A 57,671-nucleotide genomic window follows, 5' to 3' on the forward strand; every position below is an offset into this window, starting at 1 on the left:
GCACGAGGTGCCGAGGGCGGCGAGGCGCGGATGTCCGGCCCGGGAGACGAAGTCCAGGACGGTGTCGCTGTCGGTGAAGTGGCCGACCTGGGGCCGGTCGGTGGAGGCCAGGCCGCGGATGACGGGCGCGAGCGCGGCCGCCTGGGCCCGCCGGTCCGGCTCGGGCAGCGGTTCGTATCCGGGGATCGGGGCACCGAACGGCTCGGGCCGTCCGCGGGTGGCCAGGAAGTCGGCGGCCGTACCGATGATCTCCAGTGAGCGGGCTTCGCACTCCTCGCTGGTGGCCCCCCAGGCGGTGATGCCGTGCCCGCCGAGGATCACGCCGATCGCCTGCGGGTTGTCGCGGGCGATGGCGGCGATGTCGAGCCCGAGCTGGAACCCGGGGCGGCGCCACGGCACCCACACGACCCGGTCGCCGAAGATCTCCTTGGTCAGTTCCGGCCCGTCGGCGGCGGTCGCGATCGCGATGCCGGAGTCCGGGTGCAGGTGGTCGACGTGCGCCGCGTCGACGAGGCCGTGCATCGCCGTGTCGATCGACGGCGCCGCCCCGCCCCGGCCGTGCAGGCAGTAGTCGAACGCGGCGACCATCTCGTCCTCGCGCTCGATGCCGGGGTAGCCGCCGACCAGCGCGCGCAGCCGGTCCAGCCGCAGGACCGCCAGGCCGGCCGGCGTGAGCGTGCCGAGGTCGCCGCCGGACCCCTTCACCCACAGCAGGTCGACCGGCTCGCCGGTCACCGGGTCGGCGGCCCGCCCCTTCGCGGAGGTGTTGCCGCCGGCGTAGTTGGTGTTGCGCGGGTCGGCGCCGAGCCGGTTCGACCGCGTGACCAGATCATCCACTGTAGACATTCTCAGGCCCCCCAGCCCGCCTGCTCGCCGCCGACCCGTTCGGCCCTGACCTTCTCGAGGTAGCCCGACCGCCGGTAGGCCCCGACCGGGTCGGGGTCCAGGCCCATCTCGGTGCGCAGGTCGCGCAGGAGCGGACGTACGTCGGTGTTGTAGGCGTCCATCAGTACGGCGTTGGCCCCGAGCACGTCACCGGAACGCTGCGCGGCGGCCAGTGCCTCGACGTCGACCAGGAGCGCCTTCGCCGTCGCCTCCTGCACGTTGAGCACCGAGCGGATGACCGCCTCGACCTTGGGCTCGATGTTGTGGCACTGGTCGAGCATGAAGGCGATGCCGTACGTCGGCCGCAACGCGTCCGCCCCCACGATCTCGTGCATGACGCGGAACAGTTCGAAGGGGTTGGCGGCGCCGACCATCAGGTCGTCGTCGGCGTAGAACCGTGAGTTGAAGTCGAATCCGCCCAGCCGCCCGGCCCGCAGGAGGAACGCCACGATGAACTCGACGTTGGTGCCCGGCGCGTGGTGGCCGGTGTCGATGACCACCTGGGCCCGCTCGCCGAGTTCGACGCAGTGCGCGTAGGCCGTGCCCCAGTCCGGCACGTCGGTCATGTAGAAGGCCGGCTCGAACAGCTTGTACTCCAGCAGCAGCCGCTGGTCGCCGGTGAGCCGCCCGTACGCCTCGCGCAGCGCCGCCGTGAGCCGGTCCTGCCGCTGCCGGATGCTGTCCTGCCCCGGATAGTTCGTGCCGTCGGAGAACCACAGCTTGAGGTCGCGCGACCCGGTCGCGTCCATGATGTCGACGCACTCGAGCAGGTGGCCGATCGCCTTGCGGCGTACCGCGGGGTCGGGGTTGGTGACCGAGCCCAGCCGGTAGTCGTCGTCCTGGAAGACGTTGGCGTTGATGGTGCCGAGTCCGACCCCCTGCTCCTTGGCGTACGCCGCCAGGACCGCGTAGTCGTCGACCCTGTCCCAGGGGATGTGCAGCGCCACGGTCGGCGCCACGCCGGTGAAGCGGTGCACCGTCGCGGCGTCGGCGATCTTCTCGTACGGGTCGCGGGGCACGCCCTCCTGTCGGAAGACCTTGAACCGGGTTCCGGAGTTGCCGTAGGCCCAGGACGGTGTCTCGATCCGTTGTTCGCGTAGGGCGGCCAGGACCCGGGTACGCGTGGTGGGGGCGATGTCGGTCATGGTCGGCCTTCCAGTTGGTCTTCGAGGTGGAACACCTCGTCGAGGACGAGGAACCCGCGGTCCGGTCGTCCGTCCGGCAGGTCGACGAAGAACGGCGCCATCTCGGCCTGCCAGCGCCCGTTGACGTCGGTGCGCTCCATCGCCGCGACCGCCTCGTCGAGGTTCCCGGTCACGAAATAGCCGACGAGCAGCCCGTCGTCGCGCAGGAACAACGAATAGTCGTGCCAGCCCGCCGCCTTGAGTGCCGCCAGCATCTCCGGCCACACGGCGGCGTGACGGTCCCGGTACTCCGCCAGCCGGTCGGCTCTCACCTGCAGGGTGAAGCAGATCCTGCCCATGCCGCACCTTTCGCAAGTCGTGAAACGTTTCATGGAGCATCAAGAGGATATGGGGCCGCCCATGCGGGGTCAAGGACTCTGAAAACCGCCGCCGTGGTGTTACGTTGAGGAGTCGTACGCTGACGGTCCGACGTTGATATGTCACATGCGTCTATTGACTGTCGCCGCGGGGGCATCCGTGCGCGCACTGCGCGTATAGTTAACTGCCCTTCTGCTGGTACGTTTCATCCATCGGGTGCTCATGTCGGCCTCGGGGCTGTACATGCCGGGATCATGTCGATAGTTGAGGGGAAGATGGCGTCCGCCAACATCAAGCAGGTCGCGCAGCACGCCGGCGTGTCACTCGGCACCGTGAGCAACGTGCTCAACCGGCCCGACCTGGTCTCGCCGGCAACCCGCCAGCGGGTGCTCGACTCCATCGCGACGCTCGGCTACGTGCGCAACGACTCCGCCAGGCAGTTGCGGGCCGGCCGTAGCCGCACCGTCGCCATCGTCGTCCTGGACGTCTCCAACCCCTTCTTCACCGACGTTGTGCGGGGTGCCGAGGCGGTCGTGGAGGAGGCCGGCGGGATGCTGGTGGTCTGCAACAGCGGCGAGGACGCCGACCGTGAGACCCGCCACCTCGACATGCTCGAGGAGCAACGCGTCCAGGGGCTGCTCATCACCCCCGTCTCCGACGGTCGCCACCCCCGCCTCGACGCGTTCGTCGCCCACGGCATCCCCGTCGTGCTCGTCGACCGCGGATCCGGCCATCCGAGCCGGTGTTCGGTGGCGGTCGACGACATCACCGGCGGGCGGCTGGCCGCCGACCACCTCGCCGACCACGGCCACAGGCGCATCCTCTACGTGGGCGGCCCGATGACGATCCGCCAGGTCGCCGACCGGCACGCCGGTGCCGCGGCCGCGCTCACCGAACGCGCCGACGGCGTACGCTTCGACGTCCACGAGACGCCGACCCTCTCGGTCGCGGCCGGACGCCAGGCCGCCGACGATCTCGTCGCGCTACCCGCGAGCCGGCGACCGACGGCGGTCTTCTGCGCCAACGACCTGCTGGCGCTCGGCGTCCTGCAGGGGCTGACCGCGCACGGTCTGCGGGTGCCCCACGACATCGCGCTGGTGGGCTACGACGACATCGAGTTCGCCGCCGCCGCCGCGGTCCCGCTGAGTTCCGTACGCCAGCCTCGCGAACAACTCGGCCGTACCGCGGCCCAACTGCTTCTCGAAGAGTCCGGTGGCAGCGCGAAGCACAGCCACCGGCACGTCGTGTTCCAGCCGGAGCTGGTGATCCGGGCCTCCAGCGCCCGCGAGCGGAAACGTGCCCGGAGCTGACGGTGGCGGTGGAACGTCGACCCTGAGCCGGTTGGTGGGGCGGTCGCCGCTGACCGGTGTGGGCAAGATCCTTCAGCTTCCCGCCTGAGCGGAACCCGCGCCTTCCGACGTTTCGACGAGGGACAACGCCTGCCGCCCGGGCCCGGCCGGGGAGTCGGCGCAAATGGCGTACCGGCCGAACGGACTGCATCGCGATGTCAATGTTATGTTAGCGTTATCAAGCGTGGGTGGAAGGAGTGCGGTGGCGGAGGCGCCCGTACGGATGGCCGGGCCGCATGGCCCGGGCGAGGTCCGCGGGTACGCCGACCACAGCGGTGTGGTCGATCGGCCGGTTTCCGTCCGGGCGGCGATCCCCGCGCGGCCGTCGCCCGGCACGGCTGCCGCGACGACGGCCGGCGCGAGGTGAGCCCGAAGCCCGTTCCCCTGCCGCGCGCGTACCCGGAAGTGTTCTCCGGCGGCGGGGCGACCTCGGCGCGTCCGTGTACCGCGCCGTCGGTGGAGCCCGTCGGATATGGTCCCATTGGTCTGATGATTGTGTGGTTGGCGGGCCGCCTGACCTGGGCGGCAGGCCCGCCGGCCGGGGCGGGCGAGGCGATGGTGGCGGTGTGGAACGGGTACCCGGCCCCGGTCCACCCGCGGCGGGGGGAAGCATGGCCGACGTGAGCGTGGCGAAGAGTCGACGGATGCCGGTCATGGGGGATGTCGCTCGGCTGGCCGGCGTGTCGCACATGACCGTCTCCCGCGTCCTCAACGAGCCCGAGTCGGTCCGTCCGGAGACCCGCGAGCGGGTCCTGCTGGCCATCGAGCAGCTCGGCTACCGACGCAACAGCGCCGCGCGGAGCCTGGTCACCCGGCGTTCGCAGACCCTCGGCGTGGTCTGCTTCGACACCACCCTGTACGGGCCGGCGTCGATGTTCAACGGCATCGTGCACGCCACCGAGGAGGCGGGCTACGCGGTCAGCGTGGCGAGCCTGCGTCGCCCCACCGCCGACGCCGCCACGCAGGCCGTCCAGCGCCTCGTGCACCAGTCGGTGGAGGGGCTGGTCCTGATCGCGCCGCAGGCCGCCGAGGCGATGGCGTTCGTCCGGGCACTGCCGACCAACATTCCGGTGGTCGCCGTGGAGAACGCGCTGCCGAACGTCACGAGTGTCTCGGTCGACCAGGTGCTGGGCGCCCGGATGGTCACCGAGCACCTCCTGTCGCTGGGGCACGAGACCGTGCACCACGTGCGCGGGCCGCTGGACTGGAGCGAGGCGAACGGGCGGGTCGAGGGCTGGGCGGCCGCGCTGGAGGAGCACGGCCGGATGGTGCCGCGCGAACTCGTCGGCGACTGGAGCGCCAGGTCCGGCTACGCGGCGGGGCAGAAGCTGGTCCGGGACCCCCGCGCCACCGCGGTGTTCGCCGCCAACGACTCGATGGCGCTGGGTGTGATGCGGGCGTTGCTCGACGCCGGCGCCCGGGTGCCCGAGGACGTCAGCGTGGTGGGTTTCGACGACATCCCCGAGGCGGCGTTCGTGACGCCGCCGCTGACCACCGTGAGCCAGCCGTTCCGCGAGGTCGGGCAGCGCAGCATCGAGATCCTTCTGGACGAGATGGAGGGGGGAGAGGCGGGAGCGACCTCCGTCATCCCCCCGGAACTGGTGGTTCGCGACAGCACGTCGCACCGCCGGTCGTAGGGCGTTCGGCGGGGCCGCGTACGTGGGGGCGCCCACGGCGGCCCCGTGCGCAACCTATTGGAAACAATCTCTTCGCCACATCTTGACGGTAGTGAAGTTAACGCTAACATCGTCCGTGACTCCAATCACCACCGCGCTGAACCCCCATCGGAACACGCGTAACTGGTAGGGAGAACGCTTTCGATGTGGCTCCGCACTGTTATCGCTCACCGATTCCGGGCCCGGGATCGGCGTCGATACGGCCCGCCGTCCGGCGGGGTCATGGCGCTTCGCGCCGCCGGTCCCGCGGTGGTCACGACAACCGGAACGTCCCCGGCTCGCCGGACCGCACGGCGGCTTCCTTTCGCACGATGAACCCCAGGAGAGGCATCATGAGAAGAACCTTGGGCAGACGCACCGCCCTGCGTTCGCTGGCGGGAGCCCTCGTCGCCGCGCTGGCGATCAGCGTCGGGGCGTGCACCGGCGACGACTCGAGCGGGCCGAGCGTCGCCGAGGCCGGCCCCAACGGCATCGACGACGGCAGCGAACTCACCCTGTGGACCCGCGCCCCGCTGGAGAAGCAGGCGAAGCTCCTCGTCGACGCCTACAACGCCAGCCACCAGAACAAGGTCAAGCTGACCGTCGTCCCCAACGACGACTACGTCGCCAAGGTCGGCGCCGCGGCCGGCTCGGACAGCCTCCCGGACCTCTTCGCCGCCGACATCGTCTACGTGCCGAACTGGGTCAACCAGGGACTGTTCCAGGACCTCAGCGCCAACGTCGGCGGCCTCGGCTTCAAGGACTCCATCAACAAGGGACACCTCGCCGCCGGCACCCTCGACGGCAAGGAGCACGTGCTCCCCTTCGTCCTGGACCTGTCGATGCTGTTCTGGAACAAGCAACTCTTCCGCGACGCCGGCCTCGACCCGGAGAAGGCCCCGGCCAACCTCACCGAGTACGCCGCCGCCGCCAAGGCCGTGCAGGCACTGAAAAGGGAGGGCGTCTACGGCACGGCCGCCGGCCTGAACTGCGGCGGGTGCCTCGTCTTCACCTGGTTCCCCGCCATCTGGGCCGACGGCGGTGAGGTACTCAGCGACGACGGCACCGAGGCCAAGCTCGCCGACGACACCGCCCAGAAGGTCTACAGCACCTGGCAGGACCTGTGGAAGTCCGGCGCCGTGCTGCCCGCCTCGGCGGGCGAGACCGGTCCGACCTGGACCGCCGCGTTCACCGAGGGCAACGTCGGCCTGATGCTCTACCCGGCGACGCTGCTGTCCTCGACGCCGTTCGACGTCGGTGTCGCCGGCATCCCCGGCCCCAGCGGCGGCGCCTCCACCTTCGTCGGCGGCGACGGCATCGGCGTCTCCAAGGACTCCAAGAAGGCGGCCCAGGCCTGGAACTTCCTGAGCTGGATGATGTCCGAGGAGGCCCAGGTCGAGGTGCTGGCGAAGAACAAGGACGTGGTGTCGCGCTCCGACCTCGCCAACAACAAGTACGCCGCCGAGGACCCGCGGCTGGTCACCATCAACGAGGTGGCCGGCAAGGGCGACACCCCCGTCGCGCTGAACTTCCAGCAGGCGTTCAACGCCCCGAACAGCCCGTGGCTGACCCTCGTACGCAACCAGGTGCTCAACGGCAGCGGCAACCTCCAGCAGGACAACGGCGAGATCACCGCCGTGCTCAAACAGTAGGTGCGCGTCGCGGGCGCTGGCCGGCCGGCCAGCGCCCACGGCCGACCCGACCCGCGACCCGCCACCGACCTGCCGGCCGACCAACGAGAGGTTCCGATGAAAGTCGACGCGCCGTCCCACCCGCCCGTGGCGGCGCCGCGGGGGCGAGCGCGTCCCCGCGGCCGCCGGGCCCTGCTCGGCTGGCTCTACGCGACACCGACCACGCTGTTCGTGGTGGCGCTGTTCGTCGTCCCGCTGCTGCTCGTGGTCAGGATGTCGCTGTCGAGGTGGCCGCTGCTCACCGGCGACCAGGGCATCAACGCCCCCGACAACTTCGTGAAGGCGATCAACCACCGCTTCTTCACCGACTCGGTGGTGTTCACCGTCAAATACACGGTGCTCGCGACCGTACTGCTCCTGGCGCTCGGTCTGGGGCTGGCCCTGCTCGTGCAGGAGTCGAGCCGATGGAACAACCTGCTCCGGGCGTCGTTCCTGATCCCCAGCGCCCTGGGCCTGGCCTCGGCGTCCCTGCTGTTCTACGTCCTCTACTCGCCGTACGCGAGTCCGCTGGCGCCGGTGATGGACAGCCTGGGCATCACCTTCCTCGGCTCACCCAACGCCGCCCTGTTCTCGACGATCTTCCTCATCGTGTGGCGCTACGCCGGCTTCTACATGGTGCTCATGCTCGTCGGCCTGCAGGGCATCCCGGCCGAGGTGTACGAGGCCGCCCGCTCCGACGGCGCCACCCGGTGGCAGATCTTCCGCAAGATCACCCTGCCGCTGCTGCGCCCGACGCTCGCCCTGACCACCGTGCTCTGCGTGACCGGCTCCCTGCTCGCCTTCGAGCAGTTCTACATCCTCACCAAGGGCGGCCCGGACAACAGCACGATCACCGTCGTCCAGCTCATCTACATGGTGGCCTTCCAGGGGCAGAACGACCTCGGGGTGGCGGCGGCGCTGTCGGTCATCGTGCTCCTGGCCCTGATCCTCATCAACGCGCTGCAGATGCGCGCCTTCCGGTCCGAGGAGAGCTGAGCCGATGGCCGTGGTTTCCGATTCCACCTCGACGACCACCGCCGGCGGGCCACCGCCGGCCCCGGCGCCGGCCGGTCGGCCCCGGCGGGCCGGGTCGTCCGGTGTCACCATCGCCGGAATCGCCTTCCGGACCCCGTACTGGGTGCTGACCGGCGCGGTCGGACTGATCTTCCTGGCCCCGCTGCTGTGGACGGCGGTCGCCTCGGTCTCGCCGCAGGCCGGCACGAACCAGGTCGACGGCTGGGGCTTCGGCAACTACGTCACCCTGGCCAACTACCAGGCCGGCGTCTGGCGCTACCTGGCGAACTCGACCTTCGTCTCGCTGCTCACCGTCGCCCTCACGCTGCTGATCTCCCTGCTCGGCGGCTACGCGTTCGCGCGGTTCCGCTTTCCCGGCCGCAACATCCTCTTCCTGCTCACCCTCGCGATCCTCATGGTCCCGTACGCGACCCTGCTGATCCCGCTCTACGTGCTGCTCAACGAGGTCGGACTGGAGAACTCGCTGGTCGGCGTGGCGCTCGTGCTCACCATGTTCCAGCTGCCGTTCTCCACCTTCCTGATGCGGATCTCCTTCGAGGCGGTGCCCCGCGAACTCGACGAGGCGGCGCTGGTCGACGGCTGCTCCTCGTTCAGCGCCCTGTGGCGGGTGCTGCTGCCGGCGGTGAAGCCGGGCCTGATCACCGTCGGGCTGTTCGCCTTCCTCGCCGCCTGGAACGACTTCATGGCGCCGCTGATCCTCATCAACGACACCGAACGCATGACCCTGCCGCTCGCCGTGTCCAACCTGCGCGGCCAGGTCCAGGGCGTCGTCGACTACGGGGCGACCGAGGCGGGCGTCGTCGTCCTCGCCCTGCCGTGCATCGTCCTGTTCCTGCTGCTCCAACGACACTATGTGCGCGGCTTCATGTCCGGCGCCCTGAAGGGATGACGATGACCGGCACCGCACCCACGGCCGCGCCCGTCCTGCCGAACCGTGGCCGGTTCCGGCCGCTCGGGCTGGCGGAAGTCCGGATCACCGGCGGCTTCTGGGCCGAGCGTCAGTCGGTCAACGCCACCGCGACCCTGGGGCACATCGAGCACTGGCTCGAGCGGGAGGGCTGGATCCGCAACTTCGACCTGGCCGCGCGCGGCGATCTCGGCCACGGCCGCCGGGGACGCGAGTTCTCCGACTCGGAGGTCTACAAGTTCCTCGAGGCGATGGCCTGGGAGATCGGCCGTGGCGGCGACGCGGGTCTCGAGTCGAGGTTCCGCGCCGTGGTGCGGCGGGTGGCGGCGGCGCAGGAGCCCGACGGTTACCTGAACACCAAGTTCGGCCGCCGCGGGCAGGAACCGCGCTGGTCCGACCTGGAATGGGGCCACGAGCTGTACTGCGTCGGTCATCTTCTGCAGGCCGCGGTCGCCCGGGCCCGGACCCGGCCGGGCGCCGACGACGGGCTGCTCGAGGTGGCCCGCCGGGCCGCCGACAACGTGTGCGAGACGTTCGGGCCGGCCGGCATCGACGGCCTGTGCGGACATCCCGAGATCGAGACCGCGCTGGTCGAGTTCGCCCGCACCACCGGCGACGACCGCTACCTCGCCCAGGCCGCTCTCTTCGTCGACCGCCGGGGCCACGGCCGGCTCAGCGACATCGAGTTCGGCCGGGAGTACTTCCAGGACGAGATCCCGGTCCGGCGGGCGACCGTTCTACGTGGACATGCCGTACGGGCGAACTACCTCGCCGCCGGCGCCGTCGACATCGCCGTCGAGCTGAAGGACGCCGCCCTGCTGGACGCCGTACGCGACCAGTGGCGCAGCACCGTGGCCCGGCGCACGTACGTGACCGGCGGGCAGGGCTCCCGGCACCAGGACGAGGCGTTCGGCGGTGACTGGGTGCTGCCGCCCGACCGGGCCTACTCCGAGACCTGCGCCGGCATCGGCTCGGTGATGTTCGCGTGGCGGCTGCTGCTCGCCGACGGTGATCCCCGCTACGCCGACCTGATCGAGCGGACCCTGTTCAACGTGGTGTCGACGTCGCCGTCGGCGGACGGCCGGAGCTTCTTCTACACCAACACCCTGCACCGCCGGGAACTCGGCACGGAGCCCGACGCCGACCGGCCCAGCCTGCGGGCGGCGGCGTCGCTGCGGGCGCCGTGGTTCGAGGTCTCCTGCTGCCCGACCAACGTCGCGCGCACCCTGGCCAGTCTGACGTCGTACGTCGCGACGGCCGACGACGAGGGGCTGCAGCTCCACCAGTACGTGCCCGGCACCGTCGCGTACCGCCTCGCCGACGGGCGGGAGCCGCGGGTGACGGTGGCGACCGGCTATCCCCACGACGGGCGGATCCGGGTGCGGATCGACAGCGACGACGACCGCCCCTGGGCGCTGTCGATGCGGGTGCCGGGGTGGGCGGTGCGGGGCGCGACGGTGACCGTGGACGGGCGGACCCGGCCGGTCGGCCCGGGGGTGGTCACCGAGCGACGGGTGTGGCGGCGCGGCGAAGAGGTCGTCCTGTCCCTGCCGGTGGCGCCCCGGTTCACCTACCCGGACGCCCGCGTCGACGCGGTCCGGGGCTGTGTCGCGGTGGAGCAGGGGCCGCTGGTGCTTGCCCTGGAGTCGGTGGACGTCGCGGGCGTCGACACGGTCGACGACCTGTACGTCGACACCGGTCACCCGCCCCGCCTGGTCGACGGTCGGGTGACCGTGCGCTGCCGGCCCGTCCACCAACGCGACCTGGACTGGCCCTACCACGCCGACCCCGCGCCGGCGCCGGCGGACGCGGAACCCGACGAGGTGCCGCTGGTCGAATACCACGCCTGGGCCAACCGTGGCCCCTCGACGATGCGGGTCTGGCTGCCGACCGCCGGGTGACCGCCGGTGGCCCCTGGTGCGGTCCGGGCCACCGCCGAATGTTAGCGCTAACGCGCCTCCCGTCATCCACACATCACATGCCGCTCGGACCACCGCCAAGGTGCGGCGCTGGTGGCACCGCAAACGCCCGCCGCACCGGTACAGGAAGGAAGAACATGAGCCGTAGACGCGTGAGAAGGGTGCCCCTGTGGGTCGCCCTGGCCGCGCTGGTCGTGGGAGGAGGGGTCGGCGTGTCGTCTCCGGCGCACGCCGCCAGCCCGATCCTCCCCGGCAACGAGGGTGATGTCGGTGTCTACACCAACGGACAGAACCACGTCATGGAGATCGGCGATCCCACCTACAGCAACGCCGGGGACGTCGCCAACCAGCTGCGGCCCGGTGTGCCGTTCACCGCGGCCAACATGCACCAGTCGATCTTCGAGAAGGATCTCGCCGCCGGCGGCACCGACTACTACCTCGACCGCGTTCTCGGCGTCCACGGAACCCTCGGGTCGGCGGTGCTGATGACCCGGGGCCGCACCCTCTACATGCGCGGCGCGAGCAACAACAACTTCACCACGATGGGCTTCGCCGGCAGTGCCTACGTCGGCGGCCCGAACAACCTCGGCAACCTCTACACCGTCACGGTGCCCGGCCAGACCGTCGCCGAGGTCAACGCCAACCGGTTCAACGCGCCGAGCCACGCCAGGAGCCGGTACACGATCGGCGGCACCGGCGTCACCGCCGACCTGACCAAGTTCATCACCTACGACAACGTCGCGGTCACCGCCATCGACTTCACCAACCCCGGCGGCGCCCCGGCCACCTTCACCGTCCGGGCCGCCTCGCCGCTGGCGACCCAGGCCGGCGCGGGTCCGGCCGAGCTGACCGGCACCCGCACCATCACCAGCGGCTCCAACAACGGCACCATCGACACCCCGTGGGACACGATCCGGGTCGACCTGACCGGTGCCGGGTTCACCCGTACCGGCGCCAACCTCGACCGCGAGGTCACCGTGCCCGCCGGTGGCACGGTGTCGCTGGCGGTCGTCGGCGCCGTCTCCTCGGCGACGCTGCCGCAGACGGTCGAGAGCTACCGGCAGTACGCCGAGATGGCCCCGGGGCAGGCTGTCCGCACCGGCATCACCGAGTTCAACCGCCGCTGGGCGCAGGACGTGCCGTACATCGACGTCCCCGACCCCGCGCTGGAGAAGGCGATCGTCTACCGCTGGTGGGGCGAGCGGTACAACTCGCTGGACGCGAACGCGTCCGGCCACGTCTACCAGTATCCGACGACGATCGAGGGGGTGAACCTCTACCAGAACGCCGTCGCGCTGACCCAGCCGATGCACCTGCAGGACACCAAGTGGCTGCGCACGCCCTACCTGCCGTACGGGCAGATCCTGAACATCGGCGAGTTGTCCGGCTCCTCGGCGTTCCTCGATAGCCCGGGGCACACCAGCTGGAACAACCACTACTCGCAGTACCTCGGCACCGCCGGGCTGGAGGCGTACAACGTGCACGGCGGCGGGCCGGACATCGCCCGCAAGTTCGCGCACTACTTCGAGGGTGACGGCGTCGGCCAGCTCGAGCACTACGACGGCAACGACGACAAGCTCATCGCCTACTCCAGCAATTACATGCCGGGCAACGACTCCGACGCCATCACCTTCGGCTTCCCGCGGGTGAACGGCGGCGCTCCCGGCGCGGCCACGATCGAACGTCCCGAGTCGGCGTACGTGTGGGGTGCGTTCGAGGCCGCCCGCCAGCTCTACCAGATCTCCGGCGCCGACCAGGCCAAGATCGACGAGATGGGGGCCAGCGCCGACGGCATCCGCGACGCGATCCTGGACCGGCTGTGGAGCCCCGACATGCGGATGTTCCTGGCCGGCACGTCGCACGGCGCCACCAGCGCGGCCAGCTCCAACGGCCGGCCCAACCCGCTGCCCGCCTCGGCCCGGGACCTGATCCCGGCCAAGGAGTCGAACCTCTACGACGTCTACGCCGAGAACCTGATCCCGTACGACCAGTGGCAGACGTACGTCGACGGGTTCCGGTTCCTGACGTACGGCGACAACTTCCCGATCTTCCCGTTCTACACGGCCAACCAGTACGACCGGGCGGCCTACGGGATCGGTGGCTCCAACAACTTCTCCAACATCAACTTCACGGTGCAGTACCGGGGTGTCCGGTCCGCGCTGCGGCACTACGACCCGGAGCAGAAGTACATCACCCCGCAGTACGCCAAGCGGCTGCTGGACTGGATGGCGTGGAGCATCTACCCGGGCGGGGACCTGCGGGTCGCGAACCAGGCCGAGTACTACTCGAACTGGAACCCGACCACCAGGAGCTTCGGCCGAAACAACCCGAACCACATCATGCTCGGCAACATGAACTACATCTTCGTCGAGGACATGGCCGGCATCCAGCCGCGTTCCGACGACAAGATCGAGCTGTGGCCGATCGAGTTCGGGTACGAGCACTTCATGGTCAACAACCTGCGCTACCACGGGCAGGACGTCACGATCGTCTGGGACCCCGACGGCAGCGAGTACGGCCTCGGCGCCGGCTACAGCCTGTTCGTCAACGGCGCGAAGAAGGTCAGCACCGACAAGCTCGGCAAGCTCACCTACGACCCGAACACCAACCAGGTCCAGGTCGCCGACGGCCTGACCGTCACCTTCACCGCGCCGACCGGAAGCAGCTTCCCGGCCGCCGTGGACACCCCGATCGAGGACGAGCGGGTCGTGGCGTACCTGCGCACGGCCGGCATCGACCTCACCGAGGACGCGCCGAACCTGGCGACCGGCGCCGGCCTCAGCTCGTCGTACACCCAGCAGGGGGTGCGGCCCACGCCGTGGCGGCAGTTCCACACGCCCGGCTGGAGCAGCACCGCGATGAACCACACGCCGGGCGCCATCAAGGAGACCGAGCGGCCGGTGTCCCTGTCGGCGGTGACCGACGGTGTCACCGCCAACGAGCCCTACTGGGGCAACTACGGCGCCACCGAACGCAACGGCTACATCGAACTCGACCTCGGATCGGCGAAGTCCTTCGACAACGTCAAGGCGTTCTTCGTCAGCGACCGCCAGGCCGGCGGCTACCGTGAACCCGCCCGCTGGTGGGTCCAGGTGCCCGACGGCAACGGCGGCTGGCGGGAGGTCCCCGGGCAGTTCAAGAACCCGGTCGTCCCGTCGGCGAAGTTCAACGAGGCGCTGTTCGACACCGTCACCACCGACAAGCTGCGGATCGCGTTCACCAACAACCCGACCTTCTACACCGCGATCACCGAGATCCAGGTGTTCGACTCCGGACGCGACGTGCCACCGGTGGCCAACCAGGCGCCGGTCGTCACCGCCGCCCGGGACGGCACCGGCGACGGCAACCTGTCCACCCGGCTCGTCGGCACCGCCACCGACGACGGCATCCCGTACGACGACGAACTCACCTTCGGCTGGGAGACCGTCTCGGCGCCGCAGGGCGCGGGCGTCATCTTCTCCGACGCCGGCGCGCTGGCCACCCGGGTCACCGGCACCGTCGAAGGCGACTACGTGTTCTGGTTCTTCGCCGACGACGGCGAGAAACGGTCCGAGACGACCGTGGCGGTGACCCTCACCGAGCGGGATGTCGTTGCCGAGTTCGGGGCCACGGCGACGGTCAGCACCAGCGGCACCACGTCGTGGGAGAACCACCAGCGGGTCAACGAGGCCAGCACCCCGAACAGTTCGAACCCGGGCTCCGGCAACGGCTGGGGCAACTGGAACCTGCCGCAGAACGGCACCAGCCCGGCCCGGGAGGCGTGGATCCAGTACGCCTGGGCCAGCCCGGTGCGGCTGTCGTCGACCGGCATCTACTGGTACGACGACAACGGCGGCACCCGTCGCCCGACGGCCACGACGTACGCGGTCGAGACGTCCACCGACGGCACCACCTGGACGCCGGTCACCCTCGCCGAGGGCTCGACGTACGCCGGTGCCCTGGCCACCAACACCTACAACAACCTCGAATTCGCCCCGGTCACCACCAGCTACCTGCGGATCCGCATCTGGGGCGTCCAGGGCAGCGGGGCCGGCACCGGCGTGCTGCGCTGGCGCGCCAACGGCGAGACCGTCGACTCGGTGCGCGCCCCGGTGCTCATCCGCACCGCCGTCGGCCAGGTGCCCACCCTGCCGGCCACCCTCGACGGGATCTACACCAGCGGCGAACGCGGCACCGTCGCGTTCCGCTGGCAGGAGATCACGCCGGAGATGGTCGCCGAGCCGAACGTCGACCCGTTCGTGGTCTACGGCACCAACGACGCGTACGGGCTGATCGCCGAGGCCCGCGTCTACGTACGCCCGGAGATGTCGACCGGCGGCATCTCGATCCAGGGCGCCGAGACGTTCGAGCAGTCCGTCGACGTCGGTGAACTGCCGTACCTGCCGGACAAGGTGGAGGTCTCCTACAACGACGGCTCGCGGGACAACCAGGCCATCGGTGTCGAGTGGAACTTCGACGAGAGCATCGTCGACACCCCCGGCCGCTACACCGTCACCGGAGACCTGATCCTGCCCGACTACGTCAGCGAGGCCGGCGCCACCCGGACCACGCTGACCCTCACCGTCGGCGACCCGCCGCAGCCCCCGGCCTGGGACGTCGAGGTCCAGGCGTACACCCAGTGCCTGGGCAGCAACGTCTACCTGCGGGTCAACGCCCGCAACGCCGACGACACGCCGCTGACCATCGAACTGGTGACGCCGTACGGGTCGCGCACGGTGTCCGGGGTCGCGCCCGGACAGTCCGCCTACCAGGCGTTCAACACTCGGGCCAGGTCGGTGCCGGCCGCGACCGCGACGGTCCGGGCCACCGGAACCGTCGACGGTCAGCCGGTGACCGTCGAGACGGCGGCGTCGTTCGGCGCACTCAGCTGCGGCTAGCCGCTCGCGTGGTGGCGGCGTCGCCGCGACGCCGCCACCACCCCCTTAGCGAGAACGAGGAGACCGACACCGTGAACACCTCCGTGGTGCGCGGCGCCGCCGCCCCACCGACACCCCGGCCACCGCGCCGGTTCCGCACCGCGGCCGCCGTGGCGACCGTCGCCGGGCTCGTCGCCGGCACCCTCGCCGGCCCCGCCGCGCCGGCCCTGGCCGCCGAACCCGACTCGTACACGTTCACCAACACCGTCAACCCGATCCTCGGCGACGGCAGCTACTACTCGGCCGACCCGGCGCCGGTCGTCGTGCCCGCCGGCGCCCCCGGCAACGACACCGGCCGCGACCAGCTCTACATCTACACCGGCCACGACCAGGCCGGACCGTCCACGAACGACTTCATCATGAACGAGTGGGGAGCGTTCCGGACCACCGACGTCGAGGCCGGGCACTGGACCCACTTCCCGTCGCTGATGCGTCCCGAGGCGGTCTTCGCCTGGGCGACACCCGGCCGCGCGTACGCCGGCCAGGTGGTCCGCGGCGTCGACGGCCGCTACTACTGGTACGTCCCGATCCACGAGCGCGACAGCCCGGCGTCGGACAAGTTCGCGATCGGCGTGGCCGTCTCGGACAGCCCGACCGGCCCGTGGACCGACCACGCCGGCGGGCCGATCATCTCCCAGCGGGTGCCGACGGCCAACAACATCCACAACATCGACCCGACGATCCTCGTCGACGGCGAGGCCCCCAACCAGCGGGTGTACGTCTGGTGGGGCTCGTTCAGCCAGTTGCGGATGCTGGAGTTCCAGCCGGACATGAAGACCCCGATCGGCACCCCGCGCACCGTCACCGGGCTGACCGGCTTCTTCGAGGGCGCCTGGATCTTCAAGCGCGGCGCCACCTACTACATGGCGTACGCCGGCAACAACGCCGGCCCGACCTCGCAGTGCACCCCGGCGAACTACCACGCCTGCATCGCGTACGCGACGGCGTCCGCACCCGAGGGGCCGTGGACCTACCGGGGCACCCTGCTGCGGCCGGTCTCCTCCACGACCAGCCACCCGGGCATCCTGGAGTTCGACGGCCGCTGGTACCTGGCGTACCACACCGCCGACGCGGTCGGCGGCGGCCACTTCCGCCGCTCGGCGGCGATCGACCCGCTGGAGTGGGACGACACCCAGACCCCGCCCCGGATCAAGCTCGTCACACCCACCCCGGCCAAGGGCCGCGACCTCACACCCCGGCCGAACATCGCGTACGAGGCGCGGGTCACCGTCTCCAACGAGCCGGTGCCCGCCCAGTACTGGGTCAAGGCACTCAACGACGAGATCGTCCGGTCAAACCCGCTGCCGCCGGACATGTGGGGGACCTGGACCGGCAACAACCCGCCCCAGCAGTGGGTGCAGTACACCTGGGACCAGCCGGTGCGGATCTCCGGCTCGCAGATCGAGTTCTGGAACGACCAGCCGCAGGGCAGCGGCGTCGGCGTCGCCGCACCCGCCCGCTGGCGCATCCAGTACTGGGACGCCGGCGCCGGGCAGTGGGCCGACGTGCCGAACCCGAGCGGCTATCCGACCGGCACCCAGGGCTTCCAGAACACCACCTTCGACCCGGTCACCACCACCCAGGTCCGGGCGGTCTTCGACGCCTCCACCAACGGCAGCACGTACTCCGGCGTGGCGGTCGAGGAGTGGAAGATCCTCGCCGCGCAACCGGAGGCCGTCACCCCACCGGCGATCACCGTCGAGGTGGGGGAGCGGGACCTGCCCGGCACCGTCGACGTGACGTACGGCGCGCAGACGCTGCGGCTGCCGGTCTTCTGGGACCCGGTGACAGCCGAGAACGTCGCCGAGCCCGGCACGTTCACCATCCGGGGCACCGTGCTCGGCTACGCCGCCGACCGCGTCGCCGCGCAGGTCACCGTCGTCTCACCCGACGACACCGAGGGCGACGAGACCCCGCCGACGCTGACGCTGACGCCCAGCGGCAGCGCCGGCAGCGCCGGCTGGTTCCGCTCCGCGGTGTGGGTCCGCGTCGCCGGTGTCGACGACCGGGGCGGCCGGCTGACCATCCGGTCGCGGGTCGACGACGGCGAGCCGGCCGTCGCGACCGACGTGCGGCACGTCGACGTCGAGGTCACCGGAGACGGCGAGCACACCGTCACCGCGACCGCGACCGACCGCGCCGGCAACGTCTCGGCACCGGCCGACCTCGCCGTACGCGTCGACGCCACCGCACCGGCCAGCACCGCCACCGTCGACAGCGCCACCCGCGCGGTCACGGTGACCGCCAGCGACGCCACCTCCGGCGTCGCCCGCATCGAGTACGCCATCGGCACCGGCGCCTGGACCGCGTACACCGGTCCGATCGCCGCGCCCGACCAGAACCGGCACACCGTGTCGTTCCGCGCGCTCGACGTGGCCGGCAACCTGGAGACCGCCCGGACGGTCACCGTCCCGGCGGACCTGTCCGGGCCGCTGACCGGAAACATCGGGCCGATCGCGACCCCGACCGCCTCCTACACGGCGGGCTGGAACAGCGTCACCGCGCTCAACGACGGCGCCGACCCGGCCAACCCGAGCCAGGCGCAGATCTGGGGCACCTGGTCGGGCAACCGTCCGGCGACCCAGTGGGTGCAGTACGACTGGAGTCGCCCGGTCCGGATCACCGGCACCGAGCTGAAGTTCTGGCGCGACGCCAACCCCGGCACCGGCGACGGCGTCGCCGCGCCCGACGGCTGGGTGCTGCAGTACTGGGACGAGGCCGGCGCGGCCTGGCGGGACGTTACCGGCGCGTCCGGCTACGGCACCAGCACCACCGCCTTCAACACCGTCACCTTCGACCCCGTCACCACGCCCCGGGTGCGGGCGACGTTGCGGGCCAACGGCAACGGCACCACCTACTCCGCGGTCGCGGTCACCGAGTGGCGGGTCCTCGCCGACGACCCCGGCGTCCAGGCCGAGGTGCCGGTCACGGTCACCGTCACGCCCCGGTGCATCGCCGGCCGGGCGTACGTCGCCGTACAGGCCCGCAACGATCACGGCGCACCGGTGGACGTCGCGCTGGAAACCCCGTACGGCATCCGGTCGTTCGCCGACGTCGCGCCGGGCGCCAACGCCTACCAGTCGTTCACCGCACGGGCGGCCACGGCGCCGGCCGGTTCGGTGACCGTACGGGCCACCGGGGTCGTCGACGGCCGGGACGTCACCACCACCCGCACCGCACCGCACCCCGGCGTCGACTGCGCCGGCTGACCCGCCAGCCCCGATCACGAATCACTTGGAGCAGACCATGAACACACGCAAGCGCCAGCACCTGCTCGCGGCCTGTGCCGCCGGCGCCCTGCTGGCCGGGGCGGCCGTGCTGCCGTCGCCGGCCATGGCCGAGCCCGGCGACAACGCCGACGTGGAGGTGACCGTCGACATCGACGAGATCACCGAACCGGGCGTGCTCGCGATGTCGATCGCGGGTGACTCCGTCGCCCTGACCGAGGACGGCTCGACCCTGCTGGTCCGCCAGTTCGTCGGCACCCTGCCGACGGTCACCATCACCGACACCCGGACCGCCGACGAGGTGCCCGAAGGCGCCGCGTGGGCGGTGCTGGGCAGCGCGACCGACTTCGTCGGCGACGCCGGCCAGGCACCGATCGGCGCCGGCCACCTCGGCTGGAAGCCGCGGCTGATCGACGGCGGCGGCACCGGCCAGGTCAGCGAGGGCGAGGAGGTCGTGACCGTCCTCGACGAGCCGACGCAGCCCGGCAACAACGTCGGTCTGGTCGACCAGGAGCTGCTGGTCTCGACGTTCGACTCCGGGGGCGCCGCCGGTGACGCGTACTCCGTCGACGCCGACCTGTTCCTGCGCACCCCGGCGGACGTCGCCGCAGGCTCGTACACCTCGACGCTGACCCTGTCGCTGTTCGAATGAGGCACCGGTGGGGGCCGTCGTACGGCGGCCCCCACCGCACCCCTTCTCCCACCGGAGGCCCGCCATGATCCGAACCCTGCCGCGGCTGCTCGCCGTGCTGGCCGCGGTGCTCGTCACCGTGCCGATCGCGCCGGCCGGCGCGCTGGCGGAACCGACGCTCACCTGGGCGGTGCAGCCGGCCGACGGGAACGGCCCCGACGGCCGCCGGTGGATCGAACGCACCCTCGACCCGGGCCAGGTCGTCACCGAACACCTGGCCGTACGCAACTTCAGCGACGCCGCCGCGACGTTCGCGCTGAAGGCCGCCGACGGCTATCTCACCGACAAGGGACGCTTCAACATGCTCCCGTCCCACCAGAAGTCGACCGACGGCGGCACCTGGATCGCGGTGCAGGAGACGGTCACCGTCGGGGCCAGGCAGACGAAGGTGGTGCCGTTCACCATCACGGTGCCGCGCGACGCCACGCCGGGGGACCACCCGGCCGGCATCGCGGCGACCGTCACCAGCACCGGCGACACGGTCGCCGTCGAGAGCCGGGTCGGGTTCCGGGTCATGCTGCGCGCCAGCGGCACGATCACCGCGAGCCTGGCGGTCGGCGACCTCACCGCCACCTACCGCCCCTCGTGGAATCCGTTCTCGGCCGGCACCGTCGACGTCGGCTACACCGCGACGAACGACGGTAACGCCGCGGTGACCGGCCGGGGCCGGGTGACGGTTCCGGGGCTGTTCGGCCTCGGCGGCCGCACCGTCCCGGCCGACATCGAGGAGACGCTGCCGTCCGGCAACCGCCGGATCGAGGCCCGGGTCACCGGGGTCTGGGCCGTCGGGCCGCTGCGTACGGCCGTCGACGTCATCCCGGCCGTCCTCGGCGGCGACCCGGCCGGCGCCGAGATCCGGCCGGCCTCCGCCACCGTGACGGTCTGGGCGGTGCCCTGGTCGCAACTGGCCCTCGTCGTCGTCCTGCTCGCCCTCGTCGTGGCGGCCCGGACCGTGATCCGGCGACGCCGGCAGCGGCTCGCGCGGCTGCTCGACCGCGCCCGCGAGGAGGGCCGGGCACAGGCCCGGGAAGCCACCCTCGCCGGCAGCCCGCCGGGTGCGCCCTGACCCACGCCGGAAGCGGCCGGGTCAGTACGAGGCGCGCAGGGCGTCCAGGGTCACCGCGACGGCGGGTTGTGCGGTGGACGGCCGGCGGACCGCGGCGGTGATCCGGCGCGTCACCGGACCGCGCAGCGGGCGGGTGACGACGCCGAAGCGGGGGTCGACCGCGAGGCCCGGCAGCATGGCCACGGAAAGTCCGGCCTCCACGTGCTGCAACGTGAGCAGGTAGTTGTTGAGCCGGCACACGATCCGCGGCTCGAACCCGGCCGCCCGGCACAGCCCGGTCGCCAGCTGCGACATGTAGGAGCCGGCCACGTCGAACGCCCAGCGCTGGTCGGCGCAGGTGGACAGGTCGACGGACTCGCCCACGGCGGCCGGATGGCCGGCCGGCAGGACCATGACGATCTCGTCCTCGCCGATCGGCACCAGGTCGACGGCCGGGTCGAGTTCGGTCCCGACGAAGTCCGTCGTCGTCACGATGACGTCGACCTCGCCCCGGCGCAGCGCCGGCATGCTCTCGTGCGGCTCCAGCTCCAGCACCACGACCTCGACGTCGGGGTGCGCCCGGGCGATCCGGGACACCGCCGGCACCGCCAGGGCGTGCACGGCGCTCTGGAAGACCGCGAGTGTCACCCGCCCGGCCGGTTCGTCGCCGAGCCCGCGCAGTTCGGCCTCTGCCGCGTCCATCCGCTCCAGGATCTCCCGGGCCCGGCGGGCCAGGATCAGTCCCGCCGTCGTCAGCCGCACCCGCCGCCCGGTGCGTTCCAGCAGCTGCGTACGGGTCTCCCGCTCCAGGACAGCCAGCTGCTGGGAGACCGCCGACGGGCTCAGGTTCTCGTGCGCGGCGACGGCGCGGATCGTGCCCAGCGCCGCGAGGTCGGCGAGCAGGCGCAGCCGCCACGGGTGCAGACTCATCACGGCAGACTGTACGGATCCGCTTAACAGCAGCGGAAGTTTTCCGCGATGGACGTGACGCTCGGCCGTGCCTACCGTCGGCGCATGGACTCCTTCTGGCCGGATGTCGACCGGCACCTCGTCCGCTACAGCGGCGCCGGCACCTTCACCCCCGAGATCATCGAACGGGCCGCCGGCAGCTACGTCTTCACCGGCGACGGCCGGCGCATCCTCGACTTCACCTCCGGGCAGATGAGCGCCATCCTCGGCCACAGCCACCCCGAGATCGTCGCCACGGTCCAGCGTCAGGTCGCCACCCTCGACCACCTCTTCAGCGGGATGCTGAGCCGGCCGGTGGTCGACCTGGCCCGGCGGCTCGCCGGGTCACTGCCCGACCCGCTGGACAAGGTGCTGCTGTTGACGACCGGCGCCGAGGTCAACGAGGCCGCGATCAGGATGGCGAAACTGGTCACCGGCCGGCACGAGATCGTCTCGTTCGCCCGGTCCTGGCACGGCATGACCCAGGCCGCCGCGAACGCCACCTACAGCGCGGGCCGCAAGGGGTACGGCCCGGCCGCCCCCGGCAACCTGGCGATCCCGACCCCCAACGCCTACCGGCCGGACTTCCGTACCCCCGACGGCGAACTCGACTGGCGGCGCCAGCTCGACTTCTCCTTCGACCTCGTCGACGCCCAGTCGGTCGGCAGCCTCGCCGCCTGCATCGTCGAACCGATCCTCAGCTCGGGCGGGGTCATCGACCCGCCGCCGGGATACCTGGCCGCGCTGCGCCGCAAGTGCGACGAACGCGGCATGCTCCTGATCCTCGACGAGGCGCAGACCGGCCTGTGCCGCACCGGCACCTGGTACGCCTTCGAACGCGACGGCGTCGTCCCGGACATCCTCACCCTGTCGAAGACCCTCGGCGCCGGCCTGCCGCTCGCCGCGATGATCACCAGCGCCGACATCGAGCGGGCCGCGCACGAGCGCGGCTACCTGTTCTACACCACCCACGTCGCCGACCCGCTGGTCGCCGCCGTCGGCAACACCGTGCTCGACGTCCTGGAGCGCGACAAGCTCGATGCGGCGGCGGCCGACCTCGGCGCCTTCCTGCGCGAGGGGCTGGCCGACCTGGCCGGCCGGCACGAGGTGATCGGCGACGTCCGTGGGCGCGGCCTGCTGATCGGCCTGGAGCTGGTGGTGTCCCGCGAGACCCGCGAAGGCGCCGACGCCCTCGGTGCCGCGGTCACCCGCCGTTGCCTGGAACTGGGCCTGCACATGAACGTGGTGCAGCTGCCGGGCATGGGCGGGGTGTTCCGGATCGCGCCGCCGCTGACCTGCACCCGCGACGAACTGGTCGAGGGGCTCGACATCCTCGACCGGGCGATCGGCGACGTGACCCGGGGGTAGCCGCCCCGCGCGGTGTGGGGCGACGGCCCGTCAGTCGACGGGTTCGTGGTCGCACCAGTCGAAGCCGACGGTGCCGGCGGCGGCGTACATCCCGATGACCCGGCCGGTGAAGCCGCCGGCCACCTCGGTCGACAGGTAGCGGCCGTCGAGTTCGGCCAGCACGTCGAAGGTGCCGTCGGCCGCCTCGACGCCGAGCCGCAGCAGGTCGGGTTCCCGGCACGGGTGCCAGTCGGCGGGGGAGGAGGCGCGTACGTCGATCCGCAGCCGGACCGCGCCGGCGGGTGCGGTCCGGGTGGCGACCGTCTGGCGCAGCCCGCCGGTGCGGGCGGTGACCCGTACCTCGCCGTCGCCGACCTCGATCCCGCAGTGGTGCCGCTCGTCGAGACGTACCGCGAGACCGCCGCACCCGGCGGTGGCGTCGACCAGGGTGCGTACCCGGCAGGACGGGTGCTGCTGGCGGCGGCCGACGAACACGATGTCGGGTTCGTCGAGCGACCGGCCACAGGCGTGGAGGGTGAGCCAGCCGGGGCGCTCCGTGGTCGACCACGTCTCGTCGGGCCGCGACCGCACCGAGATCCACGCCGGGTGCAGCCGCCCGGCGTCGAAGTCGTCGCGCACCGGTGGCGCCGCGACCGGCCGCGGCGGCCACGGCGGCGCCGCCATCGCCGGCGTGACCTCGCCGACGACCGGCCAGCCGTCCACCCAGGTGACCGGCGCCAGGAACGTCTCGCGGCCCATGACGTGCCAGCCGGGGGTGCCGCCGTGTGGCCGTACGCCGAGCAGCACCATCCACCACGTGCCGTCGGGTGCCTCGACGAGGTCGGCGTGGCCGGTGTTCTGGATCGGGCGGCCGGTGCTGCGGTGGCTGAGGATCGGGTTGGCCGGGCACGGCTCGAACGGCCCGTCGGGCGCCGGCCCGCGCGCGATCGACACGCCGTGCCCCCGTTCGGTGCCGCCTTCGGCGATCATCAGATACCAGTGGTCGCCGATCCGGTACAGGTGCGGGGCCTCCGGTGCCTGGGCGCCGGGCGTGCCGGACCACAGCCGGTGCGGCCGGCCGAACGAGCGGCCGGTCGCCGGGTCGATCCGGATCTGCTCGACCCCGGCGTACGTGCACCAGCAGTCACCGCGCTCGTCCCAGGCCAGGTCCGGGTCGATTCCCGCGACGCCGGGGACGCGGATCGGCTCGGACCACGGGCCGGCCGGGTCGGTGGTGGTGAACACCATGGTGCCGCCGCCCGGCGCGGCGTTTGTCGTGATCAGCCAGAAGCGGCCGTCGTGGTGGCGCAGCGTCGGCGCGTAGACACCGCCGGAGGCCGGGGTGCCGGCCGGCAGGGACAACTGGCTGGGCCGGTCCAGCGCGTTGCCGATCTGTTCCCAGTGGACCAGGTCCCGGCTGTGGAACACCGGCACCCCGGGGAAGTATTCGAAGCTGGAACAGACCAGGAAGTAGTCGTCGCCGACCCGGCACACGCTCGGGTCGGGATGGAACCCGGCGACGACCGGGTTGGTGAACGTGCCGCCGGCCCAGCCGGCCGGAGCGGTCGAGGTGCTGGTGGTGGCTGCTGTCCCGGCCGCGTGCATCCGCTGCCCCCCCCCGAGTCGGCGGTGGTGGGTCCGCGTCTGCGGGCGGCGGGCGCGGACCGGGTTCACCGCGGCCCTGCGACGTCGGAAGGTGTTCCCGGGCGGGTGGCCCGTCGGTGCAGGACGCCCGGAATGCGGCGATGCCAACCATATAGCCGCGGGGATCGATACTCAACGCTCTGATGTGGACGCTCTGCCCGCAGCCCGACCGACAGGCCGCCGGCGTCGCGTGGCGGTGCCTATGCTCCCGGCATGCGGCTTGAGCAGATCACCATCGTGGTGCAGGAGTACGACCCGGCGATCACCTTCTTCACCGGGGTGCTCGGCTTCGAACTCGTCGAGGACTCGCCGTCGCTGACCAACGACGGCCGGCCAAAGCGGTGGGTCGTGGTGCGGCCGCCGGGCGCCGAGACCGGCATCCTGCTCGCCCGCGCCGACGGGGAGCGGCAGCGCGCCGCGGTCGGCGACCAGACCGCCGGCCGGGTCGGGTTCTTCCTGCGCGTCGACGACTTCGACGCCACGTACCGACGGCTGGTCGACGCCGGGGTCCGGTTCGTGACCGAACCCCGCGACCAGCCGTACGGCCGCGTCGTCGTCTTCCTCGACATCGCCGGCAACCGGTGGGATCTGCTCGGCCCGGCCTGAGCCCCGGGGCCGGGGGAATCCGGGCGGCGGGCCGCCGGACGTGCGATCGTGGCCGGAGCGGCGGGAGAAGGGGGGCGCGGAGCGTGGACGACCAGCCGGCGGACGGCCGGGTGATCGGGCTGGTGGTGCATCCGACCAGGCCGGTCGCCGAGTCGGTACGGACCCTGCTCGACGCCGCCGGGCGGCTCGGCGCCACCGTCGTCGCCCGGGATGCCGACGTCGGCCGGGTCGCCGACGACCGGGTCACCCTCCTCGACCAGGGCACCTTCCTCGAGCGGGTCGGCATCGTGGTCAGCCTCGGCGGCGACGGCACCATGCTCGGCGCCATGCGGCTGCTCGTCGGGCGGGACGTTCCCGTACTCGGGGTCAACCACGGCCACCTCGGCTTCCTCGTCGAGATCGCCCCGCCCGACCTGGCCGCCGCGGTGGACCGCCTCGTCGCCGGCGACTTCACCCTCGAACCGCACGCCAACCTCGACATCACCGTCACCGGCGGACCGGACGGCGTGACCCGCCACGTCGCGTTCAACGACGTCGTCCTGACCCCCGCCGCACCGCCCGGCGGCACCGTCGTCGACCTGCTCGTCAACGACGCCCGGTACGGCTACTACCGCTGCGACGCGGTGGTCGCCTGCACCCCGACCGGATCGACGGCGTACAACTACGCCGCCGGCGGGCCGGTGCTGTCGCCGTCGGCGGCGACGGTCGCGGTCACCCCGGTCGCGCCGATGTCCGGCATCAACCGGGCGGTGGTCTTCGGCGGCACCGACACCATCGGCCTGCACAATCCGGCGCGGACCGCGCTGCGGATCACCGTCGACGGCACCGACGCCGGCCGGCTGCCGCCGGACGGCACCCTGTCGGTCACCGTACGGGCCGGCGGCGTCAACGTCGTCCGGCTCGATCCGACCGCGCACGCCCAGCGCAGCCGGGTCAAGCTGAGCCTGCTCGACCTGCCGCTGCGCCCCGACCAGCTCCTCGACCTGGTCCCGCCCCGGCTGCGTGACCAGGCCCGCCACGCCGGCGGACTGGCGTCCGGCCGGATTCCCGACGACCGGTAGGGTCGCCCCGCCCACTGGCGGCCGGTCGGGTAGATCGACTTTGGTCAGGTCCGGTATCGACCAAAGTGGTCTGGCTACCGGCCGGTGAGCGCGGTTGGCTGATCGACATGTCAGCACCGCTTCCTCCGGACCTTCGAGATGCCTCGTGACGACAGATCTGTCCCACCCGACCGCCCTTGCGTCGCGCGCCCTGGGGCCCGACCTCGCACGTGGCTTCATGCTGTTGTTCATCGCCCTGGCCAACTCGCACTACTTCCTGCGTGGCCCGTCGGTGCTCGGCGGCTACCCGCGTGACGGATCGGGCGTCGACTCGGCCGTCACCTGGTTGCTCTCGACCTTCGTCGACGGTCGGGCGTTTCCGATGTTCGGGCTGTTGTTCGGGTACGGCGTCGCCCAGATCGCGCGCAGACAGCGGACGCTCGGGCCGTGGGCCGTACGCCGGCTGCTGTGGCGGCGCAGCCTGGTGCTGATCGTCGTGGGCTTCCTGCACGCGCTGCTGCTCTACGCCGGCGACATCCTGGCGGCGTACGGCGTGCTCCTGCTCGTGGGCGCCTGGTTGGTGCGCTGGAAGGACGGCTGGCTGCTACTGACGGCCCTGCTGTTCTTCGCGCTCGGTGCGCTGCCGGGCGACGGATCGTCGACCATCGACAGCAGCCATCCGGACGTTGCGATGCTGCCACCGGACGTGCCCACCATGCTCGTCGAGCGGGCCCAGGTATCCCTCTACATCGCCTTCCTGGGCCCCGTCGGCTTCCTGTGCCCGTTCGCGATCGGGCTCTGGGCGGGGCGGCGGCGCATCCTGGAGCGGCCGGAGCGGCACCGGATGTTGCTGTGGGGTACGGCGTCGGTCGGGATCGGCGCCGCGGTGCTCGGCGCCCAACCGATCTCGCTGATGCTCGCCGGAGTGCTGGCACCCCCGGACCAGCCGACGCTCGAACTGATCGGCCCCCTGCATGACGCCACCGGGGTCCTGGGCGGTCTCGGCTACGCCGCGCTGCTGTCGCTGATCGCCGTCCGGTTCCAGGCTCGCGGCCCTGGGCGGATGGTCGACGTGATCGCCGCGGCCGGTGAGCGATCGATGACCTGTTACCTGGCCCAGTCGGTGGTCTGGGCGGTCGTCTTCACCCCGTTCCTACTTGATCTCTCCGCCACCCTGACCGTCGCCGGCACGGCGTTTCTCGCCACCACGACGTGGCTGTCCACCGTGCTGCTGGCGGACTGGATGCGGCGGACCGGACGGCGGGGGCCGTTCGAGGTACTGGTCCGACGGGTCACGTACCGGCGCAGCGGGTGGTAGTCCGCGTACCGCCCGGTAGCGCGGCGGCGATGGTCCCGGCGCCGCCGGTCAAAGCGGTCACCGGCCAGTCGGCGACGCCGGGGGAACCGGAGTTGGCGCCACCGCCGTCATGCGGAGCAGCCGCGTCGCGAAGACCGCGTACCAGCCGAACCCGACCGCCTGGCTGATTCGCTGGCGGACGCCGTGGCCGGTGCCTGTCAGGGTGTCCATGTCGAAGCCGCGTGCGGCGATGGCGATGGTGACCGGTGTGAGGATCCCGGCGGCGACGCTGCCCAGCACTGCCAGCGCAAGCTCGCTCGGAGTCTCCACAGCCGGGGACTGCTTGCCCGGTCCGGTATGACCTGCTGCCCTGACGTACGCACGGCGACGTGGTGCTGTTCCGACAGCCCGGCGAGGTGACGGCGCTGCAGCGGGTGGTGGGGCTGCCCGGGGATCTGCTCTCCTGTGCCGGTGGGCGGCTGCACCGCAACGGTGCCCCGGCGCAGGAGCCGTACCTGCGAGCCAGGGCCGAACTGGCCACCGAACGCGAGCCCGTGACGGTACCCGAGGACACGGTCTACGTGATGGGTGACGATCGCGCGATATCGCGGGACTCGCGGGCGTACGGACCCGTCCCCGACGGCGATGTCACCGGCCGTGTCGTCACCCGGCTCTGGCCACTCGGATGATCGGCCGGAGCGCTCGTGGCGCGTAGCGGTGCGCTCGGCACGGCCGCCGTCGTGCTGCCCACCGCGGCCCTGTCGGCAGCCTTCGGCCTGCTCCGAAAGGGCCCGCCTCCTGTGACGTGCCCGTTCAGGACGCAGGTGAAGCGAGGCTCCCGGATGTCGGGCGACGTCGCGCGAGGCAGCGGGGAGTCAGCTGGCGGGCACCGGCTCGGGCGACGGCCGCCACTCTCGCCTGATCAGCCCGTAGACCCACGAGTCGGAAACCTCGCCGTTTACGACGCAGTCTTCGCGCAGGGTCCCTTCGCGCACGAACCCGAGCTTCTCCAGTACGCGGGCAGATGCCAGGTTGCGGGTATCGGTCTCGGCCTGGACGCGATTCAGGTCCAGCGTGTCGAACGCCCACCGCAGCAGAGCCCGCGCGGCCTCCGTCGCGTAGCCGTGGCCCCACGCTGCCTCGTCGAAGCAGTAGCCCAGCGCTGCGCTGCGGTAGTCCGGGTTCCACCGGTTCAGGCTGCACCAGCCGATGAACGTCCGGTCGGAGTCACGATCCACGGCCAGCCGCGCACCGGTGCCCTGCTCTGCCATCTGCCGGCAGGCCGTGATGAACCGCTCGGCGCGTGCGCGTTCGCTCCACGGTGGCGCGTCCCAGTAGCGCAGCACGTAGGCGTTGCTGTGCAGCGCGAAGAGATCGTCCGCATCCGCGTCGTCGAAGGGACGCAGGCTGAGGCGGGTGGTGTGCAGCGTGGGGGTGGGCAGCGACATGGCGGTCATGCTCCGTCCTGTGATTGATGGCCGGTCAACCAGACATCCGGTGCCGGCCCCTCGCAATGGGTTTTCCCGGCGGGCGGGCCCTGCTCGAGTACGTGGGGCCCGACCGCGAGGTCGCCAGGTGGTCCCTGCTCGTCGGCTGGCCCGACGAGCTGCCGGAGCTGCGTGCAGCATCCCCGGCGGTGTAGGGCCGCAGACGCCAGCCGGGGTACGGCGGGTCGGGACTACCCGCCGTACCCCGGCTCTCACCTGCCGGTCAGCTTCCGGCGGTGACGAGGCGGTACTGGGCCCGTACCTCGGACGGGGTGACCACGCGGTCGAGGAACATCAGGGCGTCCATCCGGCAGTCGCACGGGTTCTGTTCCCGGGTGTCCTGCGGGTAGGAGCCGCCGATCTTGATGCCGCGCGGGTCGGTCGGCGAGGTGTAGTGCGGTCCCTCACCGCCGACCTGCCACGGGTCGCCGGTCGCGGTGTAGAAGCCGTCGACCTTCTCGCCGTTGCGGTACAGCGCCATCGTTCCCTTGTCGAAGTCGAACGTGGCGGTCAGGTGCACCCATTCGTTCTGCGGCAGCAGGGTGCGCCAGTCCTCGCTGGCGGCGAACGTCTGCGAGGCGCCGCCGTCGAGCCGGCGGCCGAGCGCCACCAGGCGCAGTTCACCGTTGACGTTGATCAGCTCCAGCAGGGCGCGGACGCCGTGGCCGTCGGAGTCGCCGGTGAGGATGCCGGCCAGGCCGATGGCGTTGTAGCGGTCGTCGGGGTTGGCGGTGTTGGAGTTCAGCGCCGGGCTGTGCGGACCGGTCAGTTTGAACCAGCCCATCACCGTGGTGCCCTTGGTCCGGTTGAAGGCGTTCAGCGTCGGTACGCCGTTCTGGTTGAAGATCCCGGCCTTCCAGTCGTCGTTGCCGGCGACGGTCGGGTTGACCTGCTTGGTCTGGATCGACGTGTTGCTGCCCGGGTAGGCGCCGTCCTTGACCCGCATCTCCGGCCCGCCGTTGACGAGGCGGATGTTGGTCCCGGAGTAGCCCTTGTCGAGTTCCAGGGCGCGGTCCGGCGGGAAGATCGTCTCGAAGTCGTAGTAGGCGGCCAGGCTCCGCTCGATGCTGGGGTGCACGTCGGGGTTGGCCTTGACCCGGCGGGTGTCGGTGACCTTCCAGATCTTGCCGTTGGCCTTCGACAGCAGGTAGAGCTCGCCGTCGGCGTCGGTGCCGAAGCGCAGGTCGACGCGGCCGTCGCCGGCCAGGTCCTGGGTGTTCACCCGGTTTCCGGCCTGGTCGAAGAGGTGCAGCTGGTGGAGCTTGGCGAGCTTGTCCTTGTTGCGGCGCATCTGGTTCGCCTCGGTGTAGAACACCCGGCCCTCGACCAGGTCGCCGAAGACGTACCTGCCGCGCAGGGCCGGCAGGTCGCCGCGGTAGACGAAGCCGCCGCTGATGGCATGGCCGCTGTCGCTGGTGCACGGCCAGCCGGCCGGCGGGTCGTGGTCGTAGGCGGCGACCGGGTAGACGTAGCCGCGGTCGTTGTTCGGCAGCGGGTAGAGGTTGCAGCGGTCGTTCTTGTCGAAGACGAAGGCGCCCTCGCGTACGCTCCAGCCGAGGTTGTCGCCGGCGCGGACCTCGTACACGGCCTCGATGGCGTGCTCGCCGATGTGGCCGAGGAACATCCGGTTGTTGGTGCCCGGGTCCCAGCTGAACCGGTGCGGGTCGCGCATCCCGTACGCGTAGATCTCGTCGAGGGCACCGGCCTTCTTGACGAACGGGTTCTTCTTCGGGATGCCCCAGCGGCCGGTGGTGCTGTTGGTGCCGAGCGGGTCGATGCGCAGGATCTTGCCCTGCGGGGTGCCGAGGTTCTGCGGCTCGTCGGTGTTCACCCCGATGCCGCCGTCGCCGACGGCGAGGTAGAGCAGGCCGTAGTCGTCGTCGCGGGGCTTCGCGGTCGGGTTGAAGTCGATCTGCTGGATGGCGTGGATGTAGGTGGCGAACCCGATCCGCATGACCTCGCGCCGGGTGCCGCTGAATGTGTCGGCGGCCGGGTCGGTCGCCGTCCACTCGGTGACCACGCTGTGCACGACGGTGTTCGGCTGGGTGGTGAAGTCGGGGGTCTTCGAGGTCAGTGCGGCGCCGGCCTCGGTGTGCGTGGTGTAAAACTTGCCGTTCTGGGCGAATTTCGGGTGGAACGTCACGAAACCGAACCCGCTGCCCAGGCCGCGGCCGGACCAGAAGTCGGGGGCGAACGTGGCGCCGACGTCGAGGTAGTCGTGGTTGACGCCGTTCTCGACCAGGTAGAGCTTGCCGTTGAGGTCGGGTACGTAGAGCCGGCCGGACCCGTCCGGGACCTCGCCGAGGTAGTTGATCCGGGCGTGTCGCACCAGGCGCTGGTCGGTCGGCGTCGGAACCGGCTCCGACTTCGGGAAGCTCGCGAACTCCTCGACGACCAGGCCGAGGGTGGCCGGGGTCGGGTCCTCGGGAATCGGGTCGGTGATCGGGGCGTTGTTCGAGTTCGGCGCGCTGTTCGGGGTGGCGCCGGCGGGGGTCGCGGGCAGCGTGGCCACCAGCACCGCGGCGGCGGCGAGGGCGATGCTCCGGTGCCGTTTCTGCAGCCATCTGGGCTTCGACAAGGTAAGCCAACCAATCCGTCGTAGTAGCCAGAGAGCGCTTGCGAAAGCGCTTTCGTAAGCGCTTTCACACCATAGAGGCTGCTGACTGCGTGCGGCAAGCGTCACATGTAACTAGATCGAAATCCGCGGGTAATCCAGGTCCGGCCACCGGCCGGTCGCCGACCGATGTCCGACCGGCCGGTTAGGCTCACGGGCGGCGTCCCACCGGACGCCACCGGAACGAACAGGCCCGAAAGCGGGTGAGCCCACCTGCCAGAGCTGGGAGTACGACGAGTTGACCGCACAGCCCGAGGCCCTCTACGGGGCTGACGACCTCACCCACCTCGAGGGTCTGGACGCCGTCCGCAAGCGGCCCGGCATGTACATCGGGTCCACCGACAGTCGCGGTGTCGGGCACCTCGTCAACGAGATCCTCGACAACTCCACCGACGAGGGCGTCGCCGGGCACGCCACCCGTGTCGAGGTGACCCTGCACGCCGACGGGTCGGTGCAGGTCGACGACGACGGCCGTGGCATCCCCACCGACCGGCACGCCAAGTCCGGCCTGTCCGGCGTCGAGCTGGTGCTCACCCGGCTGCACGCCGGCGGCAAGTTCGGCGGCTCCGGCTACAAGACCTCCGGCGGCCTGCACGGCGTCGGCGCCTCGGCGGTCAACGCCCTGGCCCGGCGCTTCGACGTCACCGTACGCCGCGGTGGGCAGGTGCACGAGATGTCGTTCCGGCACGGCGTACCCGGGGTCTTCGACGGCCCCGACCCCGACGCCCCGCACACGCCCGAGTCCGGGCTGCGGATCGCCCGCAAGATGAAGCGCGGCGAGGCGACCGGCACCTCCATCCGCTACTGGCACGACGCCCGCTACTTCGAGTCCGGCGCCGCCCTCGACGTCGCCGCCGTACGCGCCAAGCTGCGCAACACCGCGTTCCTCGTGCCCGGCGTCACCTACGTCCTGCGTGACCTGACCGGTGACGCGTCGCAGGGCGACGGTCCGACCGAGGAGGTCTTCCACTTCCCCAGCGGGCTGACCGACATGGTGGAGTTCCTCGCCCCGACCGGCGAGAAGGCCGTCTCCGGCACCCTGGTCATCACCGGTGAGGGCACCTACAAGGAGAACGCCGCCGACGAGAGCGGCGTCATGCAGGCCGGCGTCGAACGGCGGGCCGAGGTCGAGGTCGCGCTGCGCTGGGGGACCGGCTACGAGCGCACCGTCGAGAGCTTCACCAACACCATCCGCAACGCCCACGGCGGCACCCACCGCAAGGGCTTCGAACGCGCCGCCCTGCGCGCCCTCGCCGACGCCGTGAAGAACACCCGCGGGCTGCTGAAGGCCAAGGAGGACCCGCCGGTCCTCGACGACGTCCTCGAGGGAATGACGGCCGTCATCCACGTCCGCATCCCCGAGCCGCAGTTCACCTCGCAGACCAAGGACGAACTGTCCACCGCCGGGATCACCCGGGTCATCCAGACCGTCGTCGAGCGGCAGCTGCGGTCCTGGCTGGACGACCGGCGCAGCCGGGCCGAGGTCCGCACCGTACTGCAGAAGATCGTCGACGCGTCCCGGGTCCGGCTCACCCAGAAGCAGCAGAAGGACGCCGCCCGGCGCAAGACCGCCCTGGAGGGCGCGTCGATGCCGCCGAAGCTGGTCGACTGCCGCTCGACCGGGATCGGCCGCAGCGAACTGTTCATCGTCGAGGGTGACAGCGCGCTCGGCACCGCCCGGCTGGCCCGCTCGTCGGAATACCAGGCGCTGCTCCCGATCCGGGGCAAGATCCTCAACGTGCAGAAGGCCAACCTGCAACAGGTCCTCGACAACGCCGAGTGCTCGGCGATCGTCCAGGTCCTCGGCGCCGGCTCGGGCCGCACCTTCGACCTGGACGCGCTGCGCTACGGCCGGGTGCTGATCATGGCCGACGCCGACGTCGACGGCTCGCACATCCGTACCCTGCTGATCACCCTGTTCGCCAAGTACATGCGGCCGGTGATCGAGGCCGGACGGCTTTACGCGGCGATGCCGCCCCTGCACAAGATCACCACCAAGGGCCGCAACACCCAGACGATCTACACGTACACCCAGGCCGAGATGACCGGCACCGTCGCCCGGCTGGAGAAGGCCGGCAAGCAGGTCGTCACGCCGATCCCGCGGTTCAAGGGTCTGGGCGAGATGAACGCCGACGAACTGTGGGAGACCACGATGAACCCGGCCAGCCGCGCCGTACGGCGGATCACGCTGGACGACGTCGAGGCCGCCGAACGGGTTCTCGAACTGCTGATGGGGGAGAAGGTCGAACCCCGCAAGAACTGGCTCATCGAGTCGGCCGACCGGGTCGACCAGGAGACGATCGACGCCTGACCGGCGTCACCCTGTCCGAACCCCCCGGTACGTCCGAACAGAAGGCTGAACCATGGCACGCCGCAAGGGCAACCAACCCAAGGTAGACCTGTCCGCGTTCGACCAGGCCGGTGCGCGGATCATCGACAATCCGCTCACCACCGAGGTCGAGGACTCCTACCTGGAGTACGCCTATTCGGTCATCCACTCGCGTGCGCTGCCCGACGCCCGCGACGGCCTCAAGCCGGTGCACCGGCGCATCCTGTTCTCGATGAGCGAGCAGGGCTACCGCCCCGACCGCCCGCACGTGAAGTCGGCCCGCGTCGTCGGTGACACCATGGGTAAGTACCACCCGCACGGCGACACCGCGATCTACGACGCCATGGTCCGGCTCGCCCAGGACTTCTCGCTCAACACCCCGTTGATCGACGGCCACGGCAACTTCGGCTCACCCGACGACGGACCCGCCGCCTCCCGCTACACCGAGGCCCGGATGTCGCGCGAGGCGATGCTGCTCGTCGGCGAACTCGGCGAGGACACCATCGACTTCAAGGCCAACTACGACGGCTCGCTGGAAGAGCCGACCGTGTTGCCGGCCGCGTTCCCCAACCTGCTGGTCAACGGCACCTCCGGGATCGCGGTCGGGATGGCGACCAACATGATCCCGCACAACCTCGGCGAGGTCGTCGCCGCCGCCCGCTGGCTGATCAGACACCCCGACGCCAGCCTCGACAAGCTCATGGAGTTCGTACCCGGCCCCGACCTGCCCACCGGCGGCATGCTGCTCGGCCTCGACGAGGTCCGCCGCGCCTACGAGACCGGACGCGGTGTCGTCCGCATGCGGGCCAAGGTCGAGATCGGCCCGGTCGAGGGCAGCCGCGGCCGGCAGGCGATCACCGTCGTCGAGCTGCCGTACGGCGTCGGCGCCGAGAAGGTCATCGAGGCGGTCACCGACGAGGTACGCGGCAAGCCGATCACCTCCGGCCCCCGCCGCGGCCAGCGGCAGGCGGCCCGTCTGCAGGGCGTCGCCGACGTCAAGGACCTCACCGACCGGGAGAACGGCACCCGGCTCGTCATCGAGTGCAAGGTCGGCGTCAACCCGCAGGCCCTGCTCGCCGACCTCTACCGGCTCACCCCGCTGGAGCAGTCGTTCGGCGTCAACAACCTCGTCCTCGTCGACGGCCAGCCCCGCACCCTCGGCCTCAAGCCGCTGCTCGACGTGTTCCTCGCCCACCGCTACGACGTGGTGACCCGGCGCAGCAGCTTCCGCCGCCGCAAGCGGCAGGAACGCCTCCACCTGGTCGACGGCCTGCTCATCGCCCTCATCGACATCGACCGGGTGGTGGCGCTGATCCGCGGCAGCGACAACGTCCAGGCCGCCAAAGAGGCACTGATCAGCGAGTTCTCGCTCACCGAGATCCAGGCCACCTACATCCTCGACACCCCGCTGCGCCGGCTGACCCGCTTCGACCGCATCGAACTCGAAACCGAGCAGGAGCGGCTGCGCGGCGAGATCGCCGAACTGTCGAAGATCCTCGACGACGAGTCGGTGCTGAAGAAGGTCGTCTCCGACGAGTTGGCCGCCGTCGCCAAGGAGTTCTCCACGCCCCGGCGCACCACGCTGATCGACGGCGACCTCAAGGAGGTCCTCGCCGCGTCCGCGCCGGCCGGCCCGCTCGAGGTCGCCGACGACCCCTGCCAGGTCATCCTGTCCACGTCCGGGCTCGTCGCCCGGACCGCCGCCGAGTCCGAGGAGGCGACCGAGGGCCGCCGCCGCAACGGCCGCGTCCGGCACGACACCGTACGCTCCCTCGTCCACTCCACCGCCCGTGGCCAGGTGCTCCTCGTCACCAACACCGGCCGCGCCTTCAAGACCGACGTACTCCCGCTGCCGGTCCTGCCCGAACAGGCCGGCACCGTCTCGCTCAGCGGCGGCATGTCCGCCAGCGAACTCCTGCCGCTCGAACCGGGGGAGCGGGTCGTCGCTCTCGCCCCGCTCGGCGAGCAGGGCGCCGGCTCCCCGGGCCTCGCCATCGGCACCCGGGCCGGCGTGGTCAAGGTGACCGCCCCCGAATGGCCCGTACGCTCCGACGAGTTCGAGGTCATCACCCTGCGCGAAGGCGACGAGATCGTCGGCGCGACCTGGCTCACCGACGGCACCGAGACGCTCGCGTTCGTCTCCTCCGACGCCTCGCTGCTGCGGTTCGGCGCCAACCTCGTCCGCCCGCAGGGCATCAAGGGCGGCGGCATGGCCGGCATCAACCTCGCCAACGACGCCCGGGTCGTCTTCTTCGGCGCCATACGCACCGACGACGCCGAGCACGGCGAGCCGATGGTGGTCACCTCGACCGGTGTCGGTGTGAAGGTCACCCCGTTCGAGGCGTACCCGGCCAAGGGACGCGCCACCGGCGGGGTCCGCGCCCAGCGGTTCCTCAAGGGCGAGCAGGAGCTGACCGTCGCCTGGATCGGCCCCCGGCCGGCCGGCGCGACCGAGACCGGCGAGCCGGTCGAGCTGCCGCCGGTCGACCAGCGTCGAGACGGCTCCGGCACCCCGGTGATGCTCGGCCCCGGCGTCGTCGGCCACCTCATCGAACGCGACTGACCCTTGGAGTCGACCGCCGCCGGTAGGTTCGTGCCGGCGGTGGTCGGGGCTGGGCGGGATCAGCCCGCACCGGGTCGCGGGCGGACGGTAACCTGACTCGCGACGAACACGGAGGCGCGGATGCAGACGAGCGACCCGGATCCGCACATCCACGTCGAGCGCAAGGTGCCGAAGGTCGACGCCGACACCCGCAACCTCGTCGTGTCGATGCTGGGCCGAGCGACGGACGCACCGACCGTCGTCACCACGGGCTGCGGAGTCCAGGTGCCCTACGCGATGACCTCCACCCGTCCGGAAAGCATCACCTGCCTCGCCTGTCGCGAACACGCCCACCGGGAATGCCTGCGCTTCGCCGACCAGATCGAGCGCCTGGGCTTCATGCCCGGGACGCCCCTCACCGGCGACCAGGTGGCCGAGGGCACGCAACGGATGCGGGAACTTGCGAAAAGGTTCTCCGGCTGAGCGGGGCAGATGCTCCAGCTCTCTCGGACACCAATTTGTTGCATCTGCGCCACGCTCTGGACCATGCCGCACGGGTTACACATCAAGCTAGTCGGCGACGATGTCCCAGGCGAGGTTCGAGGGCCGGCCGCCGCCGCTGGTCAGGAATTCGTGGGCGGCGGCTTGCGCGCTTGCCGGGGTGACCCGGCTGCGTTCGGGCCAGGCGTCGGTCGGGGTGCCGGCGTAGTCGAAGGTGAAGGTGGGGCCGTCGTTGCCCCGGAGGCGACTCGTCACCCGCTACCGCCTCCGCCTCCGTCTCCGCCTCCGTCCCCGCCACCGTCACCGCCGAAGTCTCCACCGCCGCCCTCGCCGCGGCGGCTCGATCCGTTGGAGCTAGTGAAGAACCAGGAGATCGGGGTGCCAGTCGACCAGGCCAGTATCAGTATGAAGACTACGACGATTCCTCCGAGGATCAACGCCGTGGTCAAGGCAGCCATCATGAGTGCCTCTAAGTTCAGCATGTTCCGCCTCCTCCTCTGTTGTCCCCCTGGCGGTCTCCATCCAGTGTGGCGTGTCGCGTCGGGTGGGCGGAAGGGTCGCACGGGCAACTCGTCGACGAGCACCAGGACATCGACGCCTGGTGCTCGTCGACGCCGGCATGGAGGTGACTGGCGAGCCCTGGTTCCTCATGAACGCGTTCCTGCACCTCGCACGCGCGACGGACCTCGTGAACGCCCCGAACGGGGCGCCCCAGGTCGTCGCGCTTCCTGGACGGTGCCCGGCCCCGCTAGCGGTGCGGGATCATGGGGTGGCCTCGTGTGCCACGGGCCGGCCGAGCGCGAGCCGGGCGGCAGTCACCGCGCTGTGGAACGAGACCTCGCTGAGCAGGCCCGGTGCGGCGACCTGGTCGCCGGCGAGGTAGACGCCGTCGCCGCGATCGACGGCCGGCCGGTCCCGCCAGGTCTGTCCGGGCAGGTCCAGCGCCCCCGTACGGCCATTCGCCACCGCGTCCCGCCGCCAGGTGACCCGGTCGCGCCAGCCGGGCAGAGCCTGGTCGACCGGACCCCGGCGGCCTGCCGGCAGCTCGCGTCGCGGGCGCGCCGGCGGGTCCGCGAAGAGGCGCCACCGCGCAAACCCGTCTCGACGGAGGAGTATCGGCGGGTGCTCGCAGCCTTCACCGCGGCCAGCGCCGACGGCGACCTGGCCGAACTGGTTCACCTGCTCGACCCGCGGATCGTGCTGCGCTCCGACGGCGGCGGTGCGGTGCCCGCCGCCCGCAAACCGGTGTACGGCCACGAGCGGGTGGTCACCCTGCTGTCCTGGCTGGCCCGCCGGTACGCCGGGGTACGGCTGGAGCCGGTGCTGCTCGCCGGCGGGCACGGATTCGTGCTCGAACTGGACGGCGCCGTGTGCGGCGTGATCGGCGTCGAGGTCGCCGACGGTCGGATCGCCGAGCTGAACCTGGTGGTCAACCCCGCGAAGCTGGGGCCGTGGCCGCCTTCCTCCGCCGCCGGCTCTTGATCGTCTGCGGCTCAGGCCGTCGACACGCCGTACCGAATGAGCCGCAACCACAGACGATCATGACCGCTCTTACCTGACGGGAGGACGCCGACACGATTACCAGCCGCGCTCACCAGCACGCCGCCGGTGCCCGCAAGGACGACCATCTGCAGAAGAAACACCCGGCCACGTGCACGATCACTACACGCAAGAGACTCGCGGGTTGAACGAAGAGCCTAGACCGTCGGACCACTCGGCCGATTCACGTGTTATGGTCGGCGGCACAGCGACACCAGGTCGGTTGTGGGACCAGAAATTTGGGGGTGAGTTGATGACTGCCGCGAAGGCCACTGCCGTGTGCAGTGCCCGCCAGATCATCCTCACGTCCCGGGTCCCGGTCTGACCTGACGCTGCTGCCCCGTTGAGCCTCGGCGGCTCGCGGAGGCACCACCTCATGTGTCTTGGGACCCCTGTTCAAGGGTCTCTACGTTGTCTCAATCTTTCTCATCTCATGCTCAGCCATATTCCCTGACGGACTACGGCTGGGGCGAAGCGTGGGAGCACGCCTTCGCACCTCATCGCGCTGCCGGGCGGATCGCGGCCCGAATCGTACGGGCCGAACGCGGCTCCTGCGACGTTGTCACCGATGCGGGAATCGTCCGTGTGGCGATTCCCGGCGCGGTCGGTCAGGGCGACCCGCTGTCGGCACCATGCACGGGTGACTGGGCGGCGCTGCGTCGTCCTGCCGCCACGGAACGCGGCCCTGCACTGCATGCGGTACTGGAGCGGCGCACCGCCCTGGTGCGCTCGAGCAGTTCGCGTACCTCGCAAGGCCAGGTACTGGCCGCGAACGTCGACACGGTCGTCGTGGCTGTGTCACTCGCGGCCCCGCTCAAGCACGCCCGGACCGAACGCCTGCTCGCGTTGGCCTGGGAGAGCGGCGCCCAGCCGGTCGTGGTGCTCACCAAGGCCGACGCGAGCGCCGACCCGGCTGCGGCGCGGGCCCAGGTGTCCGCGGTGGCCCCAGGGGCGGACGTACTGGTCACCAGCGCCGTGACCGGGCAGGGCCTGGACACCTTGGCCACCGTCCTGACCGGCACCATCGTGCTGCTCGGCCCCTCCGGAGCGGGCAAGTCCACCCTGGGCAACCATTTGTTGGGCGAGGAACGGCTGGCCACCGGCGCCGTACGCGATGCGGACGGCAAGGGCAGGCACACCACCGCATGGCGGGAACTGCTCCCGTTGCCCGGTGGTGGCGTCCTGCTGGATACCCCAGGCCTGCGTGCGATTGGTCTGCACGACGTGCAGGAGGGGCTGGAGCAGACGTTCTCCGAGATCGAGCACCTCGCACAGGGCTGCCGGTTCACGGACTGCGCTCACCTGAGCGAACCGGGCTGCGCGGTCCTGGCCGCTGTCGAGGCCGGCGAAGTTCCCCGGCGTCGCCTGGACAGCTACCACCGACTGCTGCGCGAGAACACCTATGCCGCCTCCCGCACCGATGCGCGGGTGCGCGCCGACCGGGACGCCATCAAGAAGGGCATCACAAGAAACTTGCGTGCCACCTACCAGTTCCGGGAGCGTCAGCAGTGAACGACACAGGCACGCCCGACCACGTTCCCGGTACCGACCCGGTCACGGAGGCGTTCTTCACCCTGCACCGTGACCTGCCCCGGCAGGGCCCCGGCTCGGACGCCACCACGCGCCGCCTACTGGAGATGGCCGGTCCGCTGCCCGAGCGCCCCCGGGTGCTGGACGCGGGCTGCGGACCCGGCCGCTCCACGCTGCTGCTGGCCGAGGAAGCCGGAGCCCATGTGACCGCCGTCGACCTGCACCAGCCGTTCCTGGACGGCCTCGCGGCCGAGGCAGCACGCCGCGGCCTGGGCGGCCAGGTCACGGTCGTCAACTGCTCGATGGACCAGCTTCCCTTTCCCGATCACAGCTTCGACGTGATCTGGGCCGAGGGATCGGTCTACACCATCGGTTTCGACACCGCCCTGCGTGCCTGGCATCGCCTGCTCGCCCCTGGCGGGGTCCTCGTTGCCACCGAGATCGAGTGGACCGTGCCCAGCCCCGCCGCATCGGCCCGCGCCTACTGGGACGCGGCCTACCCCCTGCGCACCCACGCCACGAACACCGACGCCGCACAGGCCGCCGGCTACCGCCTCAGCGCCCACTGGCCACTGCCGGAAACCGACTGGTGGGACGAGTACTACAGCCCGCTCACCCAGCGGATCTCCCGAGTGGACCCCCGGCAGCCCGGCATGCCGGAGGCACTGGCCGCGCTCCAGGCGGAGATCGCCATGCGGCGCGAGCACGGCGGCGACTACCAGTACGCCGCCTACGTCCTCCAACCCCACGACGACACCCTCGTCAACAGTGAGAACGGGACCACCATGCCCACCTGGACCACCCGCCCCGAGACCACCGAAGACATTCCCGCCATCCGCGCCATCAACCTCGCCGCCTTTCCCACCGCCATGGAAGCCGACATCATCGAGGCCCTGCGCGCCGACCCGCAGGCCTGGATCGACGGCCTGTCCATGATCACCGCCGCCCCGGACGGCACTCCGGTCGGGTACGCGCTGCTCACCCGGTGTCACGGCGACGGCGCACCCGCCCTCACCCTGGGCCCGTGCGCGGTACTGCCCTCCGTCCAGCGCACCGGCGCCGGCTCCGCCGCCATCCGCGCCGCCCTGGACACCGCCCGGGACATGGGAGAGAACCTGGTCCTCGTCCTGGGCCACGCCAGCTACTACCCGCGGTTCGGCTTCACCCCCGCCTCCCGCTTCGGTATACGGACTCCCTTCGAGGTACCCGACGAAGCCATGATGGCCATAGCACTCGACACCACCCGGCCGATCCCCGCCGGCACCATCCAGTACCCCGCCGCGTTCGGAGTCTGACAAATCCCGTGGGTGCCCGGGACTCACCTCCCGGGCACCACACCCACCGGGCGTTACCGGAAAGCGACGGTCCGGGCCTGGTCGCGATCGACTTCACCGGCTTCCAGGGCCGGCCGCCCCACGAGGCCGCGGCAACAGCGATCCGGGTTGCCACACTGCCCGACGGCGGCCTGACCGGCTCGTTCCTCAACGACGACGGCGTCGTCCCTGGTAACCCCGACAACGCCCGACGAACCGACGGTCAACGACGACCGCGGTGCCCGCGTCGGCACGGGGGCAGCTCTTGCACGCTGCCCTCCCTCGCCGTTGATGGTGTCGGGAGTGACTCGCCACAGCCGTACGGTGTGGTCGCTGCTGGCGGTGGCGAGGGTTTTGCCGTCGGGGCTGAACGCGACGCCGTTGACCGTGTCGGTGTGACCGGTGAGGGTGACGATGGTCTGGCCGGTGGCAGGGTTCCACAGCCGTACGGTGTGGTCGCTGCTGGCGGTGGCGAGGGTTTTGCCGTCGGGGCTGAATGCCACGCCGTTGACCGTGTCGGTGTGACCGGTGAGGGTGACGATGGTCTGGCCGGTGGCAACGTTCCACAGCCGTACGGTCTTGCCGTCGCTGGCACCGGCGAGGGTCTTGCCGTCGGGGCTGAACGCCACACCGGTGACGATTCTGTCGTGGCCGGTGAGGTTGGCGAGGGTCTTGCCGGTGTTCACGTCCCACAGTCGAGCGACGTCGTCGAAGCCGGCGGTGGCGAGGGTCTTGCCGTCGGGGCTGAACGCCACGCTGGCGACCATGTTGCTGTGGCCGGTCAAGCTACGGGCGTTCGACATGCGCGGGCCGGTGGGGGCGGTGCTGTTCGGTGGACTGTCGCCCGAGGGGGTGGCGGTGGGCTGGGGCCGGCGGCCGGACGGGCCGGGGTCGGTGGGTAGGAAGCTCGGCAGGCTGGTGGCGGTGACGACTGCCAGTACCAGGGCGATGGTGCCGCCGATGGCGACTTTGTCGCGCCGGGTTCGAGGCGGCCAGCGCGGCCAGCGGACGAGGGCGGCGGCAACGCCGGGGTCGGGCTTCACCTTGCCCGGGGTGTTGCCGGTCGTCGTCGGCTGACCGGTTTGGTGGGGGGTTTCATCGGTGGTCGGGGGTGGTGCGGCCGGTGGTGGGGCGGGTTCGGCGGGGACCGGAGGTGCTGTCGCGGGTGGGGTGGGTTCGTTGGCCGTAGCCGATATCCGCCCATTGCCACCCGATCAGCCTAGAAGGGGGCAACAAGCGGTACGCACCCCCGAGCGCGGCCGGACCTGCGGTCCGATGGCGGCGAGGTGCCGGCCCCGTACACCGATCATGCCTGCCCGGCGATGCCGAACGCGGCCTCGACCAGGGTGGAAAGGACCTGGGCCGCGGACACGCCTTAACTGTCGAACCAGACGACCAGCCGCACGTTGTCGTCGCCATGTCGCTCGGCGAGACCGCGCATCGTGTCCAGCAGCGCGCGCAGCGGCGGGTCGCCACGCAGGACGTCGCCCTGGCGGAGGCGCTCCACCCGCCACATCCTGTCGGCCGCGCGCCACTGGGTTCCCTCGGGATAGCTGCTGCCCCGGGGATCGGCGTCCTCGCCGGCCACCGCGCGCCAGGCGCGCCCATGGTGACCCGCCTTGCCGACGAGGATCGGTCCTTCGCTCGTCAGCTCGTACTCGTGGATCCGGTCGTCCACGCGAGGGGCCTGCGCCGTCCAGTCGATGCGGGCCAGTTGTGTCCACGCCACCCAGGTGTGATCGTGTTCGTCGTCGGAGAACCGGAGAGCGAGCAGTTCCGTGCTGGCGTCCGCAGGCAGGCCACGGCCGGGCGAGACGGGTTCGAACCCGGCGTAGTTCCGCACACCGAACAGCAGACCGAAGGCATCGTAGTTGCGCGGCAGGTCCTCCACACCGGCGTCGGTCAGCAGCCACGGCGATCCCGGACCGTTCGGCCGGATCTCCACCCCGCCGGAGATATCGGTACCCACGTCACCTCGCCCTTCGTCCGTGACGGCCGGGACGTACCGGCGGAGACGGATCCCGCAGTTCGGCCGTGCGGACACCATACGGAGTCGTGCCCGTAGGTCCGCCTCCCGAGGGCGTCGAGGATGCTGCTGCCCGTTTGGCCGGCCGATGATGCTGGAAATCGTTCGTCGTGCCGTGCGGAGGTAGCGACAATGCTCGCCTGAGGGACAGATGGTCGATAGTGCGAACGAGGTGCTGCCGGAATGGGCCGACGGTTGGCCGGAGGCAAGTGGCCGGTGATGGTCAGCGAGGTCCGGCTGGGATACCACCGGTACCGAGTCGTTCGCGCCGCCAGGGTTCCCCGGTTCGCCGGTCTCTACGAGGGCCGCCTCGGAGCGCAGTTCTGTCTCGACAAGGAATCAGCGGCGATGTTCGCCATGGCGTGGGGGCTGGCGGCCCGGTCGCCGTACACGATCGTCTACCTTCCGCTGCGCCGTGCGGAGCCACCCGACCGCCACGTATGGGGACGGCCACTGGACCTGGTGTTGCTGCACCACCGTCTCGCGTTCGCGCCGTCACGGTGGAAGCAGGTCCGGGCTCGACTCGGCACCGGTAGGCCGCACAGCGTTACCCTGCCTGGCGACGCCTGGCCGTCGCGTCCGGCCGCCGCCGACCGCGGACGGTTCTGGCATCAGGACTTTCTTGATCATCTTCGGTGGGACATCGCGGCCGACACGCTGTTCCTCACCGGCAGCCGGAAGGCGTTCGAACTCGAGGCAGACCAGGTCCGCGCCCTGGCCGAGGAGTGCCCGGCTCATCGCGTCCGTACGCCGGGGACGCACTGCTGTGCCGAGATCGGCATGGGTAGAACGCGGCATTACCCTGACCGCCGCCGACCGTACGCCGAGCTGCATGCCGAATACCGGGGGTAGCGCTGGTGGGAAAATGCATGGTGGTCCGTCGTCGCGCATCGTATGTTCGCCGGGTGTCGATCTGGATCACCCGCTTCGATCCACCCGCCGCCAACCCCAGCGGGCTCGTCCGCGTCGCCGTCAAGGACGCCATCGACATGGCCGGCGTGATCACGACCGCCGGGTGCGTGGCGGTACGTGACCGGGCGACCCTCGCCGCGTCCGATGCGCGCTGCCTCGCCGGCGTGCGCTCGGCCGGCGCGTACATCGTCGGCAAGACCACGCTGACCGAACTGTGTGTCAGCCCGGCGGGCGACAACGCGACGTTCGGCACCCCAGTCAACCCGGTGGCGCCCGACCGCATCCCGGGTGGTTCATCGAGCGGCAGCGCGGTGGCGGTCGCCAACGGTGAAGCGGACATCGGGTTGGGCACCGACACCGGCGGCTCGGTCCGTATCCCGGCCGCGTGTTGCGCGATCGTGGGATTGAAGACGACCTGGGGACGGGTGCCGACGGAAGGTGTCTGGCCGTTGGCACCCAGTCTGGACACTGTTGGTCCGATGGCCCGCGACGTGGCCGGCGTGGTCACCGGAATGCGTCTGTTGGAGCCGGACTGGACGGTCGCGTCGCGTCCCGCTCGCCGGGTCGGACGGCTGCGGATAGACGGCGTCGACCCCGCGGTCGAAGAGGTCGTCGACGCGGCACTACACGCGGTTGGACTCACCGTCCGCGAGGTGCGGCTGCCCGGATGGGAGCAGACCTACGACGCCCTCGACACGATCATCCTCGGCGAGTTGTGGCGGGCGCACCATTCGTTGCTCGACGCCGACGGAGTCGGTGAGTTCGTCAGCGGCGGCCTGTGCGCAGGCCGCGACATCACCGAGCAGCAGCTGGCCGAGGCCATGGTCACCCGCGCGGCGTGGCAGGCGGAAGTGGCCGCGGCGCTGGACGAGGTCGACGTTCTGGCGCTGCCGACGCTGGTCGCGTCCCCACCGCTGTTGACCGCCTTCGCGGGTTTCCCGCTCACCAGGCTGACCGCGCCGTTCAATCTCGCGGGCGTCCCCGCGATCTCCATGCCGATACCGTCACCTGACTTTCCCGTGCCCGCCAGCCTGCAACTTGTCGGCCCGATGTACGGCGAAGGCCTGCTCTGCGCAACCGGGCTCGCGATCGAATCGGCGCTGAACAACAGCGAGACCCGCATCCGGCGTCAGTCCCGGTATGGCCACTCGGAGGCACCCACCACCATCCCGTAGAGGACATGGTCGGCCGCGAGGGCCAGCTTCTGGCGGACGCCGCCCTCGCCGTCGGCGATCCCCAGCATTCTCCGGACGACCAACTCGAAGCCCAGCCAGAAGGCGCTCCCAAAGGCGGGGCCGGTCCATGGTTGACGGCGTAGCTGTCGCGGGAGCATCCCGAACAGTACGCCGCCGAACGCCCCGTAGCTCCAGTGGATCCCCTCGACCAGGGCGGTTCGCTGGGCTACCGGGATCGCGTTCATCAGCCGCGGGGCCGTCTCGCACAGGACGGATTCTGGCGGTACCTGGGCTACCAGGCCGAGCGAGGTAGTAACCTGCCGAAGGCCGGACATGGCCATGGCCGCCATGGTTCCGCGGACCATTCCCGTCACCGCGGCACCGGTTCCGTGTCGCATCGGTACCCAACCCCTTTCTGGCCCCGGCGTACCTCGAGGTGTCGGTGTGTACCCGCCGTCCGGGGCGGCTAACGCGTGTGGTGCGGACCAAACTCCGTGACCCACCCAGGGGAAGGCACCGACGAGGGCCGCGCCGTCTTCGGGCGTCGGCCTCGCCTGACCGTGCCGCCTCGATGGCCGGCGCCTGTCACTGGTGCATCCGGGTGCCCTTCGTGATGCGGTCGACCGCGTTACGTGGTCCGCGGAGCGCGACCCCGACCAGGTCGAGTTCGCCGGCGGGTACGGAGGCAACGGCGGCGCGGTTGGCCGCGTCGTGGCCGGTGGAGAACAGTTGGTGGGTGTATACGGCGATCGGGATGCCCCGCTCGAGCGCCTTCTCCCGTGCCGCGGACAGCTTTGCCGCGTCCGCGGTGAAGACGAGCACCGGCTGACGAAGCATCGGCAGGTACTCGTTGCCGTCGCTGTCGCGGTACGGCTCCCCGGTCAGGTCCGGAGCGCTTGTCGCGATGCCGCTCATGAGGAACGCGGTGACGTTCAACTCTTGCCAGGGCAGCAGGTCATCGCGCAGCAGCACCGCAACCTTCGTATCGAAGCGGACAGGTGCGGTTGAATCGGTGGCCGCGCCGGGCGCGGAAAGGGTGTCCTGCATCCGTCTACTGTCCGACGGCCCCGTCAGCCTGGTCTTGTACGTTCCTAGCATGGTCGACGCGGTGCGCGCGTGGCATCCTGAGGTGCCCTTGGTGCAGGAAGTGCTGCACGCGACGTTCGAGCACCATGCCTACCCGGCCCACACGCACGACTCCTGGACCGTACTGCTCATCGACGCCGGTGCGGTGGCGTACGACCTGGACGGCGCCAGACACGAGGCGGCGCCGACGAGCGTGACGCTGCTGCCACCGCACGTTCCTCATGACGGCCGGTCGGCTGTTCGTGGAGAGTCCTTCCGCAAGCGCGTGCTCTACCTCGACCCCGCATGGTTGCCGCCACGTACCGCGACCGCTGCCGCCGCGACCCCCACGCTGCACGACGCACGTGCCGTCGTTGCGGCCCGGCACGTGCACGCCGCGCTGCGGTCGCCCGCCGACACCATGGCGGCCGAGCACGGCATCCACGAGTTGCGCGAGCTTGCGCGAGCGCATCTCGTACGGCTGCCCTCGGCAGCGCACGATGTCCCTCTGGCACGCCGATTGCGTGAACTGCTCGATGGTCGACTCACCGAGTCGCTGACCATCGCCGAGGCCGCGCAGACGCTCGGCGCGCACCCGAATCATCTGATGCGAGCTTTCTCGCGGGCCTACGGCGTTCCACCGCATCGCTACGTGACGGGCCGCCGGGTCGACATGGCACGAAGACTTCTGCTGAAAGGGCGGACCCCCGCTGCCGCGGCCGTCGAGGCGGGGTTTCACGACCAGTCACATCTCACGCGGCACTTCCGTAGGTTCCTCGGGACGACTCCCGCCGCTTTCGTCGGCCGCCGGCGCGGTGACGCGCCGTCGATCGCCTGACGAGGTTGTCGCTTCGGGCTCGTCCCAGATGTCTTCTTGATGGGTCGGCGGTGGCTGAGCAGGGCGCAGACAAGGTCGCCGAAGGCGTGGACGTGGTCGGCTTCGCGTTCGTGGCCGGGGTGATCCCCGACTACCTGCGCAGCGCGACTCACGGCGGCCGCTTGCACGGGCATCGGCTGCGTGGCGTGGTTGTCGGCCCGCACCGCATTTGGCAGCGTCGGCTGTTGTCGGCGAGCGCGGCCGGCGCCCAGTGGGCGATCGCTGGTCGCCGGCCGGCTCGGGTGCGTAGCGCTGCAGAGTCTTTGCGATGTCACCGTCGGGTATAGGCGATCCTCGGTTGAGGTGGCTGGGTCATTCCGGCGCCGAGGAAGTAGTCGAGGTGGTGTGACTGGAGGTAGCCCTTGAGGGTCATGGCGTTTCGGTAGGCCGGGTTGTGCGCCAAGGTGTACAGGCGGGTGTTGGTCGGTTGGTTGGTGGTGAAGATCAGCAGTTCGGTGGAGTTGCTGTTGGTGACTACCACTTCCTCGCGCCAGTCGCCGAGGACGTCGCCGATCAGCGTCGGGTACACCCCGTACGTCTGGCCGCCGTACTGGCCCACGGTGAGCAGCCGCGGCAGGCGGTTGCTGGGCGTGGGGTTGTTCGGGTCCCACTTCTCGATCTTGCCGTCGTTGAACAGTTCCATGGTCAGGTCGCCGTCCCACCACAGGCCGTGCTGCGGCCAGGGGGCGGTGTCCGCGAGCCGCTGGTTGGAGGCGGCGTTGTAGACGCCCGAGAAGGACCAGACCTCCATGCCGGGACGGCGTGGGTCGATGTCGCCGGCCATCCCGCGCCCGTTGTCCGCGACGCCGGCCTCCACGTGCTGCCAGATCATGGCGCCCGTGGCGGCGTCGTAGTAGTACTCGCGCAGACCGCTGGGGTTGTCCTGCTGTACCCCGTATCCCTGCAGGCCCGGGCGGCTGGGGTCCATCTTGGCGATGTGGAACCGGTCGCCGTGCACGATGCCCTGCGGTGCCAGCGAATAGCGTAGGCGGCCGTCTCCGTTGAGGACGAATCCGATCTCGGCGATCTCGTCGCGGCCGTCGCCGTCGACGTCGATGATCCGGGTGTTGTGCCCGTCGGGCAGGTTCTGGTTGCCGCGCAGGAACTTCCACTGTTGGGCCAGGGTGCTGCCGTTGAAGCGCCACGCCGTGAACATGAGGTTGAAGCCTCCGTTGCCGATGCGGTTCTTCATGAAGGCGACCAGACTCGGGTTGGTGCCGTCGAGGTGGCCCACGCCGAAGCGGGCGTACATCGGGCCGTCGCTGAGGTAGTCGGTCGGCACCGGTGCCGTGGCGCGCGGCGCTCCGGTCATCCCGTCGAGGATGGCAATGTGCTGGCGGTTGTTGTCGTTACCCTGCGTGAACGTGGCTCCGTTGCCGAACCGTACGCCGTTGGCGATCCGTACGGCGACCTCCGCGCGACCGTCGCTGTCCAGGTCGTACACCGTCACCCCGTCGTTGTGGCCGACGTTGATGGTGGACGAACCGCCCTCGATGTTGTTCTGGTTCGTGCTGTTCGGCCCCATGTCGACGTCCCACAGGAACCGTCCGTCGCTGCGGTACGCCTCGATGCGCTGGGGGCTGGTCTGGCGGTCCAGCACATAGTCGTACTCACCATCCCCGTCGAGGTCACCCACCCAGACGAACTTCACCGTCCCGGTGTTGCGCAGCGGCACGCGGACCACCGGCTCGACGGCGTTGTTGGCTCTCAACGTGAAGGAGCTGCTCGCCTGCTGCTCGACACCGTTGACCACCGGCCGCACGTGATAGCTGTTCGACTGCGCCAGGTTCGCCGTGGTGTCCGTATAGTTCGTCCCGCCGGTCAGAGCGGTGGAGTTGAGCTTGACGGCAGCACCACCGGCGGTGGACCGGTACACGTTGAACCCGATTCCCTGCGGATCGAGGCCGAGCAGTCGCCACGAGACCAGCACGCTCGAGGCGCCGGACCGCACCGCCACGACTCCCCGGCCCAGGTTCTCCATCAGTCTGGTGCCGTTCGCGGGCGGAGGCGTGGTCGTCGGCGGCGGGGGACCGCCATCGACGCGCACGAGTTGCCACTGTTGGTTGGCGGCGCCGGTGTCCGGCCACTGAACGAGTTCGGCGCCGTCTGCGGTGGACCAGTCCAGCACGTCCACGGCCTTGCCGGAGTGCCGGGCGAGCAGCCGGACATGGCCGCCGTCGGAGTCAGCCAGCCGGAACTGCTGATTGGAGCTGTTGTGCTCTGTCCACTGTACTATCTGGGCACGGTCAGCGGTCGACGCTCCGGACACGTCCAGCACCTTGCCGGAATGCCGCGATCGCAGCCGGTAGAAGCCGCCGCCGGAGTCCACGAACTGCCATTGCTGCCATGCTCCGTCGTTACGCGCCCATTGGGTGATCCGAGCGCCGTCGGTGGTGGCCAGTTCGTACACGTCGAGCGCCTTGCCCGAATGCCGGTTCGGTAGTACGTACCAGGCGTTGGTGTCCACCGTCGCCGCGGATGCGGTGCCCAGGCCGAATGCCAGCCCGCCGATGGCGAGGACGACCGCGATGGTCGCGGCCAGTAGCCCACGCCGCCGGCGGCTGCGGTGTGATGGTGCCGATGTGGGTGTCACGAAAGACCTCCGTTTGCAGGTGGTGCAGGGGCGTGTCCACCGTCCGGCGCAGTGAGCGCAGGCAGATGGGAGCGCTCCCAAAGTTGCCCCGAATCTGCCCTCTTCAACTGCGGGGAGAAGGCGGGTGACCCGGAGCGCCATGTTCGAGGGTGGGGCGCGGGAGCGCGGCAATGTTAACGCAACCATCGACATATTTCGTCATGCAGGTAACCAGTCTGCAAAGGTCGTTACCTCTTCGTAACCTTCATCGAAAGGGGATCAGGTCACTTTCCCCTGGTAGGTGGCGTACTGGCCGACGGATCACGCTGGGCACCGCGGTGTCCCCGGCCATCCCGACGGTGGCGAGCGGCTGCTGGAGCCGGACGGCCACCCGGCCACAGGTCGTTCAACAGGGGGCCTGGCCCTGGTTGCCGACTGCGTCTCGTGGCGGCATGCCATAGCGTGCGTGCGGAGCTATCGGCCTAGGTGTCCGTAGAAGACGGCACGGGCGTCCGCTCGGGGAGGTCGCCCGAGAGGAGATCGGCGACGGTATTGGCGTGGATCTCCGGTAACGGGCCGGCAGCGTGAGCGGCGGCGACGGCTCGCACGTGTTGCTCGGCAGAGTCGGCCAGGCCGTCGTAGACGGCGACGAAGACATCGCGGGCGGCTTGCCGTAGCCACCCGGCCGGCAGCAGTTTCTCGGGTAGCTGCGGGTCGAGCGTGGAGAAGCGGCGGTAGGTGTCCATCACCTCGGTGCGAGTGCGGACAGCCTGCGCACCGGCTAGCTGCCCGGCGTGCACGCCCGCAACGACCTGGCGCCAGCGGCGGATGAACGTCTCGTACTGGGTGGCGATGGCGGAGAGGTCCCAGGCGTCGATGGGATTGCGACCCGCGCCGGTCGCAATGTCGAGGTGCCGGGCGCGGAACACCGTCAGAGCGTCCAGGTTCATCTCGTCAAGTTCGCTCCAGGCCTTCGCGGCAAACTCCCGCGGCGAGATCCACAGCGCGTCGTACAGCGGTGCGAACCCCATCCACCGCAAGTGGTTGCGTAGCGCACGCCGCTGCAATGCGGCCTCCTGGGGCAACGAGAACGCGACGAGTGTCCACCGGTCGTCCCACATCGCGGTGCCTGCCCCGTATGACGCTACCCAGCCACCGCCGGCGCGCAGATGAGCCGCGACGGACTGCGTGAGCCGGTAGAAAGTTTTGCGGCCCTGCCGGTTGCTCTCGAGAACGCCGCGACGGGCAAGGCGGCTGATGGCGGCCCGGGCGCCGGCGGAGCTCACGCCCGACTCCGCGAGTAGCGCGACGATCGCTGCGGACGGCAGCCAGGCTCCGGTGGACACGGTGTAGTCGGCCAGGAGCGTGACAGTCAGACCCTGTGGCGAACTGCCGGCCTGCCGCCGGGGCAACCGGATGGAACCCAACCCCTCCCTCGCGAAGATCTCTTCGATGTCGAACGGGTAGTCCACTGGGCGCTCCGGATGAAACAGGCATTTCAGCTCTCGGGTCTGCCCCGGGTTTGGTTGATTCGCGAGGTTGAGTGGTTCAGGCCGTGTGTGTGGGCCTGTTGATTGTCTCAAACTCGATCGGGGGAGTCGTCCGAGGCGTCGCTGCCGGTGCCCGCGGTGGTGGGTCCGTTCGATCCAGGTCGCGATCGCCAGGCGCAGGTCGTCGCGGGGGTTCCAGGCCAGGGTGGATCGGCGTCTTCGACATCGGCGACCTTGAGTCACCGGTGGGTCCCCCTGTGGAGACCGAGGGTGGCGTACCGCCCGCCTCGGGCGGGCGAGGTCGGACATCAACCCCTGTCCATTGACAGTATTTTGCACGGGAGGCACACTAAGTGCCGCGTGACGCGCTGAGTCGTTCATCCGAACCAGGGTGGCGGCCCGGTTCGACACCCGGCCCCATGCCCGCCTGACCGAACGGGCGTCGGCCGATTCAATGCGTTCGTTGTGAACGCTAACATCCATTGCGCTCGCTGCCTGCACCGTGCTTCCCGAGCCGGGGCAGGTGCTCAGGCGCTGATGTGGAGGGCTTCATGTCGAAGTACCTGACTCCCCGACGGGCGACGCTCGTCATGTCGGTCGTTGCCGTCGTCGCCGCGATGTCCGCCGTGGCACTGCACGCGGAGGCCGCTGCACGACCGCCCGGTAGCGCCACCGCGGCGGCAGCCGCTGCGGCACCCGTGAACGTGCTGGCGACGCCGACTACGCCGCCGGGGTCGTATCCCAACCCGGGCGTCGTGTCCGGCGCCATCGGCACCCACGACCCGACGATGGTCAAGACACCCGCGGGCACCTACATCGTCGCGCAGACCGGTGACAACATCACCCTGACCACGTCCACCGACCGCACGGTATTCCGCGCGGCGGGTGCGGTGTTCCCCGGCGGCGCTCCCTGGACCAGGGCGTACACCGGTGGCAGCGCCCGTCTCTGGGCGCCGGACATTTCCTACCACAATGGGCAGTACTACCTGTACTATTCGGCGTCCACGTTCGGCGAGAACCGGTCGGCGATCTTCCTGGCCACCAGCCCCACCGGGGCATCCGGCAGCTGGACCAACCGGGGCCTGGTGATCGAGTCCCGGACGTCGGACAACTTCAACGCCATCGACCCGAATCTGATCGTGGACGACAACGGCCGCTGGTGGCTCAACTTCGGCTCGTTCTGGTCCGGCCTCCAGCAGATCGCGTTGAACCCGTCGACGGGGCTGCGAGCCGACTCCAGTATCCGACTGATCGCCGGCCGCAACGGCGGGGCGATCGAGGCACCGCACATGTTCAAGCGCGGCCCCTACTACTACCTGTGGGTGTCGTTCGACAGGTGTTGCCAGGGCGCCGCCAGCACCTATCGGATTATGGTGGGCCGCTCGACCAGCCCGAACGGGCCGTTCGTCGACCGCAACGGCACCCGGCTGACCTCGGGCGGCGGCACCCAGGTCCTCGCCGGTCACGGCAGCATCCACGGCCCCGGACACCAGGCCGTCATCGCCGACACCGACGCCGACGTGCTCGTCTACCACTACTACGCCAACAACGGCGCCTCCCGGCTCGGCATCAACCTGCTCGGCTACGACAGTGCCGGCTGGCCGTTCGTCTACTGAGGCGGAAGGAGCATCCCCATGCGCAGAACAGAACTTCGCGCCATCCTGGCCACCGGGCTGGTCGCCGCGCTCGGTGCCGTCGGCACGGTCGCTCCGACCACCGAGGCGTCGGCGGCCACCGTCCAGGCCGGAACGCCGTACGTGCTGGTCAACCGCCACAGCGGCAAGGCACTGGACGTCTACAACCTGGCCACCGGCGACGGCGCCGCGATCAACCAGTACACCCGCAACGACGGCGCCTGGCAGCAGTGGAAGTTCCTGGACTCCGGCGGCGGCTGGTACCGGGTGCAGTCGGTACACAGCGGCAAGGTCCTCGACCTGCCCACCACCGCCGACGGCATCCAGTTGGTGCAGAACACCGACCGCAACGACGCCCGCCAGCAGTTCCGGCTCGCCGACTCGGCCGGCGGCCACGTCCGGCTGATCAACCGGAACAGCGGCAAGGCCCTCGATGTCTGGGAATGGTCCACCGCCGACGGCGCCCGGGTCTCGCAGTACCAGGACCTGGACGGCGCGAACCAGCAGTGGCAGCTGATCCCGCTGACCAGCGCCGCCGGCTCGTTCACCAACCCGATCAAGCGCAACGGCCCGGACCCGTGGCTGCAGCACCACAACGGCTACTACTACCTGGCCACCACCACATGGAACTCCACGATCACGATGCGCCGGTCGGCCACCCTGGCCGGACTGGCCACCGCCGCCGACCAGGTGATCTTCAACCTGGCCGGGCGCCCCAACGGCTGCTGCAACATGTGGGCGCCGGAGTTTCACCTGATCAACGGGCGCTGGTACTTCTACTACACCGCCGGGCAGAACGTATCCGACTACAACCCCACCCAGCGCCTGCACGTCCTGGAGTCGGCCGGCACCGATCCGATGGGCCCGTACACGTTCAAGGCCGACCTGGGCAACGAGTGGGCGCTCGACGCCAGCGTGCTCAGGGTGGGCAGCAACCTCTACCTGATGGGCACCTACAACGCCGGCGGCTCGTACGGCCAGTCCAACTTCATCCAGCGCCTGACCAACCCGTGGACGCTCACCGGCTCCCGGGTGCGGCTCAGCTCGCCGACCCTGTCCTGGGAGCGCCAGACCGGCGCCGTCAACGAGGGTCCCGAGCCGCTGTACCACAACGGCAGGGTGATGGTCGTCTACTCGGCGTCGGCGTGCTGGGGTCCCGACTACAAGCTCGGCCTGCTCACCCTCACCGGCACCGACCCGCTGAACCCCGCGCACTGGACCAAGAGCCCGAACCCGGTCTTCCAGCGCAACGACGCCAACGGGGTCTTCGCCCCCGGCCACAACGGCTTCTTCAAGAGCCCGGACGGCACCGAGGACTGGATCGTCTACCACGCCAACGACTCGGCCGGCGGCGGCTGCGACATAAACCGCTCCACCCGCGCCCAGAAGTTCACCTGGAACGCCGACGGCACACCCAACTTCGGCACTCCGGCCCGCCTCGGCGTCACCCTGACCGCACCCTCCGGCGAGTAGAGGCCCACTGCCCAGCCTGCCCCGGTACGCCGCCGGGGCAGGCGCCCCCCGCCGCGTACGACCAGTGAAAGGCAGAATGCCGTGCACCTTTCCCGACGCAACTTCACCCGCCTGGCCGCACTGAGTTCGCTGACCGCCGCCACCGGCGGTGCCGCCGTGTTCGGCATGCCGGCGCCCGCCCTGGCTGCCAACACCGCCTACGTCTTCGGCTATTTCAAGGAGACCCCGAACGAGAGCGGCGACAGTTACGCCCTGCATCTGGCGGTCAGCACCGACGGGCTGAACTGGCGGCCGCTGAACCAGAACAACCCGGTGGCGACCCCGACCGCTGGCACCCTCGGCCTGCGCGACCCGTTCATCCTGCGCAAGCAGGACGGCACCTTCGTCGTCCTCGCCACCGACCTGCGCGGGCGCATCTTCAACGAGAACAACCAGTACCTGCACGTCTGGGACTCCACCGACCTGCGCAGCTTCACCGGTTACCGCCGGATCCGGATGCATGGCCTGAACACCCACACCTGGGCGCCCACCGCGTTTTGGGTGGCCTCGCGCAACCAGTACGCGATCGTCTACTCCGCCTACAACGGCGCCGACGTGTTCATGGTCAACTACACGTCGGACTTCCGGACGGTCAGCACCAACCAGGTCTACTTCAGTCCGGGATACCCGGTGCTCGACGCCGACATCGTGGTCGACGGGTCGACGTTCTACATGTACTACAAGAACCTGGCCGACGGCCTGATCTACGGCGCCCGCTCGTCGACCGGCAACCCGAACAGCTACAGCAACTACACCAGCGGGCTACGGCAGGGCAACGCCATGGAGGCGCCGCTGCTGATCAGGAGCAACACCGGCAGCGGCTGGCGGCTCTGGGGCGACTCGTTCAGCCCGGTCAACAACGACTACTACGCGTGGTCCACGTCGAACATCGGCGGCAACTCGTGGACGCTGCTCAACCAGCGTGACTACACACCGCCGCTGAACGCCAAGCACGGCTCCATCGTCGGTGTCACCGCCGCCGAGTACGACGGGCTGGTCGCGCGCTGGGGCCTGCCCAGCTGGGTGCGGCTGAAGTCGTACAACTTCCCGGACCGGTACATCCGGCATGCCGACAACATCGGCCGGATCGACGCCTACCCGTTCGACCCGCACCAGGACCAGCTGTGGCGGATGGTGCCCGGCCTGGCCGACGCCGCCGGAGTGTCGTTCGAGTCGGTCAACTTTCCCGGCCGGTTCCTGCGGCACAGCAACTACGCGATCCGGCTGGATGCCAACGACAACACCGCGACGTTCCGCGCCGATGCCACCTTCACCCGGGTGGCCGGCCTGGCCGACTCCAGCTGGTCGTCGTTCCGGTCGTACAACTTCCCCGACCGACACCTGCGCCACTCTGGTTACGTGCTGCGCATCGACCCGATCAGTGCGAGTTCCAGCGCCACGGATCGCCAGGACGCCACCTTCCGCGTCTCCTGACTCGACAATCCGTTGTCTGTGCGGAAGCAGGTGCTCATGAAGCGATCGGTGGCGGCTCTTGCTGCCCTCGTCACCGCCACGGCGAGCATGACACTCGCCGTCCCACCCGCCGTGGCGGCGCCCGGCAGCCCGGCCGTCCGGCCACCGCTGGGCTGGAACAGCTGGAACACCTTCGGGTGTGACATCAACGAAGCCAAGATCCGTGGAGCCGCCGACGCCATGGTCAACTCCGGTATGCGGGCGGCCGGCTACCAGTACGTCGTCGTCGACGACTGCTGGCAGGCGACGACCCGCGATGCCGCCGGGAACCTGCGCTCCGACCCGGTACGGTTCCCCTCCGGCATGAAGGCGCTCGGCGACTACATCCACAGCAAGGGGCTCAAGTTCGGCATCTACCAAGCGCCGCGCGAAAAGACCTGCGCCCAGTACTTCAACGCCCTCGGCGGCGCCACCGGCGCGCTGGGCCACGAGCAGCAGGACGCCAACACCTTCGCGTCCTGGGGTGTGGACTTCCTGAAGTACGACTGGTGCTCGCCCTGGGGCACCCTGAACGACCAGATCGCCGGCTTCACCAAGATGCGTGACGCGCTGCGCGCCACCGGGCGGCCGATCGTCTACTCGATCAACCCCAACAGCGCCCACAGCAACACCGGCCCGTCCTACAACTGGAGCCCGGTGGCGGACATGTGGCGCACCACCGAGGACATCACCGACAGTTGGAGCACCGGCTGCCACGCCGACTGCTTCATGGGGATCACAGAGATCCTCGACGTGCAGGCGCCGCTGCACTCCTGGGCGGGTCCGCAGCACTGGAACGACCCCGACATGCTCGAAGTCGGCGTCCGCGGCACCTTCACGCCCACCGAGAACCGAGCGCACTTCAGCATGTGGGCGATCATGGCCGCTCCGCTTATCGCCGGCAACGACCTCACCACGATGTCCGCCGACGTGCGCTCGGTGCTGACCAACCCGGACGTGCTGGCGATCAACCAGGACAGCGCGGGCCGGCAGGCTCAGCGGGTGCGCGACTTCGGTGAGACCGAGGTGTGGGCCAAGACACTCAGCGACGGTTCGGGGGCGGTCGCGCTACTCAACCGCTCGGGCAGCACCGCGACGATCGCCACCACCGCCGCGGGGATCGGCATGCCGGCGGCGGGCGGTTACCAGCTGTTCGACGTCTGGACCAAGGCGGCCCGCAACACCTCAGGGGCGATCAGCGCGACCGTCCCGCCGCACGGTGTGGTCATGTACCGGGTCCGGACCGGCACCACCACCCCCACCACGACGTTCAGCCTTCGCGGTGCCGGATCCGGTCGCTGCCTGGACGTGCTCGGCGGCGCACCGACCGACGGCGTCCAGGCCGTCATCTGGGACTGCAACGGCGGCATCACCCAGATTATCACCAGCACCTCAGGACAGCTGCGCATCGGCGGCAA

At 70.4% G+C, this 57,671-nt stretch carries 45 protein-coding genes and 1 pseudogene (2 of these 46 running past the window's edge); 29 read left to right on the top strand and 17 right to left on the bottom strand.

All coding sequences use genetic code 11. The features are described from left to right. The 3 genes in view from QCD66_RS15325 to QCD66_RS15335 are tightly spaced (at most 11 nt apart) and all read right to left on the bottom strand, a layout consistent with a single transcriptional unit that may run on beyond the window. Positions 1-837, bottom strand: partial view of a bifunctional aldolase/short-chain dehydrogenase gene (locus tag QCD66_RS15325; RefSeq protein ID WP_375733504.1) — the 5' end (the start) only. 1,185 nt of this gene lie to the left of the window's left edge; the window shows 837 of its 2,022 coding nt (coding positions 1-837); the start codon lies at positions 835-837; the stop codon falls past the left edge of the window. Between the two features lie 11 nt (positions 838-848). Beyond that, a complete protein-coding gene (gene rhaI / locus QCD66_RS15330; RefSeq protein ID WP_375733505.1) occupies positions 849-2,030 on the bottom strand; it encodes an L-rhamnose isomerase in 1,182 nt (393 codons plus the stop codon). After that, positions 2,027-2,368 (bottom strand): L-rhamnose mutarotase, encoded by a 342-nt coding sequence (locus QCD66_RS15335; protein WP_364216776.1) that lies wholly within the window; start codon positions 2,366-2,368, stop codon positions 2,027-2,029. Before QCD66_RS15335 ends, rhaI begins: the two co-directional genes overlap by 4 nt. 273 nt (positions 2,369-2,641) lie before the next feature. Here QCD66_RS15335 and QCD66_RS15340 point away from each other — a divergent pair, with 273 nt between their 5' ends. The 10 genes from QCD66_RS15340 (at position 2,642) to QCD66_RS15385 (ending at position 20,822) form a co-directional block, all read left to right on the top strand. Then, positions 2,642-3,697, top strand: a complete 1,056-nt coding sequence (locus QCD66_RS15340; RefSeq protein ID WP_364216773.1) for a LacI family DNA-binding transcriptional regulator — start codon at positions 2,642-2,644, stop codon at positions 3,695-3,697. A gap of 692 nt (positions 3,698-4,389) precedes the next feature. Next, on the top strand, positions 4,390-5,373 hold the full coding sequence (locus QCD66_RS15345; RefSeq protein WP_364216770.1) for a LacI family DNA-binding transcriptional regulator: 984 nt from the start codon (positions 4,390-4,392) through the stop codon (positions 5,371-5,373). A gap of 371 nt (positions 5,374-5,744) precedes the next feature. Continuing rightward, positions 5,745-7,043: an ABC transporter substrate-binding protein gene (locus QCD66_RS15350; protein ID WP_375733506.1), complete on the top strand. Its 1,299-nt coding sequence runs from the start codon at positions 5,745-5,747 to the stop codon at positions 7,041-7,043. Between the two features lie 96 nt (positions 7,044-7,139). Continuing rightward, positions 7,140-8,057 (top strand): sugar ABC transporter permease, encoded by a 918-nt coding sequence (locus tag QCD66_RS15355; protein ID WP_364222311.1) that lies wholly within the window; start codon positions 7,140-7,142, stop codon positions 8,055-8,057. 4 nt (positions 8,058-8,061) lie between these two features. Further along, entirely contained in the window at positions 8,062-8,985 is a 924-nt protein-coding gene (locus tag QCD66_RS15360; protein ID WP_364222314.1) for a carbohydrate ABC transporter permease, read from the top strand. 2 nt (positions 8,986-8,987) lie between these two features. Beyond that, complete coding sequence (locus QCD66_RS15365) at positions 8,988-10,904, top strand: glycoside hydrolase family 127 protein (protein WP_375733508.1); 1,917 nt, start codon at positions 8,988-8,990, stop codon at positions 10,902-10,904. A 170-nt stretch (positions 10,905-11,074) separates the two neighbouring features. Continuing rightward, positions 11,075-15,799, top strand: coding sequence for an Ig-like domain-containing protein (locus QCD66_RS15370; protein WP_375733509.1), 4,725 nt, complete (start codon positions 11,075-11,077; stop codon positions 15,797-15,799). A gap of 71 nt (positions 15,800-15,870) precedes the next feature. After that, the gene (locus QCD66_RS15375) at positions 15,871-19,047 is read left to right on the top strand and encodes an OmpL47-type beta-barrel domain-containing protein (RefSeq protein WP_375733510.1); all 3,177 of its coding nucleotides are present in this window, start codon (positions 15,871-15,873) and stop codon (positions 19,045-19,047) included. 37 nt (positions 19,048-19,084) lie between these two features. After that, entirely contained in the window at positions 19,085-19,717 is a 633-nt protein-coding gene (locus QCD66_RS15380; RefSeq protein WP_357539124.1) for a hypothetical protein, read from the top strand. Positions 19,718-19,781: 64 nt separating this feature from the next. Beyond that, on the top strand, positions 19,782-20,822 hold the full coding sequence (locus QCD66_RS15385) for a WxL protein peptidoglycan domain-containing protein (protein WP_375733511.1): 1,041 nt from the start codon (positions 19,782-19,784) through the stop codon (positions 20,820-20,822). A 21-nt stretch (positions 20,823-20,843) separates the two neighbouring features. Here QCD66_RS15385 and QCD66_RS15390 read toward each other — a convergent pair whose 3' ends face one another. Beyond that, positions 20,844-21,731, bottom strand: coding sequence for a LysR substrate-binding domain-containing protein (locus tag QCD66_RS15390; protein WP_364222332.1), 888 nt, complete (start codon positions 21,729-21,731; stop codon positions 20,844-20,846). An 84-nt stretch (positions 21,732-21,815) separates the two neighbouring features. Between QCD66_RS15390 and QCD66_RS15395 the strand changes: the two genes are divergently transcribed. Beyond that, the gene (locus QCD66_RS15395; RefSeq protein WP_375733512.1) at positions 21,816-23,117 is read left to right on the top strand and encodes an aspartate aminotransferase family protein; all 1,302 of its coding nucleotides are present in this window, start codon (positions 21,816-21,818) and stop codon (positions 23,115-23,117) included. Positions 23,118-23,147: 30 nt separating this feature from the next. Here the strand turns inward: QCD66_RS15395 and QCD66_RS15400 are convergent, their stop codons facing one another. Next, positions 23,148-24,701: a glycoside hydrolase family 43 protein gene (locus QCD66_RS15400; RefSeq protein ID WP_375733513.1), complete on the bottom strand. Its 1,554-nt coding sequence runs from the start codon at positions 24,699-24,701 to the stop codon at positions 23,148-23,150. A gap of 252 nt (positions 24,702-24,953) precedes the next feature. On the opposite strand from QCD66_RS15400, the gene QCD66_RS15405 reads away from it, so the two are divergent. From QCD66_RS15405 to QCD66_RS15415, 3 genes are all read left to right on the top strand, one after another. Further along, positions 24,954-25,346, top strand: coding sequence for a VOC family protein (locus QCD66_RS15405; protein ID WP_375733514.1), 393 nt, complete (start codon positions 24,954-24,956; stop codon positions 25,344-25,346). Positions 25,347-25,429: 83 nt separating this feature from the next. Further along, a complete protein-coding gene (locus QCD66_RS15410) occupies positions 25,430-26,407 on the top strand; it encodes an NAD(+)/NADH kinase (protein WP_375733515.1) in 978 nt (325 codons plus the stop codon). 217 nt (positions 26,408-26,624) lie between these two features. After that, on the top strand, positions 26,625-27,704 hold the full coding sequence (locus tag QCD66_RS15415; protein WP_375733516.1) for a DUF418 domain-containing protein: 1,080 nt from the start codon (positions 26,625-26,627) through the stop codon (positions 27,702-27,704). 57 nt (positions 27,705-27,761) lie between these two features. Here QCD66_RS15415 and QCD66_RS15420 read toward each other — a convergent pair whose 3' ends face one another. Next, positions 27,762-28,013 (bottom strand): hypothetical protein, encoded by a 252-nt coding sequence (locus QCD66_RS15420; protein ID WP_375733517.1) that lies wholly within the window; start codon positions 28,011-28,013, stop codon positions 27,762-27,764. A 59-nt stretch (positions 28,014-28,072) separates the two neighbouring features. Here QCD66_RS15420 and lepB point away from each other — a divergent pair, with 59 nt between their 5' ends. Beyond that, positions 28,073-28,372 (top strand): signal peptidase I, encoded by a 300-nt coding sequence (gene lepB / locus QCD66_RS15425; RefSeq protein WP_375733518.1) that lies wholly within the window; start codon positions 28,073-28,075, stop codon positions 28,370-28,372. A gap of 186 nt (positions 28,373-28,558) precedes the next feature. On the opposite strand, the gene QCD66_RS15430 is transcribed toward lepB, so the two are convergent. Further along, on the bottom strand, positions 28,559-29,140 hold the full coding sequence (locus QCD66_RS15430) for a GNAT family protein (RefSeq protein ID WP_364222355.1): 582 nt from the start codon (positions 29,138-29,140) through the stop codon (positions 28,559-28,561). Between the two features lie 56 nt (positions 29,141-29,196). Here QCD66_RS15430 and QCD66_RS15435 point away from each other — a divergent pair, with 56 nt between their 5' ends. Continuing rightward, positions 29,197-29,325 carry a hypothetical protein gene (locus QCD66_RS15435; RefSeq protein ID WP_407567168.1) on the top strand — a complete coding sequence of 43 codons (129 nt, stop codon included), beginning with the start codon at positions 29,197-29,199 and terminating at the stop codon, positions 29,323-29,325. A 68-nt stretch (positions 29,326-29,393) separates the two neighbouring features. Here the strand turns inward: QCD66_RS15435 and QCD66_RS15440 are convergent, their stop codons facing one another. Beyond that, positions 29,394-31,748, bottom strand: a complete 2,355-nt coding sequence (locus tag QCD66_RS15440; RefSeq protein ID WP_375733519.1) for a PQQ-dependent sugar dehydrogenase — start codon at positions 31,746-31,748, stop codon at positions 29,394-29,396. A gap of 274 nt (positions 31,749-32,022) precedes the next feature. On the opposite strand from QCD66_RS15440, the gene QCD66_RS15445 reads away from it, so the two are divergent. The 3 genes from QCD66_RS15445 to QCD66_RS15455 all read left to right on the top strand — a co-directional run bounded on the left by QCD66_RS15445 (position 32,023) and on the right by QCD66_RS15455 (position 37,138). Continuing rightward, positions 32,023-34,095, top strand: a complete 2,073-nt coding sequence (locus QCD66_RS15445; RefSeq protein WP_364222364.1) for a DNA topoisomerase IV subunit B — start codon at positions 32,023-32,025, stop codon at positions 34,093-34,095. 52 nt (positions 34,096-34,147) lie between these two features. Further along, the gene (locus QCD66_RS15450; protein WP_375733520.1) at positions 34,148-36,676 is read left to right on the top strand and encodes a DNA topoisomerase (ATP-hydrolyzing) subunit A; all 2,529 of its coding nucleotides are present in this window, start codon (positions 34,148-34,150) and stop codon (positions 36,674-36,676) included. Positions 36,677-36,796: 120 nt separating this feature from the next. Beyond that, the gene (locus tag QCD66_RS15455) at positions 36,797-37,138 is read left to right on the top strand and encodes a hypothetical protein (protein WP_375733521.1); all 342 of its coding nucleotides are present in this window, start codon (positions 36,797-36,799) and stop codon (positions 37,136-37,138) included. Between the two features lie 87 nt (positions 37,139-37,225). Here QCD66_RS15455 and QCD66_RS15460 read toward each other — a convergent pair whose 3' ends face one another. Both QCD66_RS15460 and QCD66_RS15465 read right to left on the bottom strand, forming a co-directional pair. Then, entirely contained in the window at positions 37,226-37,411 is a 186-nt protein-coding gene (locus QCD66_RS15460) for an Imm1 family immunity protein (RefSeq protein ID WP_375733522.1), read from the bottom strand. 507 nt (positions 37,412-37,918) lie between these two features. Then, entirely contained in the window at positions 37,919-38,122 is a 204-nt protein-coding gene (locus tag QCD66_RS15465; protein ID WP_375733523.1) for a hypothetical protein, read from the bottom strand. Positions 38,123-38,278: 156 nt separating this feature from the next. Between QCD66_RS15465 and QCD66_RS15470 the strand changes: the two genes are divergently transcribed. From QCD66_RS15470 to QCD66_RS15480, 3 genes are all read left to right on the top strand, one after another. Next, on the top strand, positions 38,279-38,638 hold the full coding sequence (locus QCD66_RS15470) for a hypothetical protein (RefSeq protein ID WP_375733524.1): 360 nt from the start codon (positions 38,279-38,281) through the stop codon (positions 38,636-38,638). A 642-nt stretch (positions 38,639-39,280) separates the two neighbouring features. After that, positions 39,281-40,207, top strand: coding sequence for a ribosome small subunit-dependent GTPase A (gene rsgA, locus QCD66_RS15475; protein ID WP_375733525.1), 927 nt, complete (start codon positions 39,281-39,283; stop codon positions 40,205-40,207). Further along, positions 40,204-41,520, top strand: coding sequence for a GNAT family N-acetyltransferase (locus QCD66_RS15480; protein WP_375733526.1), 1,317 nt, complete (start codon positions 40,204-40,206; stop codon positions 41,518-41,520). The genes rsgA and QCD66_RS15480 overlap by 4 nt, the downstream gene beginning before the upstream one ends. 53 nt (positions 41,521-41,573) lie before the next feature. Here the strand turns inward: QCD66_RS15480 and QCD66_RS15485 are convergent, their stop codons facing one another. Together QCD66_RS15485 and QCD66_RS15490 are read right to left on the bottom strand one after the other, a co-directional pair. Continuing rightward, on the bottom strand, positions 41,574-42,581 hold the full coding sequence (locus QCD66_RS15485) for a hypothetical protein (RefSeq protein ID WP_407567169.1): 1,008 nt from the start codon (positions 42,579-42,581) through the stop codon (positions 41,574-41,576). 332 nt (positions 42,582-42,913) lie between these two features. After that, on the bottom strand, positions 42,914-43,483 hold the full coding sequence (locus QCD66_RS15490; protein WP_375733528.1) for a hypothetical protein: 570 nt from the start codon (positions 43,481-43,483) through the stop codon (positions 42,914-42,916). A gap of 264 nt (positions 43,484-43,747) precedes the next feature. On the opposite strand from QCD66_RS15490, the gene QCD66_RS15495 reads away from it, so the two are divergent. Continuing rightward, positions 43,748-44,416 (top strand): hypothetical protein, encoded by a 669-nt coding sequence (locus QCD66_RS15495; protein WP_375733529.1) that lies wholly within the window; start codon positions 43,748-43,750, stop codon positions 44,414-44,416. A 17-nt stretch (positions 44,417-44,433) separates the two neighbouring features. After that, positions 44,434-45,651 carry an amidase gene (locus QCD66_RS15500; RefSeq protein WP_375733530.1) on the top strand — a complete coding sequence of 406 codons (1,218 nt, stop codon included), beginning with the start codon at positions 44,434-44,436 and terminating at the stop codon, positions 45,649-45,651. On the opposite strand, the gene QCD66_RS15505 is transcribed toward QCD66_RS15500, so the two are convergent. Then, positions 45,606-45,992, bottom strand: coding sequence for a hypothetical protein (locus tag QCD66_RS15505; RefSeq protein WP_375733531.1), 387 nt, complete (start codon positions 45,990-45,992; stop codon positions 45,606-45,608). The two genes, QCD66_RS15500 and QCD66_RS15505, sit on opposite strands and share 46 nt — an antisense overlap. Positions 45,993-46,236: 244 nt before the next feature. Beyond that, positions 46,237-46,698: a DUF2000 domain-containing protein gene (locus QCD66_RS15510; protein WP_364222409.1), complete on the bottom strand. Its 462-nt coding sequence runs from the start codon at positions 46,696-46,698 to the stop codon at positions 46,237-46,239. Between the two features lie 49 nt (positions 46,699-46,747). Here QCD66_RS15510 and QCD66_RS15515 point away from each other — a divergent pair, with 49 nt between their 5' ends. Further along, entirely contained in the window at positions 46,748-47,554 is an 807-nt protein-coding gene (locus QCD66_RS15515; protein WP_364222412.1) for an AraC family transcriptional regulator, read from the top strand. 310 nt (positions 47,555-47,864) lie between these two features. Here the strand turns inward: QCD66_RS15515 and QCD66_RS15520 are convergent, their stop codons facing one another. From QCD66_RS15520 to QCD66_RS15530, 3 genes and pseudogenes are all read right to left on the bottom strand, one after another. After that, positions 47,865-50,186, bottom strand: a complete 2,322-nt coding sequence (locus QCD66_RS15520) for an RICIN domain-containing protein (protein ID WP_375733532.1) — start codon at positions 50,184-50,186, stop codon at positions 47,865-47,867. A gap of 461 nt (positions 50,187-50,647) precedes the next feature. Beyond that, positions 50,648-51,637 carry a PaaX family transcriptional regulator C-terminal domain-containing protein gene (locus QCD66_RS15525; protein WP_375733533.1) on the bottom strand — a complete coding sequence of 330 codons (990 nt, stop codon included), beginning with the start codon at positions 51,635-51,637 and terminating at the stop codon, positions 50,648-50,650. Between the two features lie 76 nt (positions 51,638-51,713). Further along, a pseudogene (locus QCD66_RS15530) lies at positions 51,714-51,853 on the bottom strand (IS3 family transposase); the annotation flags it as partial. A gap of 353 nt (positions 51,854-52,206) precedes the next feature. On the opposite strand from QCD66_RS15530, the gene QCD66_RS15535 reads away from it, so the two are divergent. The 4 genes from QCD66_RS15535 to QCD66_RS15550 all read left to right on the top strand — a co-directional run. Then, the gene (locus QCD66_RS15535; protein ID WP_375733534.1) at positions 52,207-53,271 is read left to right on the top strand and encodes an arabinan endo-1,5-alpha-L-arabinosidase; all 1,065 of its coding nucleotides are present in this window, start codon (positions 52,207-52,209) and stop codon (positions 53,269-53,271) included. 18 nt (positions 53,272-53,289) lie between these two features. Next, positions 53,290-54,762 (top strand): family 43 glycosylhydrolase, encoded by a 1,473-nt coding sequence (locus QCD66_RS15540; RefSeq protein ID WP_375733535.1) that lies wholly within the window; start codon positions 53,290-53,292, stop codon positions 54,760-54,762. An 81-nt stretch (positions 54,763-54,843) separates the two neighbouring features. After that, a complete protein-coding gene (locus tag QCD66_RS15545; protein WP_375733536.1) occupies positions 54,844-56,235 on the top strand; it encodes a glycoside hydrolase family 43 protein in 1,392 nt (463 codons plus the stop codon). Positions 56,236-56,271: 36 nt separating this feature from the next. After that, positions 56,272-57,671 carry the 5' portion of a ricin-type beta-trefoil lectin domain protein gene (locus tag QCD66_RS15550; RefSeq protein ID WP_375733537.1) on the top strand. The gene runs 226 nt beyond the window's last position, so only the first 1,400 of its 1,626 coding nucleotides appear in the window; its start codon is at positions 56,272-56,274; the stop codon falls past the right edge of the window.

The sequence above is a fragment of the Polymorphospora sp. A560 genome (assembly GCF_045781765.1).
GTDB lineage: Bacteria > Actinomycetota > Actinomycetes > Mycobacteriales > Micromonosporaceae > Polymorphospora > Polymorphospora lycopeni.

Bases quoted from the DNA above. Each gene is read 5' to 3' on its own strand.
- QCD66_RS15450 (WP_375733520.1), top strand. From the start codon at position 34,148: ATGGCACGCCGCAAGGGCAACCAACCCAAGGTAGACCTGTCCGCGTTC.
- QCD66_RS15505 (WP_375733531.1), bottom strand. From the start codon at position 45,992: ATGGCCATGTCCGGCCTTCGGCAGGTTACTACCTCGCTCGGCCTGGTA.
- QCD66_RS15415 (WP_375733516.1), top strand. From the start codon at position 26,625: ATGCTGTTGTTCATCGCCCTGGCCAACTCGCACTACTTCCTGCGTGGC.
- QCD66_RS15335 (WP_364216776.1), bottom strand. From the start codon at position 2,368: ATGGGCAGGATCTGCTTCACCCTGCAGGTGAGAGCCGACCGGCTGGCG.
- QCD66_RS15515 (WP_364222412.1), top strand. From the start codon at position 46,748: ATGGTCGACGCGGTGCGCGCGTGGCATCCTGAGGTGCCCTTGGTGCAG.
- QCD66_RS15385 (WP_375733511.1), top strand. From the start codon at position 19,782: ATGATCCGAACCCTGCCGCGGCTGCTCGCCGTGCTGGCCGCGGTGCTC.
- QCD66_RS15510 (WP_364222409.1), bottom strand. From the start codon at position 46,698: ATGCAGGACACCCTTTCCGCGCCCGGCGCGGCCACCGATTCAACCGCA.
- QCD66_RS15355 (WP_364222311.1), top strand. From the start codon at position 7,140: ATGAAAGTCGACGCGCCGTCCCACCCGCCCGTGGCGGCGCCGCGGGGG.
- QCD66_RS15535 (WP_375733534.1), top strand. From the start codon at position 52,207: ATGTCGAAGTACCTGACTCCCCGACGGGCGACGCTCGTCATGTCGGTC.
- QCD66_RS15400 (WP_375733513.1), bottom strand. From the start codon at position 24,701: ATGCACGCGGCCGGGACAGCAGCCACCACCAGCACCTCGACCGCTCCG.
- QCD66_RS15380 (WP_357539124.1), top strand. From the start codon at position 19,085: ATGAACACACGCAAGCGCCAGCACCTGCTCGCGGCCTGTGCCGCCGGC.
- QCD66_RS15390 (WP_364222332.1), bottom strand. From the start codon at position 21,731: ATGAGTCTGCACCCGTGGCGGCTGCGCCTGCTCGCCGACCTCGCGGCG.
- QCD66_RS15360 (WP_364222314.1), top strand. From the start codon at position 8,062: ATGGCCGTGGTTTCCGATTCCACCTCGACGACCACCGCCGGCGGGCCA.
- QCD66_RS15495 (WP_375733529.1), top strand. From the start codon at position 43,748: ATGGGCCGACGGTTGGCCGGAGGCAAGTGGCCGGTGATGGTCAGCGAG.
- rhaI (WP_375733505.1), bottom strand. From the start codon at position 2,030: ATGACCGACATCGCCCCCACCACGCGTACCCGGGTCCTGGCCGCCCTA.
- QCD66_RS15350 (WP_375733506.1), top strand. From the start codon at position 5,745: ATGAGAAGAACCTTGGGCAGACGCACCGCCCTGCGTTCGCTGGCGGGA.
- QCD66_RS15340 (WP_364216773.1), top strand. From the start codon at position 2,642: ATGTCGATAGTTGAGGGGAAGATGGCGTCCGCCAACATCAAGCAGGTC.
- QCD66_RS15435 (WP_407567168.1), top strand. From the start codon at position 29,197: ATGGGTTTTCCCGGCGGGCGGGCCCTGCTCGAGTACGTGGGGCCCGAC.
- QCD66_RS15345 (WP_364216770.1), top strand. From the start codon at position 4,390: ATGGGGGATGTCGCTCGGCTGGCCGGCGTGTCGCACATGACCGTCTCC.
- QCD66_RS15365 (WP_375733508.1), top strand. From the start codon at position 8,988: ATGACCGGCACCGCACCCACGGCCGCGCCCGTCCTGCCGAACCGTGGC.
- QCD66_RS15405 (WP_375733514.1), top strand. From the start codon at position 24,954: ATGCGGCTTGAGCAGATCACCATCGTGGTGCAGGAGTACGACCCGGCG.
- QCD66_RS15430 (WP_364222355.1), bottom strand. From the start codon at position 29,140: ATGACCGCCATGTCGCTGCCCACCCCCACGCTGCACACCACCCGCCTC.
- QCD66_RS15500 (WP_375733530.1), top strand. From the start codon at position 44,434: ATGGTGGTCCGTCGTCGCGCATCGTATGTTCGCCGGGTGTCGATCTGG.
- QCD66_RS15540 (WP_375733535.1), top strand. From the start codon at position 53,290: ATGCGCAGAACAGAACTTCGCGCCATCCTGGCCACCGGGCTGGTCGCC.
- QCD66_RS15455 (WP_375733521.1), top strand. From the start codon at position 36,797: ATGCAGACGAGCGACCCGGATCCGCACATCCACGTCGAGCGCAAGGTG.
- QCD66_RS15395 (WP_375733512.1), top strand. From the start codon at position 21,816: ATGGACTCCTTCTGGCCGGATGTCGACCGGCACCTCGTCCGCTACAGC.